Source organism: Stenotrophomonas sp. 82F1 (genome assembly GCF_056861525.1).
In genome coordinates this window covers 1-56,784 of record NZ_JBSPUD010000011.1, presented here as the reverse complement: position 1 = coordinate 56,784, position 56,784 = coordinate 1, and the positions used below count along the sequence as shown (strand labels likewise).

Here is a 56,784-nt window from a genome sequence, read left to right as displayed (position 1 = left end):
TGGGTGTGTCCCGTGTTGCCCTGCTCAGCAACAACCCGACCAAGGCGCAGCGCCTGCGCAACGCCGGCATCGAAGTGCTGGACTGCATTCCGGTCACCGGCGAGATCACCGCCGAGAACGAGCACTACCTGCGCACCAAGGCCGACCGTGCCGGCCACCTGCTGGACGTCGACGCGCTGATCCAGGCCGCCCAGTAACGCGGGCGACCTGCTAACGTCTGCGCGGTGCGGCCATCACCGCGCCTGCCCGCCCTGCTGCCCGACGGACGCCCGCGTGACCGAACTTCCCTTGCCTGTTGCCGCCACCGAAATGCCCCTCGACCACTGGCACCCCCTGCCGCGGCGCGCTGCCCGGTTGGCGGCGCTGGAGGGCGCCTTCGGCGGACTCTTCATCCCTGGCGCACCGCTGGCGGCCGTCTGGTGGTTCTTCGATCTTCCCGGGGACCTGTGGGCTGCATCGCTGGGCCTGCTGGTCGGCCTCGCCTTCGGTGGCTGGATCGGCCATCGCCGACTGACCCGCACCCGCTGGCGACTGGATGCACAGGGCCTGGGCCTGCGCCGCGACCTGATGTGGCAGCTGGAGACCCGCATTCCCATTTCGCGCGTGCAGCACCTGGACCTGCGGCGCGGGCCGCTGGAGCGGCGTGCTGGCCTGGCCACGCTGATCGTGCACACCGCCGGCACCCGCCTGAGTGCGGTCACCGTCAACGGCCTGGACGAAGCCGATGCCGAGCGCCTGCGTGACACCCTGGCCCATCAGCTCGACCAGGACGCCGACGCCCTGTGAGCCTGCCGCCGCCCCTGCCGCCGTCGCTGCCCAGTGGTGGCGCAGAACATCGCCTGCACCCGTGGTCGTGGCTGTTCGTGCTGTTGATGCAGCTGCGCCACTATTTCCTGCCGCTGGTCGCATTGCTGGTGTTCGGCCAACGCGGCGACCGCGATCCGATGTGGGCACAGTTGATCCCGTTGACCGCCATCGCCGCACTGGTGCTGGTCTCGGTACTGCAGTACCTCAGTTACCGCTACCGCATCGGCAACGATGCGATCACCGTGCGCAGCGGCCTGCTGGCGCGCAACCGGCGCGAGATTCCCTTCGCCCGCATCCACAACGTGGAAGTGCGGCAGAACCCGTTGCATCGGTTGTTCGGAGTTGCCGAGCTGCGCCTGGAGTCGGCCGGCGGCGTGCGCCCGGAAGCGGAGATGCGGGTGCTGCGGCTGGACCAGGCGTTGGCCCTGGAACAACTGGTGCGCCAGCGTGGACAGGCGCCCCAGCCGACGCCGGGCGACGCGCCGGCTGCCAGTGTCGTGCCGTCCGACGACGAGCAGGTCCTGCTGCGCCTGTCGAGCTGGGATGTGCTGCGCATGGGCCTGCTGTCCAACCGTGGCTGGGCACTGGCGATCGCCGCCTTCGGTGTTCTGTTCCAGACCGTACCGCGCCCGGTCATGGACGATGCCATCCAGCGCGGCGGGCGCGAGGCCTTCGGCTACGCCAGCCATCTGCACACCGGGGTAACCGGTGGGCTGGTGCTGCTGGCCGCGGTATTGCTGCTGGGCTGGCTGCTGCTGCGGGTGTTGTCGGTGGTGCTGACGCTGCTGCGTTACCACGGCTTCACCCTCAGCGAGCGCGAGCGGCGCCTGACTGTCTCCACCGGCCTGCTCAGCCGCACCCGCAGCAGCGTCGCACGCCGCCGCATCCAGGCCTGGACGCTGGGCGAGAGCACCCTGCAGCGCTGGTTCGGGCTGCGCCAGCTGCGCATCGACAGCGCCGCCGGTGGCCCCGCGCGCGATGACGATCGCGCGCTGCGCGAACTGGCACCGCTGGCCGGCGCCAGCGCCTGCGACGGGCTGGTGCGCCACCTGCTGCCGCAGCTGCAATGGCCGCCGCAGCAGTGGCAGCCGATACCGCAACGTGGATGGTGGCGACTGTCGTTGTCCACGTTGCTGACAGTGCCGTTGCTGACCGCCGCGCTGTACTGGCGCTGGGGCCTGCCGGCGCTGGCACTGCTGGCCTGGCTGCCGGTCAGCCTGTTGATCGCGCACCGGCAGATGGCACGGATGGGCTGGCACCTGGACGGCCAGTTTGTGGCGGTGCGCGGCGGCTGGTGGAAGCGCTGGTGGCGCTGGGCCGAGCTGGACAAGGTGCAGGGCCTGCGCCTGCAGCGCTCTCCGCTGGACAAGCTGCTGGGCACGGCCAGCCTGCAGCTGGACACCGCCGGTGCGCACGGCGATGTGGCACTGGCGCTGCGCTACCTGCCGCGAGCGCGTGCACAGGCGTTGATGGAAGAACTGGCGACGGCGCTGGCGCGGCGGAAGCGGCGGTGGTACGCGGCCGCGCGTTGAATTGACCATCCACGCATGGCGTGGATCTACCGTAGAGCCGAGCCCATGCTCGGCTTGCCGCAGCCGAGCATGGGCTCGGCTCTACAGGACCTACGTCACCGTTGCGACGGCCCCCAGTAGCCCAGATCCTTGCGGATCTGCAGGTCACGCACCCAGCTGCCGAACGGCTTGCGACGCAGCACACCCATCTCGCCGGACAGGAAATCCTCCGTCGCGGCGATCACCCGCTCGCTGGACAGGCCATCGCGGTACGGGTGGATGGTATCGGCGTAGCGCACGATCTCCGCCTGCAACGCCGCATCCGGATGCAGCGCGCGCGCCAGCATGGCCGGCAGCTGCTGCGGATCGTCGAAATCGATCATGTGCGGCTTCGGCACGCGGTTGCGGAAGGTCACCACCGGCTTGTGCTGGACGATGAACTCGGAAACGATCGATGAGGTGTCCGACACCAGCACGTCGGCGGCGCGCTGCGCGGCCATCACCTGCTCCGGTTCGATGAAGCGCGCATTGGCGCCGGCCAGCGCGCGGTAGCGTTCGAACAGTTCCGGCGGGCACTTGGGGTGCAGGGTCAGCAGCCAGTAGTGCTGCCCGGCGGCGATGTCGGCGGCGATCTGCGCATGCAGGTGCGGGGCCGCACTCAAGCGCTCGGTGAAGGTTGAACCGAACAGGATCACGGGGCGGCCGCCGGCGGCACTGCGCAGCGCGGCACTGTCACCGCCATCGTCGCGGAACAGCGGGTCCAGCTTCGGCCAGCCGGTTTCGGCCACGGCAAAATGACCCTGCAGTGCCGCGATCTCGCGGAACGGCGCGGTGGTGGCAGGGCCCTGCGTGCAGTAAAGGTCGAACATGCCACGCACCCGGAAGTGGCCACGCGCGCTGTCGCGCTTTTCCACGTTGAAGCCATGGAACAGCTGCACCTTGGCCCCCGACAGGAAGGTCGGCACCCAGTTGGCCGCGCTGAACACCGCCCGCGGGCGCATCGCCAGCGCCTGCTTCAGGCCGATGTTGGGCACGCCGGGCAGCTGGCTGCCGGCCGCACCATCTTCGAACCAGGCCGCCACTTCCTGGCCGGAAGCGTGCAAGGCCTGCACCAACGGGGCGAGAATAGGCAGCGCATAGCGCTCCGTCGCAAACAACAGGTACCCGGCCATCATGTCCTCCACGACCGCTCCCATCGAACGGCCTCGCATCTCGGCCTGCATTATCGCGTTCAACGAGGCCGGGCGCATCGGCGACTGCCTGGCCTCGCTGGCCTTCTGCGACGAGATCGTGGTGGTGGACTCGTATTCCACCGACGCCACGGTGGCGATCGCCGAGGCGGCCGGCGCCCGCGTGCTGCAGCGCCCGTTCGATGGCTTCCGCAGCCAGAAGGCGTTCTGCGTCGAGCAGGCCACCCATGACTGGGTGCTGTGCCTGGACGCCGACGAGCGCATCAGCCCGGAACTGCGCACGGCCATCGAGCAGGCCCGCGACGGCGGTTTTGCAGGTCATGCCGGTTACCGCTTCGCGCGCCTGTCGGAGTATTTCGGCCGGTTCCTGCGCCATGGCAATGCCTATCCGGACCGGGTGCTGCGCCTGTTCGACCGCCGCCAGGGTGGCTGGCGCGGCAAGCGCGAAATCCATGAGGCGGCCAGCGTCGATGGCACCGTCGGCACCCTGCGCGGGGACCTCATCCACTTCCCCTACCGCTCGCTGCAGCAGCAGCTGGCCAAGACCGAGAAGTACGCGCGGATGATGGCCGAGCATGAGTTCGCGCGCGGCAAGCGGGCCACCCTCGGCAAGCTGGTGCTGGCCCCGGCCTGGCGGTTCTGGCGCGGCTTCCTGTTCCGGGGCGGCTTCCGCGACGGCTGGCATGGCCTGGTGTATGCCTATGTGCGCGCCAACTACGTGCGGCAGAAGACCATCATGCTGTGGATGCTGGGCAACGGCCAGGCCGTGTCCGATCCGCCCAACCCCTGAGCGGGGAGTCTGCCGGGGCTGTGCGTTACCGCGCGTTCTTTGCCCGGTGCCGCGCCCCTTCCACGATCGACAGCCCGGTGAGCAGGCCGACGATGGTGACGTAGAAGCTGGCGGTCATCTGGTGCGCGAACATCGACTGGGTCAGCCCGCACAGGATGTAGGACACCACCACCATCACGCCGGCGGCGGCCGGCCCACGGAAGGTACCGTGCCCGCTGCGCCGGTGCAGGCGCACGAATACCCACAGGGGCACGCCATACACGGCCAGCAGCAGCAACACGCCCGGCAGGCCCTGGGTAGCCCCCCACTCGGCCAGATCGTTGTGCGCATGGCGGAGGTGGCAGCGGATTTCCTGCGGGTTCTCGCGGCAGACCGGCACCCGCTTCATGGCCGTGTCGAAGTGGCCGATGCCTACCCCGGTCAGCGGATGATCGAGGAAGGTCTCCCATGCCACCTGCAGGCGCTCGACGCGCGCCCCGGCCGAAGAGTCGCTGTCACCCTGCTCCATGCGCTGCACATCGCTGTGCAGTTCGGACAACCGCACCTGGTGGCGAAGTTCGGGCACCGACAGCAGCAGGGTCGCGCCGATGGCCAGCATGCCGGCAAGCACTGAAAGACGCGCCACGCCGGTGCGCCAGCGCAGGCTCAGTGCCAGTACCACCAGCAGCGCCAGCAGTGCTGCGAACACGCCGCGGCTGCCGGTGAGGATGATGGTTCCGCAACCAGCAGCCATGCCGACGATCACCAGCGACCAGCGCCGCGACGGTCTGCAGAACACCAGCAGCACCATCAGCATCATCACGATGTCGGCGAGCACGATCGCGTTGGTGGACAGCTCGGCGCGTGGCGCCCCGTGGAACACCTGCAGTGCCGAAAGCACGAAGGTACCCAGCAGGCCGGCGAACGCACCGCGCCACAGCCAGCGCATGTCCGGGCGCAGCGCACAGACCCACAATGCGATCCACGGGATGACCAGGAAGCGGGATCGATTGTCGACATCGCGCAGGCCCTGTTCGAACAGCACGACCGACACGATGGCCATCACCAGCACCGCCAGCATCAGCCAGCTGAGGACCTTGATCGGCTGCACGTCCATCCGCCGGGCCTGCCACAGCAAGCCGGGCACCATCGCGGTGCTGACCAGCAGCAGCAGCGCGTAGGGCAACAGGTTGATCGGGATGGTCAGCACCAATGCCGGCATGCAGAACAGGCCGATCTGCGCCAACCAGTGCGCAGCGCGCGGGCGACCACCAATGGGTACGCCCAGCGGATCACCGACCGTGGATTCCAGGTTGTTCTGTGAAGCTGCCACGTCGAAAAAGTTCGCTGCAATCCGGCGGAATGAACGGGATCGCCGGCACGGCCGATCCCACACTGATGTTTTACTGCCTTTGCGGTCGCTTGGGCAGTCTGGACAAGCGCAGGCCTGGGTGGTTACTCCTCACGCTGCAATCGCCGTTCACGTTCCCGCTCGTCGGCGCTGGCCACGCACGGCGCCTGCACCGCAGCGGCAGGCACCAGCCACCAACGGCGGCGGTTGGCGATACCGGCCAGTTCGGCGCGACCGCGATCGACGCAGGGCAGCAGCGCGTCTTCGTGGACCAGCAGCCAGCGCCGCTGCGGTGCCAGTTGCTGCCACTGCACGGCCGCAGCCAGCTGAGCATCCCAAGGCTCGTTGAAACCGAAGGTGGCGGCCGGGCGGTCGGCCATCAGCAGATTCTGCTCCTTCCAGGCCACCAGCCCCAGCTCGGCATCGGCGCCGATACGCTGGCCGGTATGCCGCATCAGGCCGCGCGCGGAACTTGAATCATTCAGCAGCGGATAGCCGATCAGGCTGTACAGCACCCACACGGCAGTGAGGGTCGAGACCAGCGCCAGCTGGCGGCGGCCGCGGCCGAACAACAGCAGGCTGGCCGCACCCCAGCCGCCCATCGCCATCGCCGCCCAGGCCAGGGCGTTCATCTCGCCATTACCGATGCCGCGCGTTTGCATCAGCCGCGTTTCGAAGCCGGGCTTGCCCAGCAGGGCCGCCAGCCCGGCGGCCAACGTGCCCAGCGACAGCAACAGGGTGAACGCGCCCAGCAGCCACTGCACGTCGCGCCGGCGCAGCAGCCCCGGCAGCAGCGGCGCCAACGCCAGGCAGAACATCGGCAGCGCCGGCAGGATGTAGACGTCGCGCTTGCCATTGGGGATCGAGAAGAACAGCACGATCAGCGCCCACCAGCCCAGCAGCAACAGGTAGCGCGCGTCCCGACGCTGCAAGCGGCGCCGCCAGGCGGGGATCGCCCACGGCAGCGCCAGGAAGGCCGGAATCCACATCGACGGCATGGTGCCCAGGAAGTACCACCAGGGCTGGTGGTGATCCCATGATTGCGCATAGCGCTTGGCGGTCTGCCGGAACAGGATGTCGTCCATGTAGGCCAGGTACTCGCCGGAGCGGGTCGCCAGTGCGGTCATCACCATCGGTACCAGCCACAGCGCGATGGCCAGCACGAACGCCAGCGGCGCCAGCCAGAAGCGCAGGTCGCGCGCATGCAGCCGCACCCGTGGCCAGTGCAGCGCCGAACCGATCAGCGCTGGCACGATCATCAGCAGCGCGATCACGCCCACGCCCTTGGTGATCACCCCGATGCCGGCAAAGAACCAGCCCAGCCACCACCAGCGCCAGGCGGGCCCCAGCAGCAGGTGGCGCAGCAGGCCGTAGTTGGCCAGGGTGATGAACAACACCACCAGCGGGTCGATCTGCGCCTTCTTCGCCTGGAAGGTGAACTGCAGGGCGAACAGCAGCGCCCAACCGGCGTACAGGCCAACCTGGCGTGTCCACAGGCGCCGGCCCAGGTCGACCACGCACCACAGCGTGCCGAGGGCGGCGATCAGCGAGGGCAGCAGGAACGCCACACGCCAGTTGCCGACCACGCTGTACAGCGTGGCCTGCCACCACATCAGCATCGGCGGCTTGTCCGAGTACAGTTCCAGCCCACGATGCGGGAACAGCCAGTCGCCGCTCTCCACCATCTGCTTGGCGACCAGGGCGAAGCGCGGTTCGTCCGAGGGCCAGGGATCACGTAGTCCCAGGCCGGCGCCCAACACCAACAGGGCCATCACAACAAACAGCCACGTCTGGCGTGACGCACGGGTTTTCAGCATGGGGGCTCGGACAGCGGTTGGGTCAGGCCTTTTTTAGCAGACGCGCGTAGAAAAATCCGTCAGCATCGTTTTCACCGGGCAGGCGCTGGCGTGCGATACCGTCACAGTCCAGACCAAATGCGTCACCCAGCGCGACCGCTTCCGCATCCGCGTGCCACTTCAGGAAGCCCTTGACCTGATCGACGTTCTCCGCGCGCAGGATCGAGCAGGTGGCATACAGCAGCACACCGCCGGGGCGCAGCATCGACCAGCAGGCCTCCAGCAACCGGGCCTGGATGCCGACCAGCGCATCGATATCCTCCGCACGGCGATGGAACATCACATCCGGCTGCCGGCGGATGACGCCGGTGGCCGAGCACGGTGCATCCAGCAGGATCGCATCGAACGGCACGCCGTCCCACCAGGCCCCCGGATCGCTGGCATCGGCTACCAGAACCTGGGCACCTTCGCCCACACCGGTGCGGGCGAACGTATCCTTGGCGCGCGCCAGGCGACGGGCATCGATATCCAGCGCCAGCAGTCGCAGGCTGGGGTCGCGCTCAAGCAGGTGCGCAGCCTTGCCACCCGGGGCGGCACACGCGTCGAGCACGCGGCTGCCGGTCGGCGGCGCCAGCGCGTCGGCGGCACATTGCGCCGAAAGATCCTGCACCGACAACAGGCCCTCGCCGAAGCCGGGCAGCTGGTTCACCGGAACCGGCGCGGCCAGTCGCAGCGCATCGGCGCTCAGCGTGCTGGCTTCGGCGGCAATGCCCGCCTCGGCCAGGGCCGCCATCATCGTGTCGCGCCCGCCGTGCTGGCGGTTGGCACGCAGCCACAGCGGCGCCGGCTGCAGGCTGGCAGCGAAGATCGCCTCGGCCTGTGCCGGCCAGTCGCGTTCGACGGCCTCGGCCAGCCAGACCGGAAATGCGTCGCGTGCCGGTTGTTCGGGGAAACCCTCGCGCTGGGCCCGGCGCAGGATCGCGTTGACCAGACCCGCCTGGCGTTCACGACCGAGTGCGCGTGCAGCATCGACCGTGGCCGACAGCGCCGCATGGGCCGGCAGCTCCAGCACATCCAGCTGGGCGAAACCCACCATCAGCAGCGTGCGCAGGTCGGCATCGCGTGCGGACAGCGGCTTCTGCATCCATCCCTGCAGGGCGGCGTCATAGGTGCTGCGACGGCGCAGCACCGCAAAGCACAACGCTTCAAGCAGCGCGCGGTCGCGGGTGTCGGCCAGTTTCGGCAGCGCCCAGGCCAGTTCCGCCTTGAGCGAACGACCACGGGTGAACACCTGCGCCAGCACGCGCGCCGCCAGCATGCGGGTGGCCGCGCCCGGCGCCGCCTTGGCGATGGAAAAATCGTTTGCCTTGCTCACCCGTCAAACCCCCACGCGCAGGTCACGGCGCGCATTGAGGTAGTCGGCGGCGGTGATTGCCTTGCCGCCTTCCCGCTGCAGCACGCGCAGGCGCAGCGCGCCCTGCCCGCAGGCGATGTCGATGCCTTCGCGGCCAGCGGCCAGCACCGTGCCCGGTGCCTGGCCATGCGCCACATCCAGCGCCACCGCGCCGTGGATGCGCACGCGCTCAGCGGCCAGCAGTGCCTCGGCAATCGGCCACGGATTGAACGCACGCACGGTACGCGCCAGCGTTTCGGCGTCCTGCGCCCAGTCCAGCTTTGCCTCGGCCTTGTCCAGCTTGTGCGCGTAGGTCACGCCCTGCTCCGGCTGCGGGCGTGCGATCGGCTTGATGCCGGCGCGCAGCAGGCCCAGTCCATCGGACAGCACCTGCGCACCGAGCTCGGCCAGCTTGTCGTGCAGCTGGCCACCGGTATCGGTGGCGGCGATCGGCAGTTCCTGGTGCAGCAGCACCGGGCCCGTATCCAGGCCAGCTTCCATCTGCATCAGGCAGATGCCGGTCTTCTGGTCGCCGGCCTGGATGGCACGCTGGATCGGTGCGGCGCCGCGCCAGCGCGGCAGCAGCGATCCATGCACGTTCCAGCAACCGTGGGTCGGGATGGTCAGCACCGCCTTGGGCAGGATCAGGCCATAGGCCACCACCACCATCAGGTCCGGTTGCAGGTCGCGCAGCTGCTGCTGGGCCGCCTCGTCCTTCAGCGTTTCCGGCTGGTACACGGGGAGGCCGCGGGCGACTGCCTCCAGCTTGACCGGCGAAGGGGCCAACCCACGGCCGCGACCGGCCGGGCGATCAGGCTGCGTATAGACAGCCACGACCTCGTGATGACGCGCAGCCGCGCGCAGCGACGACACCGCGAATTCCGGCGTACCGGCAAAGACAATCCTCATGGCAACCCCACTTGCAGGATGAAATCGTGCAGGAAAAAAAACGGCGCCGTCGGCCGGCGCCATGCAGCCCGCGCGTCACGCGCAGGCGCGGGCCACCCCGAAGGGCGGCCCACAACAGCCATCACGCCACGTGCTTGCGCTGTTTGGCCAGCTTCTTGCGGACCATCTCGCGCTTCAGCGGCGACAGGTAATCGATGAACAGCTTGCCGTCCAGATGGTCCATCTCGTGCTGCACGCAGACCGCCAGCAGGCCGTCGGTGGTCAGTTCCTGCGGCTGCCCCTGGCGGTCCAGGAACTTGACGGTGATGGTGTCGGCACGGGTCACGTCGGCGAAGATGCCGGGCACCGACAGGCAGCCTTCCTGGTACACCTGGCCCCCGTCCTTGGCGACGATTTCCGGGTTGATGAAGACGCGCGGCTCGTTCTTTTCTTCGCTTACGTCGATGACCATGAAGCGCTGGTGCACGTCCACCTGGCTGGCAGCCAGGCCGATGCCCGGGGCGTCGTACATGGTCTCGAACATGTTGTCGAGCAGCTCCTGGAACGCCGGCGTGGTCACTTCGGCGGCATCGATCAACGCAGCCTTGGTACGCAGGCGCGGATCGGGGAACTCAAGGATGGGGAGTAAAGCCATGGCAGTTTCCGGGGTTGGGGCCGGGTTACGCCGGCATACGTCGCAGATTCTAGCTCCAACGCTTGCCTTGCGCCCCGGTTTCTGGACTATAGTGCGCGGACCTGTTGGGGAATCAGGGCTTCACACCTATGTTGCTTCGTTTTCGTACGGTCGTCGCCGCGGCGATGCTGACCGTGGCTGCCTATGCTACCGCCGTGGAAGTGAATGGCGGGCACCCGGACACCTATGTGGTCCGCAAAGGGGACACGCTGTGGGACATTGCAGGACGATTCCTGCAGAAGCCCTGGTTGTGGCCGGAGATCTGGCAGGCCAATCCGCAGGTCGCCAATCCACACCTTATCTATCCCGGTGACGTCCTCAGCCTGGCCTACCTGGACCGGGTGACGGCCCAGCCCGGCCCGCGCCAGGAAGCCCCGGTGACCGGCGTGCCGCTGGCCCAGGTCGAGCCGTTCCTGAAGCAGCTCAGCGTGGTCGACAGCATCGAGCAGCTGCCCTACGTGGTCGGCCTGGAAGACAACCGCCTGCGCGCCACCGGTGGGCAGACCGCCTATGTGCGCCTGGCCGACGCCCAGGTCGGGCAGCGCTGGGCCGTGGTCCGCCCGACCGTGCGCTACGCCCAGCCCAAGCCCACCGAGGACCTGACCGCCAACGGCGATGTCACCCCCGGCAGCGGCAACCTCTGGAAGGCCTTCAGCGCGCCCAACCACCGCCGCGGCATTCTGGGGTACGAGCTGGCACAGGTCGGCACCGGCACCATCACCCAGGTGGCTGGCGGCAAGACCGAAGCGTCGACCCTGGCCCTGGACAACGCCAGCGGCGGCCGTGAAGTGCGTGCCGGCGACCGCCTGGTGCCGGTCGAGGCCACGCCGTACGACCTGCAGTTCTTCCCGCATGTGCCCGCAGCCGGCGTGGAAGGCGTGGACGTGCGCGTGCTGGCGGTCACCGACATGTTCACTACCGGCGGCCCGCGCGATGTGATCGCCATTTCCGCCGGCCGCGCCCAGGGCGTGGACAACGGCACCGTGTTCTCGCTGTGGCGCCATGGCAGCCACGTGGCGCACCGGATGAAGTTCCCGGGGTCCTCGCGCATGGACGACTCGACCAGCACGGGCGCCGGCCGGGTCAGCCTGCCCGATGAGTACGCCGCGCATGCCATGGTCTTCCGCACCTTCGACAACGTCAGCTATGCGCTGGTGATGCAGGGCGTGAAGCCGGTGCGCGTGGGCTACAGCGCGCTGCATCCCGACGCGAAATGATCCAGCGCCGGGCCCGGCCCGGCCTCGGCAGGGTGTGTCGGCCACATCCGCCGGCAACCGCCGGGATACCCTGACAGCAATATGCGAAGGCGCCCTAGGGCGCCTTTGTTGTGTGCGGCCGATAGTCGGGGGATGACTGAGCATGAACATGAGGCGCTGCTGCGCCTGTTGATCGCCGGTGGTTCCCTGGCACCCCGGCGCGCGCTGCTGCAGACCGCCGGCAACGCGGAGGCGGCGTTGGCGCTGGGCGTTGCAGGTTGGCGGGCCCACGGCTGCACGCCGGAACAGTGCGCTGCGCTGGAGCGCCCCGACAGCCGCGCCCTCGCGCTTACGCAGCGCTGGCTGCAGCAGCAGCCTGATCATCATCTGCTGGCCTGCAACGATCCGGCCTTCCCACCCCTGCTGCTCGATGCACCCCATCCGCCCCTGGCGCTGTTCGTTGCCGGCGATCCGGCCATCGCCTGGCGTCCTGCTGTAGCCCTGGTCGGCAGCCGTTCACCCACCCCCGCCGGGCGTGCCCTCGCCGCCCGGTTTGCTACCTGCTTCGTCGAGGCCGGGCTGGCCGTGACCAGTGGATTGGCGGCAGGCATCGACGCGGCCGCCCACCAGGCGGCGCTGGACGCAGGCGGCTGCACGCTCGCGGTGATCGGCACCGGCCCGGACCGCGCCTATCCCACCAGCCACGCCCGCCTGCAGGCAACAATCGCCACCGAAGGCGCGGTGCTCAGCGAATACCTGCCAGGCACGCCCGCACGGCCGGGCCATTTCCCCGCGCGCAACCGGCTGGTGGCCGGGCTGGCCCTGGCCACGGTGGTGGTCGAGGCCGCACAACGCTCGGGCGCCCTGATCACCGCCCGGCTGGCGGCTGAAGCGGGCCGTGAGGTCTGTGCGATACCCGGCTCGGTGCTCAATCCGCGCGCCGCCGGCTGCCACCGGCTCATCCGTGAAGGGGTTGCCCTAGTCGAACGCCCCGAGGAAGTGCTGGAACTGCTGGCGCCGGCGTTGCGCCAGCAGCTTCCGGACTTGCAAACCCGGCTGGCCACCCCCACTGAACAGGCAGCGCCGGCGGACCTGCCGGCATGCTGGGCGGACGACGCTGACTACCAGAGCTTGTGGCGGGCACTGGAGTACGACCCCATCAGTATGGATTCACTGATCACGCAGTGTGGATTGACGGCGTCGGAGGTGTCCTCCATGCTGCTGGCCATGGAACTTGCGGGGATCGTGGTGTGCGTACACGGCCGCTACTGTCGACGTCCCTAGTTTCTTCACCTCCACAGCGTCGCGCGACGCAGGCCGAGGGGCAATGAAAGAGAGCATCCTGGATGTACTGTTGTACCTGTTTGAACACTATTTCAGCGAAGATGCGGACCTGATCCGTGACCGCGACTCACTGCAGAATGGCCTGATCCAGGCCGGTTTCAGCCCCACTGAGATCAACAAGGCATTCGAATGGCTCGATGCCCTGGCAGCGCAGCGCCCCAGCGCGGCCCAGGCCCGGGTCGACGGCCCGGTGCGCATCTATCACGGCCCGGAGCTGGACAAGCTTGATGTGGAATGCCGTGGTTTCCTGCTGTACCTGGAACAGCACGGCATCCTGGATGCCGGCCAGCGCGAGCTGGTGCTGGACCGGGCCATGGCCCTGGACCAGGACGAACTGGACCTGGACGACCTGAAATGGGTCGTGCTGATGGTGCTGTTCAACCAGCCTGGCGCCGAGGCGGCCTACGCCTGGATGGAAACGCAGATGTTCGTGGACGAGCCAGAACCCCTGCACTGACCGTACACTTGGGGGCCGTGCGCATTCAGGAGCGTCCCCCGTGAGTGAGTGGTTCCATGCCGAAGGCAACCGCCAGCAAGGCCCGTTGCCCTCGGAACAGTTGATCGAGCTGTTCCGTAGCAACCAGATCACCCTGGACACCCTGGTATGGCGCGACGGCTTGCCGCAATGGCAGCCGTTGCGCAATGTGGTCGACGAACTGGGCCTGATCGTGCCCGCGGTTGATGCAGCCGCCACCGCGCCACCGCCACCTCCTGCCGCGCCTCTGCCGCCCACCCTGCCACCCGCCTCTCCGTACGCGACCACGCCGATGGACGCTGCACCGGTGGCGAAGAAGGGCCTGTCCGGCTGCGCGTTGACCGCCATCATCGGCGGCGTTGCACTGCTGGTGGTGGTGCCGATCCTGGCCATCCTGGCAGCCATCGCCCTGCCCGCGTACAACGACTACACCGTCAAGGCCAAGGTCGCCGGCGCGATCACGGCGCTGCAGCCACTGAAGGACAAGGTCCAGCACTTCGCCGATGATCAGGGCCGTTGCCCGGGCGCCAACGACGCCGGCTTCCCGGCGGCAGACGAATTCGCAGGCCAGGGCCTGTCGGCCGTGCATATCGGCCGCTTCAACAATGGCCATTGCGGTATCGAAGCGACGCTGGCGTTTCCGGGCAAGAGCCAGGATGGCGACCTGCTGTGGCTCGAGTACGACCGCGACAGCGGGCGCTGGGAATGCAGCGGCGAAAGCGACGACAAGTATCTGCCCACGCAATGCCGCGGCTGAGCCGCGCATCGGGCAACCCACCAAGGACGACCCAACAGGGGACATGCAATGACTGAGTGGTACTACGCCGAAGGACAGCAACGCCAGGGACCGCTGGAGGTCACCGAGATCCGCCAGCGTTTCCAGCGCGGCCAGTTGAACCTGGACACTCTGGTCTGGCGCGAAGGCATGGGCCAGTGGGCACCGCTGCGGCAGATGGTGGAAGAGCTGGGCCTGCAGACCCTGGCCGATGCCAGCACCTCCACCGCCGCCGGTGGCTTCGACCTGCGCAACGACTACGCCGCGATCGACAACGGCACCGCGCCCCTGCCGGGCACCGGCGCCCTCAGCAGCTCACCGTACACCGCGCCCGGCGCAGGCGGCGGTGACTATTCGCAGCCGGTGCAGGGCGGTGAAGTGGTCTACGCCGGCTTCTGGAAGCGCTTTGCCGCCTACCTGATCGACTATTTCGTCCTGCTGATTCCCAGCGGTGTGGTCGGTGGTGTGCTGGGCTTCGTGCTCGGCGCCGGCATGGGGGCGACCGGCAGCGGCGAAACAGCGGTGGAAGTGGTCACCCAGCTGATCAGTGGCCTGGCTGGCCTGTTCATCGCCGCCGCCTACTACGGCTGGTTCCATGCCTCCCGTGGCGGCGCCACCCTCGGCAAGATGGCCATCGGCATCAAGGTCGTGCGCGGCAATGGTGATCGCCTGACCCTGGGCCGCAGCATCGGCCGCTACTTCGCCACCCTCCTCAGTGGCCTGACCCTGTGCATCGGCTACCTGATGGCCGCCTTCACCGAGCGCAAGCAGGGCCTGCATGACCTGATCTGCGACACCGTGGTGGTCGACCGCTGGGCCTACACCGACCAGCCGCAGCTGCAGCGCCGCGAGCTGGGCACGGTGACCATCGTGATCCTGGTGCTGGGCGGCCTGCTGGTGCTGGCCGGTTTCGCCGCGATCATCCTCGCCGTCGGCGTCATCGCCAACATGGCATCGTGAGCCGGGATCGAGAGCCAATGCGCCGTCGCGGACGGCCATCCTCACGCCTCCCTGCTTGACAATGGCAGGCCGGGCGTGATTCCTCTAATAAGGTGAAACCTGAACGCCCGGCACAGTCCCGGGCGTTCAGTTTATTGATTTGCCCGTGGCCGCTTCACTAATGCGGCCGTTTGCTCCACCCTAGCGGCCCTTCCCCGCGGCTTACCCACAGACCCTGCTGCCATGCCCAAGCACCTGCTCATCGTTGAATCGCCGGCCAAAGCCAAGACGATCAACAAATACCTCGGCAAGGACTACACGGTCCTGGCCTCGTATGGGCACGTGCGTGACCTGATCCCGAAGGAAGGCGCGGTTGACCCGGACAACGGGTTCGCCATGCATTACGACGTGATCGAGAAGAACGAAAAGCATGTCGATGCGATCGCCAAGGCCGCAAAGGGCGCCGACGACATCCTGCTGGCGACCGACCCGGATCGCGAGGGTGAAGCGATCAGCTGGCATATCGCCGAGATCCTGAAGGAGCGTGGGCTGGTCAAGGACAAGCCGATGCAGCGCGTGGTCTTCACCGAGATCACCCCGCGCGCGATCAAGGAAGCCATCAGCCAGCCGCGCGAGATCGCCAGCGACCTGGTCGATGCCCAGCAGGCGCGCCGCGCGCTGGACTACCTGGTCGGCTTCAACCTGTCGCCGGTGCTGTGGCGCAAGGTCCAGCGCGGCCTGTCCGCCGGCCGCGTGCAGAGCCCCGCGCTGCGCATGATCGTCGAGCGCGAGGAAGAGATCGAAGCCTTCATCGCCCGCGAGTACTGGTCGATCGCCGCCGAGTGCGCGCACCCCTCGCAGCACTTCAACGCCAAGCTGATCAAGCTGGACGGGCAGAAGTTCGAGCAGTTCACCGTCACCGACGGCGACACCGCCGAGGCTGCCCGTCTGCGCATCCAGCAGGCCGCACAGGGCGCCCTGCACGTCACCGACGTGGCCAGCAAGGAGCGCAAGCGTCGCCCCGCGCCGCCGTTCACCACCTCCACGCTGCAGCAGGAAGCCTCGCGCAAGCTGGGTTTCACCACCCGCAAGACCATGCAGGTCGCGCAGAAGCTGTACGAAGGCGTGGATATCGGCGGCGACGAAGGCACGGTCGGCCTGATCTCGTACATGCGTACCGACTCGGTGAACCTGTCGCAGGACGCGCTGGCCGAAATCCGCGACGTGATCGCCCGTGACTACGGCATCGCCTCGCTGCCCGACCAGCCCAACACCTACCAGACCAAGTCCAAGAACGCGCAGGAAGCGCACGAAGCGGTGCGTCCGACCTCGGCACTGCGCACCCCGGCCCAGGTCGCACGGTTCCTGACCGACGACGAGCGCAAGCTGTACGAGCTGATCTGGAAGCGTGCAGTGGCCTGCCAGATGATTCCGGCCACGCTCAACACCGTCAGCGTGGATCTGTCGGCCGGCAGCGAACATGTGTTCCGCGCCAGCGGCACCACGGTGGTCGTGCCCGGCTTCCTGGCCGTGTACGAGGAAGGCAAGGACAGCAAGAGCGCCGAGGATGACGACGAAGGCCGCAAGCTGCCGGCGATGAAGCCCGGCGACCGCGTGCCGCTGGAACGCATCGTGGCCGACCAGCATTTCACCCAGCCGCCGCCGCGCTTCACCGAAGCGGCGCTGGTGAAGGCGCTGGAAGAATATGGCATCGGCCGTCCTTCGACCTACGCCTCGATCATCCAGACCCTGCTGTTCCGCAAGTACGTGGAAATGGAAGGCCGCAGCTTCCGCCCGTCCGATGTCGGCCGTGCGGTATCCAAGTTCCTGTCCAGCCACTTCACCCAGTACGTCGACTACGACTTCACCGCCAAGCTGGAGGACGAGCTCGATGCCGTCTCGCGCGGCGAGGAAGAGTGGATTCCACTGATGTCGCGCTTCTGGGGACCGTTCAAGGAACTGGTCGAAGACAAGAAGGAATCGGTCGACCGCGCCGAGGCCAGTGGCGCGCGCGAATTGGGTACCGACCCGAAGACCGGCAAGCCGGTCAGCGTGCGCCTGGGCCGGTTCGGGCCTTACGCAGCCATCGGCAGCACGGCCGAGGATGCCGAGGACAAGCCCAAGTTCGCTTCGCTGCGGCCGGGCCAGTCGATGCACACCATTTCCCTGGAAGACGCGCTGGAGCTGTTCCTGATGCCGCGCGCGCTGGGTGAGGACAAGGGCGAGGACGTCAGCGTCGGCATCGGCCGCTTCGGCCCGTTCGCCAAGCGCGGCAGCACCTATGCCTCGCTGAAGAAGGAAGACGACCCGTACACCATCGACCTGGCCCGCGCCGTGTTCCTGATCGAAGAGAAGGAAGAAATCGCGCGCAACCGGATCATCAAGGAATTCGAGGGCAGCGACATCCAGGTGCTGAACGGTCGTTTCGGCCCGTACATCAGCGACGGCAAGATGAACGGCAAGATTCCCAAGGATCGTGAGCCGGCATCGCTGACCCTGGCCGAAGTGCAGCAGTTGATGGAAGAGACCGGCAAACCGGTGCGCAAGGGCTTCGGCGCCAAGAAGGCCGCCGCGAAGAAGGCCCCGGCGAAGAAAGCGGCAGTGAAGAAGGAAGCCGCGCCGAAGAAGGCCGCTGCCAAGAAGGCACCGGCAAAGAAGGCGGCGAAGAAGGCCACCAAGAAAGCGGTGAAGAAGGCCCCGGCCAAGAAAGCCGCCAAGTAGATCCACGCCATGCGTGGATGATCTGCCGAGGTGTGCGGACCAACGGTCCGCACCCACTGCTCCACCCGTTGTGCACGCAGCGGGGGGATAATGAAGGCCCACGCCGGGCCCGGTCGCCGCCATGAAAGAACTCACACTGGACACCGCAGTCGCCACGCTCCGCAGTGGCGGGGTGATCGCCTACCCGACCGAAGCCGTCTGGGGCCTGGGCTGCGACCCTTCGCATGAGGCAGCGGTGCACCTGCTGCTGCGGCTGAAGCAGCGCCCGATCGAGAAAGGCATGATCCTGGTGGCCGCGGAACTGTCGCAGCTGCAGGGCTGGGTGCGCCTGCAGGCGCTGCCCGATGCACGCCAGCGCGCGGTGCTTGCCAGCTGGCCCGGCGCCAACACCTGGATCCTGCCCGCCGGTGCACGCGCCCCCGACTGGATCACCGGCGAACACAGCGGCATCGCGGTACGGATCAGCGCCCACCCCTTGGTCGCGGCACTGTGCCAGGCCTGGGGTGGCCCTCTGGTCTCTACCAGCGCCAACCTTGCCGGCGAGCCACCCGCGCGCAGCCGCGAAGAGCTGGACCCACGCCTGCTGCGCCTGCTCGACGGCATCCTCGATGGGCAGACCGGCGGCCTGGCCCAACCCACGCCGATCCGCGACGCGCTCAGTGGCAACGTACTGCGCTCCTGACAGGTCGATTGCATCAGGGTTGCCGATCGCGCACGCTGCGCCCATGACCCTGCTGCGCCCTGTCCTGTGCCTGGCCCTGCTGCTGCCGTTGCCGGCATTTGCCGCTGACGACGTGCGAGTCTACCGCTGCGTCGGCAGCAATGGTGCCGTCGCCCTGCAGGACAAGCCCTGCACGGCCGGTCGCCAGCAAGTGCGCGACCTGCAACGCCCACGCGACCCGCCGCCGCGGGTGGTCAGCACCGACGCCGCAGTGCCTGCGCCAGCGCAGACACCGCCGATGCGCGAGCGCGAAGTGCGCCATGTCTACATCCAGCCGCCGCAGCCGATGTACGAATGCGTGAGTGAAGACGGCGATCGCTACACCAGCGACAACAATGAGGGGAATCCGCGCTGGGTGCCGCTGTGGACCACGGTCTGGTATCCGCATGGCCATCCTGGCGGCGGGCGACCCGGACCGCATCCAGGGCCGCGCCCGGCCGGTAGCGGCAGCACCATCGGTGCCTCCATCGGTGGTCGACCACCGGTCTATCGTCCGCCGTCGGTGGGCGTCGGTGTCAACGTGCCTGCCGGCAACATCCTGGTCCGCGACACCTGCCACGCGCTGCCACCGCAGGAAGTGTGCGCACGCCTGCGTGATCGTCGCTGGGAACTGGACCGGCGCTACAACAGTGCCCTGCAGAGCGAGCGCACCGCGATCAGCAACGAGCAGCGCGGCATCGATGCACGGCTGGCGCAGGATTGCGGCCGCTGAGCCCCGCGCCGGGGGTTGTGCCGCGCGCTTTGGTAGAGGCCCACCTTGGTGGGCGCTGGCAGACAGCAGTGCCAACCAGGGTTGGCAACTACCAGCGCATCGGCCACGGCTGTAGGCTGCACGCATGATGAGAAAACTGATCTGGCTGGCCATCGGCCTGCTGCCCGGCAGCGCGTTGGCCGATGACATGGTGATCTACCGCTGCATGGGCAGCAGCGATGTTCCCACGCTGCAACGCACCCCCTGCCCCGCTGGTACCCGCCAGCAGATCCAGCGCGTCCCTGCGCCTGCGCCGGCGCCACCGGTCGCGCCGGTGCAGAACAGCCCCACTCCGCCGCCTGCAGCGGTGCCGTCCGTGGACGCCGCCGCCGAGCCTGCAGCCACACAGCCACGTGAGGGCCGAACGATCATGGAAGCACGCATGGTCGAGCACGAAGGCGGCGACGCCATACTCGACAGCGCGATGCTGCCACGTTCGAGCGACGCCACGGCGGCGGATGACAACGCCGCGCCAAAGCCACCGCTGCCGGCGATCTATCAATGCCTCAGCAACGAGGGAAGCGCGTACCTGCATGAGTACGAAGCCGCACCTGGCCATTGCGAACTGTTGAACGTACAGGGCCTGGGCGGGGCAACACCGGTCAACGCCGCCAGCTGCGAAGTGGTCCGCGATCGCTGCACCGAAGTTGCCGAAGCACAGCGCTGTGGCAGCTGGCAGCAGCGCTTCCGCGATGCACGGGGTCGCGAGCGGTTCGCCGCACCGGAGAATCAGCCGACGGCGCGCAGCGAACGTGAGCGCCTGCAGGCCGTACTGGAAGCCAGCAACTGCCCGGTGCCGCAGTGAGGCCAGCGAGCGGGCGTCGTCAGAACCCGTAACGCAGGAAGCCGCCATCCACCGCGATGCATTCGCCGGTGACATAGCTCGACGCCGGCAGGCACAGGAAGCCCACGGCCGAGGCCACTTCCTCCGGCTCACCGATGCGCCGCATCGGCGTGCGCCCGATCACTTCCTCGTAGTAGTCGGTATCGGACAGCGGGCCGGAGGTGCGACGGGTGCGGATGTACCACGGCGCCACCGCGTTGACCCGGATGCCGTCCTCGGCCCACTCCACGGCGAGATTGCGGGTCATCTGGTGCATCGCCGCCTTGGTCATGCCATAGACCACGCCGCTGCGCACATGGGTCAAGCCGGACACGCTGCCGACGTTGACGATGGCTGACGACGCGTGGCGCGCGAGCAACGGATGCGCATAGCGCGACAGCTCGAACGCCGAGAACAGATTGGTCTCGAAAATGCCGCGCCACTCGTCTTCGGAATACTCCGTGGCGGGCTTGGTGATGTTGCCACCGGCATTGTTGACCAGGATGTGCAGGCCGTCGGCGTGGTCCTCGACCCAGTCCAGGATCTGCCGGCGGTCTTCGTCGTCGGACACATCGGCGGCCAATGCGTGCACCTGGTGCTGCGGATACACATCCAGCAGCTCGTCGCGGGCACTCTCCAGCATATCCAGGTCGCGGCCGACGATCATCAGATCGGCGCCGAGACCGGCCAGTTCATGTGCGATCGCCAGGCCGATACCGGCGCTGGCACCGGTGATCAGCGCCGTCTGCCCATCCAGGCGCCACCGTTGCTGGGTCATATGTCCTCCGGGGCCGCGCCCACTGTGTTTCGATGCGGCAAGGATACGCGCTCACGAGCGTCTCCCGCCCGTGATGCGACACTGGCCCCACATCCCTCGTGGAGAGCTGCCATGCGCGTACTGATTCCCGTCCTGCTGTCGGCCGTCGTGCTGGCCGGGTGCCAGCGCCCTGCACCGCCGAATCCGGAACGACCACCGGAACCGCAGGCATTGGCCAAGGCAGTCAATCACCCCCTGGACCGCGCCAAAGGCGTGCAGAAAACCATGGACGAGGCGGCCGAACGCGAGCGCAAGGCAGAGGCCGACGCGCAGTAGATGCCCACATGCAACAACGCCCGGCCAAGGCCGGGCGTTGTGCGTTCAGTAGATCCACGCCACGCGTGGACATCGCTGATCGGGCATCAGAACCCGCAGAAGCAATACGCCAGGGACTTCACCGGTGCACCGTTGCCCTTCTCGCGGGCCGCGTTCTCGACGAAGCGCAGCTGGGTATCGATTTCCGGCATCGTGCGCGCCAGCATCATCCGGCCCACGCCGGAATCGGCCAGCATCCAGGCGCCGGCGTGGCTGCCGGCGAAGCCGCTGACGAACTGCGCGAACGGCGTCGCCGCCTTCTCGATGTAACGCACACGGTACTTGTCGGTCGCACCCAGCTTGGCCCGACCGGCAGCATCAGCCACGGCATCCTTCAGGCCACCGAAGGCGTCGACCAGACCGCGTTCCTTGGCCTGCGCACCGCTCCAGACACGTCCACGGGCCACTTCATCGATCGCCTCGACCGGCTTCTTGCGGGCCTCGGCGACACGGCCGGTGAAATCGGCATAACCCTTGTTGATCACCGACTGGATGACCTGGCCCACCGCCGGGTCCATCGGCCGGGTGACATCGAAGGCACCGGCGAAACGGGTGGTGCCGACGCCATCGGTGTGCACGCCGAACTTGTCCAGCGCACGGCTGAAGTTCGGGATCATGCCGAAGATGCCGATCGAACCGGTGATCGTCGACGGGTCGGCATAGATGCGATCGGCGTTCATGCTGATCCAGTAACCACCGGACGCAGCGAGGTCGCCCATCGACACCACCACCGGCTTGCCGGCGGCCTGCAGGGCCACCACTTCGCGACGGATCTGCTCGGAGGCGTAGACCTCGCCACCCGGAGAATCCACGCGCAGCACCACGGCCTTGACGTCGTCATCGTCGCGCGCCGCACGCAGCAGCGCCGACGTCGATTCACCACCGATGCGGCCGGCCGGCAGATCGCCGCCGCTGATTTCACCGGAGGCCACCACCACCGCGACCTGCGGACGCGAATCAACCGGGTTGCGGCGCGCATCGAGCTGGGCCATGTAGGTGCCGAAATCGATGTTGCGGAAGCCACCGTCGGCGTCTTCATCGGCCACGCCGCGCTCGATCATCAGATCCTCGAATTCCTCGCGGGTCTTCAGCGCGGTCACCAGCTTCTGCTGCAGGGCGAACTTGGCCAGGTCGCCGCCAGCGGCAGCCACACCTTCAGGCAGGGTATCGATACCGGCCGCCAGCTGCGCCGGATCCAGGCGGCGGGCCTTGGCGATGTCGCCGAGGTAGCGCTGCCACACATCGTTCATCCAGAACAGATCGGCTTCCTTGGAGGCCGGCGACGCCGCGTCGAGCACGTACGGCTCGGCGGCCGACTTGTACTCGCCCACCTTGAACAGATGCACGTCCACGCCCAGCTTGTCCTGCAGGCCGGTGCGGAAGTACTGGCGGTAGCGACCCAGGCCTTCCAGCACCACCGACCCCATCGGGTCCAGGTAGACCTCGTCGGCCTGTGCGGCCAGCAGGTACTGCGACTGCCCCATGCTCTCGCTGAAGGCGACCAGCTGCTTGCCCGAAGCGCGCAGGTCCTGCAGCGCAGCGGACACTTCGCGCAGCGAGGCGAATCCAGACGGCTGCAGCTTGTCCAGCTCCAGCACCACCCGCTCGATCTTCTTGTCATCGCGCGCGCTCTCGATCACCCGGATCAGATCGCGCAGCTGCACTTCCTCGGCACCGTTGTCACCAACGGCCTTGGCCAGCGCGCGGCTGACCGGATCGGCGCTGTACTGCTCGACCAGGCGGCCTTCCGGCGCGATCACCAGGGTGGTGCGGTCCTGCAGCGATTTGCTGGCACCTGCGCCCATGCCAGCAGCGACGATGAACATCACCAGCACCAGCAGCAACAGGCCGAAGAACACCAGGTTGAGGATCAACCGGCGGGTGAAATTCATCACGTCCCACAGCCCGATGAAGAAGCTGGCGACTGGATTGCGGTTCGCCGGGGGCAGCGGCGGCACGGGTTGGTTCATGGAGCACTCCGGATGGCTTCTTGCCGTGGTGACAGCATAGCCGGTGCCGCGTGAGGCAGCATCGGACACAAGTCAGGGGATCGCCGGTCACGGTTGCCCTGGACCGGCGTGATGTCAGGCCAGCGTGGACTGGCCGATGCGCTTGCTGCTGCGGCTCAGGCGCCAGCCCATCAGGATTGCCGCCGCGGTCAGGCCCACGATCAGGCCGATCCACATGCCCTGCGGGCCCATGCCCAGGCCAAGGCCGAGGCCGGCGCCCAGCGGCATGCCCAGGCCCCAATAGGCGAACATGGCGATGAACATCGGCACGCGGGTGTCCTTCAGTCCGCGCAGCGCGCCGGCCGACAGCACCTGGATGCCATCGGGGAACTGGAAGGTGGCCGCGTACAGCAGCAGGGTCGAGGCCAGCCCGGCCACGGCCAGGTCGTTGGTGTAGACACCGACGATGGCGTCGTGGCCAAACAGCAGCGCCGCCGCCGACAGCGTCTGCGTACCCATGATGATCGCGTAGCCGGCCCACGCCGCGCGGCGCACGCCGAAGCCATCGCCACGGCCGACCGCATGGCCGACCCGCACGGTGGTCGCCTCGGCCACACCCATCGGGATCATGAAGCACAGCTGCGCCACGTTGATCGCGATCTGGTGCGCGGCCGCTTCATTGGCGCCCAGGCGACCGATCAGCAATGCGGTGACGATGAACAGACCACCTTCCATCAGCACGGTGATGCCGATCGGCAGGCCGGTGCGCAGCAGGTCCCAGATCGCTGACCAGCGCGGTCCCTCGAAATGCGAGAACAGCTGCAGGTGGACAAAGCGCTTGGTGAACCACAGGTAGGTACCGAAGGCGATCGCCTGCAGCCACATCATCACCGCCGAGGCGATGCCCAGGCCTTCGGCGCCCATTTCCGGGAAGCCCAGCTTGCCGTTGGCCAGCACGTAGCCCATCGGCGCCAGTACCAGCAGGCCGCCAAAACCAAGCAGCATGGTCGGCAGCGTCCAATGCATGCCTTCACTGAGATAGCGCATGCAGAAGTACAGCGTCAGCGCCGGGCCACCCCAGCGCACCGCATGCAGGAACGCCGTTGCGCCGGGCACGATATCCGGCGCGATGCCGAAGGCCGGCAGCAGCGGCGGCACCACGGTGAGGAAGGTGAACATGATCAGGCCCAGGCCCAGCGCCAGCCACAGCGCCTGCCGGAACAGCGGGCCGATCTCGCGCTCACGGCCGGCGCCATGCAGCTGCGACACCGAGGCGGTGAGTGAGATCAGCGTACCGATCGGGATCAGCATCGGCAGCCACAGCAGCGCAGTGCCGATGGTCACTGCGGCCAGGGTGGAGGTCGCATGGTGGCCGGCAATCACGTTGTCGACGAAGGAGATCAGACCGGTGGAGACGTGCCCGAGCACAAGCGGCAGGGCAAGCAGACCGGTAGCGCCGACTTCCTTGCTGAAGCGCGGCGTGGAGGTTGCAGTAGACATAAGGTGCTTGACGCGAACTACGGTTGCGCGCGAAGGGCACAGGCACCGGGTTGCGGCCGGCCATCTTACGCGCGCTGGGCGGTCATTCCCATGACTGCCCCATGAAGGGGACGGAGGGAATCAAGTCGTATCAGGCACAGTCGGGCCAGAAATGACGTAGTTCCCTCCCTCCCCTTTTGCTTACTGCCCGGCCTGGCGCTTGAGCCAGGTGTCGCGTTCGGCGGCAGGGACGGTGAGGAATGCGCTGCGTACGCTGTCGCGTTCCTGCGGCGGTGTGCGCTGGGCGACCAGGGCCAACTGCGCCAGCTGCGCCGGGCTCAGCTGGCGCAGCACGGCAAGGACCGCGTCGCGCTGTTGCGGCGGCACGAAGCCGAACAGGCCATGCAGCTTGGGAAATTCAGCACCCAGTTGCGGGCCCAGCCGCCAGCCTTCGCGGAAGGCCTGGTCCTGTGCCTGGAACCGCGTGCGCAGGCGCTGCTGCTGATCGACCGGCAACGCGGCGAAGCGGGCGGCGGCCTGGCGGATGCGTTCGCGCTCCCCCTCTGGCAGTGCCCGCCACGCGGCGTAGTCGCTGCGACGCTGGCGTTGCTGGGCGGGATCGAGCTGCGCGAATGCCGCCGCCGCAGTGGGCGCGGGCGCAGCCGCCGACGGTGTTGCCGAGGGTGCTGGCAGCGGTACGTTCACTGATTGCGGAGCGGCAGCCAGCGACAGCGGCATGGCCAGCAGCAGGCCGGCGAAGAGGTGCTTATTCATCGGCAGCCGAGGTTTCCAGCGCTGCGCCGACCGGCTCCGGGCGGGTCGGCTTGGGTTGTGATTCGTCCACCGGCAACGGGCCACCGGCGGCACTCCAGGCATGCATGTCGGCCTCGGCCAGCAGCGGGTAATCGCGGTCGGCCAGCATGGCGGCATCTTCGCTGGCCTGCGTATCGCTGCCCGCAGTGGGGCGCACATCGCTGGCGGGCAGCGGCTCGACGGTGACCGGTCCGGCCTCGCCCACCACGCCCTCGGGGAGCGGGCCATCGGCGGTCAGCGCACGGCCCTGCCAGTGGCGCCAGCCCAGCGCGGCCAACAGCAGCACCGCCACGGTGATCAACAGGATCACCGGGCCACGCCAGCGCGGCTTGGCATTGGCGCGGCGACGCTTGCCGCTGGCGGGCGCGCGTTCGTCGCGCGGCGGTGCACGCCAGCTGGAAGCAGGCGCCTGGTTGTTGGCCGCTGGCGCGGACGGTTGCTGCAGCTGCTGCAGGCGCTTGGCCGGCAGGTCGCGGATACGCAGCTGCACCTGTTCGGCCAGGGTCCGCCATGCAGCGGCGTCGGGCTGGCCAGTGGCGTCGCGTGGGCAGGCCGTGGCCAGCAGGCCTTGGTAGCCCTCCTCGTCGACATCCAGAACGCGTGTGGCGATGCCCTCGTCCAGGCTGCCGCCCACCCGCAGCAGCAGGGCCAGCCGCGGCAGGGGGGCCATGTCGCCCAGCGCGGCCAGCGACGGCGGCCACTGGCCGGTGGCCGGCTCTCGCAGTGCCTGGCGCTGGCCCAGCAGGGTCCAGAAGCGGCCGGGCCACTGCGCCATCGGCAGGTCGCTGGCGACCGCGGCGAAGGCACGCATCACCGCCACCAGCGTCTGCTCGGCACGGGCGGGGTCACCGCACTGCAGCTCGGCCACGACCAGGGCACGGCGTTCGACGCCACGCAGAAATGCCGACAGCGCGCCGGCCGCGGTCGAGGAAACAGGGGCGGGCACAGCCGTCATCGGTCACTCCAAAGGTCTGCCGGCATGATAGCGGCAGCCCATCGCTGCCCGGCAGGACTTGCGATTGCAGACGCTTTCTGCTGCAGGTTGTGCACAGCACCACGCGGGAACCGGGCCATTCCTCGATGAATGGCTGAATTCACCCTGTTTCAGCAATGTTTCACACTTAAGTTGTTGATTTTCATTGCATTTAAAGTGTGGCTATTTTTTGACCAACCCAAGCGTGAGGCCGTCGCCATCGGCCTCATGCGGCGCCACGAGCCGCTAACGCACAGACTTATCCACAGAAGATGTGGATAAGACTGAATCTCCAATAGACACCGATATTTAGGTGACATTTATGATTCGCTGGAGGGCATGCCAGTCGCATCTGCCTCTGCCATGCGCCCTCGCACGGGCCGTTACACTGAGTCGATGCTCGCCCCTGAATCCGGCCCTGTCCCGACCCTGCAGGTCGCCCTGCCCGTCCCCCTGCCGCGCCTGTTCGATTACCTGCCGCCGCAGGGCGAGGGCCCGACGGTGGCGATCGGCTGCCGGCTGAAGGTGCCGTTCGGCAACCGCGAACTGATCGGCGTGGTGGCCGGCCACGGGCAGGCCGAGGACAGCCAGGGGCTGCGCCAGGCGCTGGCCTGGTGTGACGTGGCGCCGCTGCTGCAGGGTGAGCTGTGGCAGAGCCTGCAGTGGCTGGTCCGCTATACCCACGCCCCGCTGGGCGAGGTAGTGAGCACCGCCCTGCCCGGCCCGCTACGGCACGGCGAGCCGCTGCCCGATACCCATCACTGGGGCTGGCAGCTGACACCGGAGGGCCATGCCCAGCGCGAAAAGCTGCGCGCCGGCAGCCGACCACGGCAATTGGCCGAGCTGCTGGCCGAGGCGGTGGTGGACGAAGATGTCCTGTCCGCGCGCATGCCGGACTGGCGGGTGGCCGCACGCAGCCTGGGCAAGCGCGAGCTGGCCGAGCGCATCGCCTTGAGCGTGGCGCCGCAGCACGCTCAGCCCCTGCCCGGCCCCACCCTCAATGCGGAGCAGGCCGAGGCCGTGGCCGCGATCACCGCCGCCGAAAGCTTCCAGGCCTTCCTGCTGGACGGGGTGACCGGCAGCGGCAAGACCGAGGTCTACCTGCAGGCGATTATTCATTGCCTGGCGCAGGGCAGGCAGGCGCTGGTGCTGGTGCCCGAGATCGGCCTGACCCCGCAGACCCTGGCACGCTTCCGCGGCCGTCTCGGCATTGCCGTGCACGCGCTGCACTCGGGGCTGACCGACAACGAGCGCGCGCGGGTCTGGGCCGCGGCCTCGCGCGGCGAAGCACGGGTGATCGTGGGTACGCGTTCGGCGGTGTTCATCCCGCTGCCGCAGCCGGGCCTGCTGATCGTCGACGAAGAGCACGACGGCAGCTACAAGCAGCAGGACGGCATCCGCTACCACGCACGCGATTTCGCATTGGTGCGGGCCAAGGCGCAGGGCGTTCCGGTACTGCTGGGCAGCGCCACGCCCTCATTGGAAACCCTGCACAACGCCTACGCCGGCCGCTATGCGCACCTGCGCCTGAAGCAGCGCGCCGGTGATGCCCGACCGCCGCGCGTGCGCATCCTCGATGTGCGCAAGCGTCCGCTGCGCGATGGCCTTTCCGCCGACGTACTGGCCGGCATCGGCGAACACCTGCAGCGTGGCCAGCAGGTGCTGGTGTTCAAGAACCGGCGCGGCTATGCGCCGGTGCTGCTGTGCCACGACTGCGGCTGGACCGCGCCCTGCAACCGCTGCGATGCACCGATGACCGTGCATGGCGGTGGTCGTCGCCTGCAATGCCATCACTGTGGTGCGCGGCAGCCGGCGCCGTTGGCCTGCCCCGCCTGTGGCAGCCTGGCGCTGCAGCCGCAGGGCATCGGCACAGAGCGGCTGGAAGAACACCTGGTCAGTGCCTTCGCCGAGTTCCCGGTGGTACGCATCGACCGCGGCACCACCGCCCGTCGCGATGCGCTGGAGCAGCAGCTGGCCAAGCTGGGCAACGAGCCCGGCATCCTGGTCGGCACGCAGATCCTGGCCAAGGGCCACGACCTGCCCAAGCTGACCCTGGTGGTGGTGGTGGGCATCGACGAAGGCCTGTTCTCGGCCGATTTCCGCGCCAGCGAAAAACTGGCGCAGCAGCTGATCCAGGTAGCCGGCCGCGCCGGTCGCGCGCGCGATCCGGGCGAAGTGTGGCTGCAGACCCATCACCCGGGTCATCCGCTGCTGGAGACGCTGGTGAACGGTGGCTACCACCCGTTCGCGCAGGCCGAATTGAACCAGCGCGAGGCGGCGGGTTTTCCACCGTTCGCGCACCTGGCGCTGATGCGCGCCGAAGCGCAGCAGCTGGAGCATGCCAATGCCTTCCTGCTGGCTGCGCGGAAACTGCTGGGCGAGCAGAACGTGGTGGAGGCCTATGGGCCGATGCCCGCACCGATGCCACGCCGTGCCGGCTACCAGCGCACGCAGTTGTTGTTGTCGGCAGCGCAGCGGCCACCGCTGCATGGGGTGCTGGCACAGCTGGTGCCGCAGTTGTACGCGCTGCCGGAGGCACGCAAGGTGCGCTGGTCGCTGGATGTGGATCCGACCGACCTGTATTGATCTGGCAGAGCGCTGCCGGGCATGGCTCGGCACTACTGTAGAGCCCTGGATGGCTTGGGGTCGGATCCCTTTTCGCAGAAAAGGGCTCTGACCCCGAACGTCGCCCCTTCGCTTACGTCATCGGTGACATCACGCCGCGCTGGTACGCCGGGCGCTCGCGCAGGCGTGCATACCAGTCGGCCAGGTGCGGCAGGTCCGGGCGCTGGATCGGCAGCTCGAACCACGCGTAGATCAACGAGCCCAGGGCGATGTCACCCATGGCGAATTTCTCGCCCGACAGCCACGGCTGCGTGGCCAGGGTCGCGTTGGGCAGCGCCAGGAAATCACCGGCACGCACGATCGCCGCATTGATGCGCGCCTCATCGCGGTCGGCCGGCGCGGTGCGCATGATCCCCCAGATCAGTTCGGAGTACAGGGGCGCCATCCGCGAGGTGCTCCAGTCCATCCACTTCTCGGCCTGTGCGCGCTCCATCGGATCTTCGGCATACAGCGTGCCCAGCGAATAGCGCGCACTGAGGTAGCGCACGATGGTGTTCGATTCCCACAGCGGCAGGCCGTGGTCTTCGATCACCGGCACCAGCCCGTTCGGGTTCATCGCCACATACTCCGGCGACTGCGTGCCACCGTGGCTGCCACCCACTTCGATGGACTCGTACGGCAGGCCGATTTCCTCGGCACACCACAGCACCTTGCGGACGTTGCTGGAATTGCGGCGACCCCAGATCTTCAACATGCGGATTTCCTTGCGTGCAGCGCTGCGCCAAGCGGGCGCGGAGCCGCTACGATACGCCGATCCACAAGGAGAAATGGCATGACCGCATGGGATGCAGTGAATTACGTTCTGCTGGCAGCAGGGCTGGTGGCGCTGGTGCTCGGGTACCGCCGATCCAACCGCAACATGCTGCTGTGTGCCGGGCTGTTGCTGCTGGCATTCAACGGAGTTGAGGATTTCGCCGATGGCTTTGCTGCGGGCTACGCGGGGTCCGACGCACGCGCGCTGTAGCGCGTGCGGAAAGCAGCCGAGCGTGGCTCGGCCCTGCTTTGCACCGGCGTTTTCCGGCGTTACCGGTTCTTCTTCGGCAGCGCGCGCACGTAGGAGGATTTACCGTCCTTCTTCAGTTCGAACAGACCGATCGCGGCCAGCAGGTCGCTGAGTTTGCCGTAGCCGTAATTGCGCGGATCGAACGAGGCCTGGTTGCCGATCTGGCTGCCGACCGGGCCCAGGTGCGACCAGCCATCCTCGCCCTCTGCCGAGGACACCGCACGCCGCAACATCTTCACCAGACGTGTATCGCTGCGCATTTCCGCGCCGCTCTTGCGCGGGCGCGCATCGTCGCTGCCCGCCTGTTCGCTGGGCGCCTGTTCATTCGATGATGGTTCGTTCGATGCCAGCTCCACATCCTGCACGCTGGCATGGGTCTGGCCCAACGCTTCCAGATAGGTGAACTTCGAGCATGCGTTGACGAAGGGTTCCGGGGTTTTCTTTTCGCCGAAGCCATAGACCTTCACGCCGTCGGTCAGCAGGCGCATCACCATCGGGGTGAAGTCGGCATCGCTGGACACGATCGCGAAGCCATCGAGGTTGCGCGCGTACAGCAGATCCATCGCGTCGATCACCATCGCCATGTCCGACGCGTTCTTGCCCTTGCTGTAGGCAAACTGCTGGATCGGCCGGATCGCGTATTCGTGCAGCACCGCCTCCCACCCTTTCAACCGTGGGCTCTTCCAGTTGCCATAGGCACGGCGCACGTTGGCCACGCCATAGCGGGCGACTTCGGCCAGGACCTCGTCGATCTTCGAGGCCGGCGCATTGTCGGCGTCGATCAACAGGGCGATGCGCTTTTCCGGTTCGCTCATGGACTCCTCACGGGCAGTTGCCTGAACCCGAGTATCGCCGATCCGGATGCACGCTGACGTGACAAGGACCGGCCATGCGAAGATGCCAGGCACTTCCCCCATGCCCCCCTGGAGTGAGTCGATGAGTCGTGATCGCGTCCCCCACCTGGTCGTTGTCGGCGGCGGTTTCGCCGGCCTGTGGGCCACCCGTGCGCTGGCCCGCGAACGCATACGCATCACCCTGGTCGACCGTCGCAACCACCACCTGTTCCAGCCGCTGCTGTACCAGGTGGCCACCGCGGGACTGTCTGCGCCGGATATCGCCGCACCGCTGCGCCACATCCTTGGCCACCAGCGCAACGTGGAGGTGCGGCTGGGCGAAGTGGTGGCCATCGACAAGGAAGCCCGCCAGGTGCGCATGGCCGACGGCAGCACGCTGGACTACGACAGCCTGCTGCTGGCCACCGGCGCCACCCACGCCTACTTCGGCCATGACGAATGGGCCGACGATGCGCCTGGCCTGAAGACACTGGACGATGCCATCGCCCTTCGCCGCAAGCTGCTGCTGGCGTTCGAACGCGCCGAGGCCGAGCCGGACCCGGCAAAGAAAGCCGCATGGCTGAGCTTTGCGGTGGTGGGTGGTGGTCCGACCGGCGTCGAGCTGGCTGGCACCCTCGCTGAAATCGCCCGGCATACGCTGCGCAATGAATTCCGCCACATCGATCCGGCCAGCGCCAAGGTGCGGCTGGTCGAGGCCGGTCCGCGCGTGTTGTCGACCTTCCCTGAAGTGCTTTCGCTGAAGGCACGCCGGCAGCTGGAAAAGCTGGGCGTGGAAGTGATGACCGGCACGCCGGTCAGCCACATCGATGGACAGGGCTTCAAACTGGGCGATCAGTTCGTGCCCGCACGCACCGTGGTCTGGGCCGCCGGCGTGGCCGCCTCGCCATTGGCGCGCACGCTGGACGTGCCGCTGGACCGCGCCGGACGCGTGCCGGTGCAGCCCGACCTGACCCTGCCCGGCCATCCCGACTTGTTCGTGGCCGGCGACCTGGCCGCGCTGAGCCAGGCCAACGGCAAGCCGGTACCGGGCGTGGCCCCGGCCGCCAAGCAGATGGGCAAGCACGTGGCGGAAACGCTTCGCGCACGCCTGCACGACAAGCCCGCGCCGGGGCCGTTCAAGTACGCCGACTTCGGCAACCTGGCCACCATCGGCCGCATGGCTGCGATCGTGCACCTGGGCAAGCTGCAGCTGTCCGGTGTGCTGGCCTGGTGGTTCTGGCTGGCCGCGCACGTGTTCTTCCTGATCGGCTTCCGCAACCGCGTCGTGGTGCTGTTGAACTGGGCGGTGGCGTACTGGAGCTACCAGCGCAGCGCGCGCATCATCTTCGGTGATGACCAGGACGACCGGCGACCGAAGCGGTAGGTACTGCCGTGGGTGACCTCTCGACCGACACAGTAGATCCACGCCATGCGTGGATGAATTGCTGTGCAGGCTGCATGGAGCGTAGCCACGCGTGGCGTGGCTCTACTGCTCCATCGGGCCGCTGGGCGCCCGCTCATGTCCGGCAGAAATCTTCGCGATAGGTAGTGCCGCGGGCGCGTCCTCGACCGACACAGTAGATCCACGCCATGCGTGGATGAATTGCTGTGCAGGCTGCATGGAGCGTAGCCACGCGTGGCGTGGCTCTACTTCGGCTTCGGGTACCACAGCGCGTTGACGATGACCCAGCGCTGGTCGAAGCGGCCCATGTGGAAGTAGTCGACGAACCACGGCGTTTCCAGCCGCACCGACGCCGCATTGCCGGTCACGTCCAGTACCGTGCAGCGGCGATCCCATTGATCCTTCGGGGTCTTCAACGCGCCCTGTTTCGTCAACGCAACCAGTTCTTCCTTCGACATCCGGCGCAGGCCGAGGCGTTCGTCGGGCGTATCACCGAGTACCGCGCGCTTGGCCAGGTCCGGGTGCAGGGAACGGGCGACGCGCTGCGGGTCGGCTTCCAGCTGTCCGTCGACGTAGTCGTGGCAGGTCGCTTCGATGGCGGCGATGGTGGTGGCATCGGCAGCGCGGCTTGCCGCTGCGGAAAGCGCGAACAACAGGGCAACGGTGGACATCCGGGTCTCCAGCGCTGAGGGCTGGGCGATCATGGCATGGCCGGATGCGCCCCATCCACGCATGGCGTGGATCTACCGGCGATGTTGTAGAGCCGAGCCCACGCTCGGCTCTACAGAACAGCCTCGGCCGGCGCCTGCAGCCAGGCCAGCTTGCGCTCGCGCGGCTGCTGCTTGAGCTCCCATTCGGCGCGTGAGGCCGCTGCCCTGTCCGGGTATTCACGTACCGCCAAGACCCGCAGCGGCGGGCGCGACCGCGTGTAGCGTGCCCCCTTGCCGGCCTGGTGGGCGGCGAAACGGGCCTGCACGTCGGTGCTGATGCCGGCGTAATAGCTGCCGTCGCGGCATTCGAGCAGGTACAGGAACCACGGGCGGGAAGGCGAAACCATGGTCGGATTATGCCGTGCTGCACTGCAGCGGATATACTGGCGCCCGAATGCAGGAGAGAGGCGCCGCGCTGGCGCCCGCCGAAGGCGCAGGCTCCCATGATCGCTCAGGCCGGTGGGCTGGAATCCCACCAACCATGCATTCGACTCGCCGAGCTGGAGAGAGGTCACCGGGCATGCCCGGGACGATCCGCCGAAGGGGCACGCGGCTCACGCCGCTGAACTCTCAGGCAAAAGGACAGCGGGAGCGGCACCGGTCATCGTCATCCCGTCATTGCGCAGGCAATGGCGGTGGTCGCGCATGGCCGGCCCCACCGCGCCCGGAGCCTGTCCCATGCTGCTGTCCATCATCTACCTGATCGCCATTTCCGCCGAAGCCATGACCGGTGCCCTGTCTGCGGGCCGCCGCCGCATGGACCTGTTCGGGGTGGTCATGATCGCCTGCGTCACCGCCCTCGGTGGCGGTTCGCTGCGCGACATCCTGCTCGGTCACTATCCGCTGGGCTGGGTGAAGCACCCCGAGTACCTGGGCTTCACCGTGTGCGCGGCGCTGATCGCCACCTGGGTAGCGCGCTGGATGCATCACTTCCGCCGCACCTTCCTGGTGCTGGACGGGCTGGGCCTGATCGCCTTCACCCTGATCGGCTGCTCGATCGCGCGCGAGGCCGGCCATGCGCTGCCGATCGTGCTGATCGCCGGCATGCTCACTGGCGCCTTCGGCGGCGTGCTGCGCGACATCCTCTGCAACGAGGTGCCGCTGATCTTCCAGAAAGAGCTGTACGCGATCATCTCGCTGCTGACCGGTGCGGTGTATCTGCTGTTGCTGCATTGGGGCGTGGCCGATGCCACGGCGATCCTGTGCTGCCTGGGCGGAGGGTTCGCGGTGCGCCTGCTGGCGATCCACTACCGCTGGGAAATGCCGAAGTTCGTGTACCACGACGAAGTGCATTGACCCCTTGACGGTACTGCCGGCCGCTGGCCGGCATTTCCGGCTGGGCTGCATGACCAAGGTCACGCGGCGACGGCCCACGTAAACCGCTACCATTGGCGCCCCGTCGCACGCGCGACGGCATCCAGCCACGCCGCGTCCGCGGCCCCGCCAGACAATCCCCCTCCCCCGCTGCCCGTGGCCCTTCGTGGTGCCGACGGGCCCGCATGACCCTGCGTGCGCGCAGGGCGCAGGATGCCCCATGTCTGTCGCCGAAAACTCCCGCTTTCGCCGTGCCCGCCCGCTGTTGGTCGTTGCCGGCCTTGCCCTTGTCGCTGGCCTGGCGTGGTGGCTGTGGCCGCAGGCCGAGGCGGACGGTGGCGAACAAGCTGGTGCCGGCAAGGCAGTGCCGGTACGCATCGCCCGCGCCAGTGCCGAACCACTGGTGCTGCGGATGAAGGCGGTTGGTACGGTCACCCCGCTGCACAGCGTGGTGGTGCGCAGCCGCGTGGATGGCGAGCTGATGCGCCTGCATTTCCAGGAGGGTCAGCAGGTCAAGGCCGGTGACCTGCTGGCGCAGATCGATCCCCGCCCCTACCAGGTGAAGCTTGCGCACGCGCAGGGTACGCAGCAGCAGAACCTGGCCGAGCTGGAGAATGCCGAGCGCCAGCTGCAACGCTACCGCGAACTGCAGCGCCAGAACTACGTGTCCGCGCAGGAACTGAGCGACCAGCAGAGCAAGGTGCGGCAACTGCAGGGGCGTCGCCTCAGCGACCAGGCATCGGTGGACGAAGCGCGACTGCAGCTGCAGTACACCCGCATCGTCGCCCCGGTCAGCGGCCGCGTCGGCCTGCGCCGGCTGGACGTAGGCAACCTGGTGCACGCCAGCGACACCGAAGGCCTGGTCACGCTGGCGCAGACGGCGCCGATCAGCGTGCTGTTCACCGTGCCCGAACCAGAGCTTCCCGCGCTGCTCGATGCCGTACAGGCGCAGCCGGCGCTGGCGGTGGAGAGCTGGGACCGTGAAGAACGTCGGCAGCTCGCCAGCGGCACCCTGTCCAGCGTCGACAACCGCATCGATACCGCCACCGGCACGCTGAAGCTGCGCGCGCAGTTCGACAATGCCGATCAGGCGCTGTTCCCCAACCAGTTCGTCAATGTGCGCCTGCAGCTGGGTAAGCATCCCGCGCTGCTGGTTCCCGATGCCGCCGTGCAGTTCGGCAGCCAGGGCAGCTACGTGCACATCATCGACAAGAACAACAAGGCACAACGGCGCACGGTGGTGCTCGGCCCGGCCGATGACGGTCGCGTTGCGGTGCGTTCCGGCCTGGTAGCCGGTGACAAGGTGGTGATCGAAGGCATCGACGGACTGGAAGACGGCACCACGGTGGAGATCATCACCGAGGAGGCATCGCCCAAGGCCGGCGCATGAATCTCTCGCGCGCCTTCATCCTGCGCCCGGTCGCCACCACGTTGCTGATGGTGGCGCTGCTGCTGTCCGGGGTACTGGCCTATCGCCTGCTGCCGGTGGCGGCGCTGCCGCAGGTCGACTACCCGATCATCCAGATCACCACGCTGTATCCCGGTGCCAGCCCGGAGCTGACCACGCGCACCATCACTGCGCCGCTGGAGCGCCAGCTCGGGCAGATTCCCGGCCTGAAACAGCTGTCGTCCACCAGTTCCGGCGGCGCCTCGGTGATCACCCTGCAGTTCGGCCTGGAGGTGTCGCTGGGCGTGGCCGAACAGGACGTGCAGGCGGCGATCAACGCGGCCGGCAGCGTCCTGCCCGGTGATCTGCCGGTGCCGCCGGTGTACCGCAAGGTCAATCCGGCCGACACGCCGATCCTGACCCTGGCGGTGACTTCGCAGGGCCTGTCGCTGCCGCAGGTGCACGATCTGGTCGACACCCGCATCGCGCAGCGGCTGGCACAGCTGCCCGGTGTCGGTCTGGTCAGCCTGGCCGGTGGCCAGCGCCCCGCCGTGCGCATCCAGGTCAACCCGGGCGCGCTGGCCGCCAACAACCTGGGCATGGACCACATCCGCACCGCGATCGCCGCCGCCAACGTCAACCTGCCCAAGGGCAGCTTCGATGGTCCGATCCGCGCGGTGATGCTCGATGCCAACGACCAGATGCGCAGCGTGGCCGAGTACCGCGCGCTGGTGCTGGCCTGGCGCGAGGGCGCACCGCTGCGGCTGGGCGACGTGGCCACCATCACCGACGGCGCCGAGAACCGCCAGCTGGCGGCATGGAGCGGCACCACCCCGGCGGTACTGGTGAACATCCAGCGCCAACCCGGCGCCAACGTCATCGCCGTGGTCGAACAGGTGCGTGCGTTGCTGCCGCAGCTGCAGGCCACGCTGCCGGCCGGCGTGCAGATGAGCGTGCTCAGCGACCGCACCGAATCGATCCGTGCGTCCGTGCGCGGCGTACAGAAGGAACTGGTGCTGGCCATCGCGCTGGTGGTGCTGGTGACCTGGGTGTTCCTGCGCAACCTGCCGGCCACGCTGATTCCCAGCGTGGCGGTGCCACTGTCGCTGATCGGTACGTTCGCGGTGATGCTGCTGGCCGGCTATTCGCTCAACAACCTCACGCTGATGGCGCTGACCATTGCCACCGGCTTCGTGGTGGACGATGCGATCGTGATGCTGGAAAACATCGCCCGCCACCTGGAAGACGGCGAAGGCCCGCGCGAGGCGGCGCTGAAAGGTGCCAGCGAGATTGGCTTCACCCTGGTATCGCTGACGGTCTCGCTGATCGCCGTGCTGATCCCGTTGCTGTTCATGGCTGACCTGGTGGGCGCGCTGTTCCATGAGTTCGCGGTGACGCTGGCGGTAGCCATCGGCATTTCGCTGCTGGTGTCGCTGACCTTGACGCCGATGTTGTGCGCGCGCTTCCTGAAACCACATGCCAAGCGGTCAGAACCCCAGGGGGATCTGACCCTGGCGGGGTCGGATCCCGTCAGGGCTCCGACCCCAAAGCGCGACGTCTTCGATCGCATCATCGCCCTCTACGACCGCCAGCTGCGCTGGGTGCTGCAGCGTCAGCCGCTGATGCTGCTGGCGACGGTGGCCACGCTTGCGCTCACCGTGGCGCTGTACTTCGCCGTGCCCAAGGGCTTCTTCCCGGTGCAGGATGCCGGCCTGGTGCAGGGCATCAGCGAAGCCCCGCAGGCGATCTCGTTCCAGGCCATGCGCGAGCGCCAGCTTGCCCTGGCCACGGCCATCGAACAGGACCCGGCCGTGGCCAGCCTGTCCTCCTACATCGGCGTGGACGGCAACAATGCGGCCCTCAATACCGGCCGCCTGCTGATCGAACTGAAGCCACATGGCGAGCGCGAGAGTGCCGACGTGGTGATGGCACGCCTGCAGCAGCGCGTGGCGAGGATTCCCGGCATCACCCTGTACCTGCAACCGGTGCAGGAGCTGGGCATCGAAGACCGCATCAGCCGCAACCAGTACCAGTTCACCCTGACCACGCCGGACCTGCAGACGCTGGAAACCTGGACACCGAAGCTGCTGCACGCGCTGCGCCAGTCGCCGGCGCTGCACGATGTGGCCAGCGACCTGCAGATGCAGGGCCGACAGGCCAGGGTGAGCATCGACCGCGATGCCGCCGCACGTCTGGGCGTGAGCGTGGAAGCGGTGGCCGACGCACTGTACGACGCCTACGGGCAACGGCAGATCTCCACCATCTTCACCCAGGCCAGCCAGTACCGGGTGGTGCTGGAGGCTGATCCGGCGCGGCAACCGGGGCCGGAGGCGATCAGCGGCCTGCGCGTGCGCAGCAGCAACGGCCAGACCGTGCCGCTGGGGGCGGTGGCGCGCGTCGAGCAGGGGCCGACGGCGCTGCTGCGCAACCATGTCGGCCAGTTCCCGGCGGCCACGCTGTCGTTCAACCTGGCACCCGGCGCATCGCTGGGCGAAGCAGTGGATGCGGTACATGCCGCGCAGGCGCAGGTGGCAGTGCCGCAAAGCATCGAGCTGCGCCTGCAGGGCGCGGCGGCGGCCTTCAGCAGCTCGCTGTCGAGCACGCTATGGCTGATACTGGCGGCGGTGGTGGTGATGTACATCGTGCTGGGCGTGCTCTACGAGAGCTTCATCCATCCCATCACCATTCTCTCCACCCTGCCCTCGGCAACCGTGGGCGCCTTGGCTGCGTTGTGGGTGAGCGGACGCAGCCTGGATTTGATCGCGGTGATCGGCATCGTGCTGCTGATCGGCCTGGTGAAGAAGAACGCGATCATGATGATCGACTTCGCGCTGGACGCGCAGCGCACGCGCGGCATGAGTCCGCGTGAAGCGATCCACCAGGCGGCGCTGCTGCGCTTCCGGCCGATCCTGATGACCACCCTGGCGGCGTTGTTCGGCGCGGTACCGCTGATGCTGGCCACTGGCTCGGGCGCCGAGCTGCGGCAGCCGCTGGGCTGGGTGATGGTGGGTGGCCTGATGGTCAGCCAGGTGTTGACCCTGTTCACCACGCCGGTGATCTACCTGGCCTTCGACCGTCTGCAGCGTCGCCGCGCGGCGGCACCGGCAACAGCAGACGAGGCCGGCGCATGACCCCTGTGGCACGCCTGGCACAGGCCTGCGTGCAGCGTCCGGTGGCGACCCTCCTGTTGGCGGTGGCGCTGGTACTGGCCGGCCTGCTGGCGCTGCGCCTGCTGCCGGTGGCACCGCTGCCCCAGGTCGACTATCCGGCCATTGAAGTCAGCGCCAGCCTGCCCGGCGCCTCGCCCGAATCGATGGCGGCGACCGTGGCCACGCCGCTGGAGCGTGCGTTGGGCAGCCTGCCCGGCATCTCGCGCATCGATTCAGCCAGCACCCAGGGGCAGACCGAGATCGAATTGAAGTTCGTGCTCGGCCGCGATATCGACGAGGCCGCGCGCGAAGTGCAGGCCGCGATCAACCTCGCTCGCGGCCAGCTGCCCAGCGGCATGCCCGGCATGCCGCAGTACCGCAAGGTCAACCCGTCGCAGGCGCCGATCCTGGCGCTGGCGCTGACTTCGGACACGCTCTCGCCGGGACAGCTGTACGACCTAGGTTCGACCGTGCTGGCACAGAAGCTGTCGCAGGTGCCGGGCGTGGGCGAAGTGCAGGTGGGCGGCAGCGCGCTGCCGGCGGTTCGCGTATCGCTGGACCCGAATGCCCTCAATCACGCGGGCCTGGCACTGGAGGATGTGACGCAGGCGATCAGCCGCGCCAACGCGGTGCGCCCACTGGGTGCGGTCGCAGGCGCGCAGCAGCACTGGCAACTGGAGGCGCCGCTGCAGCTGCGCCAGGCCGCGCAGTACCGGGAACTGGCGTTGAAGGCCAGTGATGACCGCCTGCTGCGGCTGGGCGATGTCGCCGCCGTCGCCGATGGCGTGGAGGACCGCTATGCCAGTGGCTTCCACAACGAACGCCCGGCCGTCCTGCTGATCGTCAGCCGCCAGCCGGGTGCCAACATCATCGCCACCGTCGATGCGATCCAGGCACAGCTGCCGCAGCTGCACGCCCTGCTGCCGGGCACGGTGGACATGCGGCTGGTGATGGACCGCTCGCCGGTGATCCGCGCCACCCTGCACGAAGCAGAAGTGACCCTGCTGCTGGCGATCGCGCTGGTGGTGCTGGTGGTGCTCGGCTTCCTCGGCCACTGGCGTGTGGCACTGGTACCCAGCGTGGCGATTCCGGTGGTGCTGTTCGGCACGCTGGCGTTGATCGCGCTGATGGGCTTCTCGCTCAATACGCTCTCGCTGATGGCCCTGATCGTGGCGGCGGTACTGGTGGTGGACGACGCCATCGTGGTGCTGGAGAACATCGCGCGCCATCGCGAACTGGGCGCCGACCGCTGGCAGGCCGCGGTACGCGGTGCGTCGGAAGTGGGCGCTACGTTGCTGTCGATGAACCTGGCGCTGGCCGTGGTGTTCGTCTCGATCCTGTTCCTGGACGATTTCGTCGAGCGCCTGTTCCGCGAATTCTCGCTGACCCTGGTGGCGGCGATGACGGTGTCGGTGCTGGTGGCACTCAGCCTGGTGCCGATGCTGTGTGCGCGCCTGTTCGTCGATGACGCACAACTGCCCTCGCGCTGGCAGCGCGGCAGCAATGCGCTGTTCGAGCGCGTGCGTGGCGCCTATCTGCGCACCCTGCAGGCCAGCCTGCAGCACCTGCGCTGGCCCTTGCTGGCCTTCGTGGCGGTGATCGCACTCAATGCGTGGCTGTTCCAGCAGGTACCCAAGGGCATCGTGCCGCAGCAGGACACCGCACAGCTGCGCGGTTTCGCGCGTGGCGATGACGGCCTGTCCTTCCAGGCGATGCAGCCGAAGATCGATGCCTACCGCAAACTGCTGCTGTCCGACCCGGCCATCGAGGACATCATCGGCTATATCGGTGGCAGCAACGGGGTCAACAACGCCTTCATCATGATCAAGATGAAGCCGCTGGCCGAGCGCGGCGTCTCCAGCCAGCAGGTGATCGACCGCCTGCGTGCACGCCTGCCCAAGTTGCCCGGCGGCAACCTGTACCTGTGGGTCGACCAGGACATCCGCCTGGAAGGCGCGGGTAGCAGTGGCAAGTACGAGTTCCAGTTGCTGTCGGCCGATACCGCGCCATTGCGCCAATGGGCACCGAAGGTCGCTGCTGCGCTGCGTGGCCTGCCGGAACTGGTGGACGTGGAAGCGCAGGGCGAGGCCGGCATGCGCCAGGTGATGCTGGACATCGACCGCGAGGCCGCCGCGCGCCACGGCGTGGACCTGCGCACCGTGGCCAACATGCTCAACAACTCTTTCAGCCAGCGCCAGGTCGCCACGTTGTACGACAGCCTCAACCAGTACCGGGTGGTCATGGAGCTGGACCCGAAGCACACGCAAGACCCGGGCACGCTGGCAGGGTTGCAGGTGATCGATGGCGGCGGCCAGCGCATTCCGCTGTCGAGCATCGCCAGCTGGCGCTATGGCATGGCGCCGGACCGCGTGTACCACAGCGAGCAGTTCGCCTCGATCTGGATCGAGTTCGCGCTGGCACCCGGCGTGGGCCTGGAGCAGGCCACGCAGGCCATTGATGCGGCGATGGCCACACTGATGCTGCCGCGCTCGGTGCAGGCCAAGCTGTCCGGCGAGGCCGGTGGTCTGGAGCAGCTGCGATCGCGCCAGTTGTGGCTGGTGCTGGGTGCCACCCTGGCGGTGTACCTGGTGCTGGGTATCCTCTACGAGAGCTTCCTGCAGCCCTTGGTGATCCTGTCCACGCTGCCGTCGGCCGGTATCGGTGCGTTGCTGGCGCTGTGGCTATTCGGCAACGAACTGAACCTGATCGCCCTGCTCGGCCTGTTCCTGCTGGTGGGCGTGGTGATGAAGAACACCATCCTGCTGGTCGACTTCGCGCTGGCCGGCGAGCGTCGCGGGCTGAGCGCGCGCGATGCGGTAATGGAAGCGGCGCGATTGCGCCTGCGGCCGATCCTGATGACCTCGCTGGCGGCACTGCTGGGCACGCTGCCGCTGATGCTGGCCAACGGCGAAGGCTGGGAGCTGCGGCAGCCGCTGGGCATCGCCATTGTCGGCGGGTTGCTGGTCAGCCAGTGGCTGACGTTGTACACGACACCGGCGATGTATCTGGCGTTGGCGAGAGTGCGGGCGCGACGTTGAGCGGGACCGCTTCATCCACGCATGGCGTGGATCTACTGTCTACACCACGCGGCCATGTATCTGGCGCTGGCGAGGATACGGGCGCGACGTTGAGCGGGGCGGCTTCATCCACGCATGGCGTGGATCTACATAACCGGGTCGGGGTCACACCACCCCGGCGATGTACCTGGCACTGGCAAGGTTGCACAGCGCCAGGCGCATCGCCGGTGCAGACGGGCCGGTCTCCAACTCCGACCGGCCCTGATCGCGGCCGCACCCCCGCAGGCGCTGGCCGCCATCCACACACGTGCCGCCGTCAGGCGGCTTCGGACACCTTCACTTCGCGGCGGGCGCGGACGGCAGCCGCCAGCCGCTCCAGCACCGTCACGGTGGTATCCCAGTCGATACAGCCATCGGTGATGCTCTGGCCGTAGACCAGCGGCTGGCCTTCGACCAGCTCCTGACGGCCACCGACCAGATGGCTTTCAACCATCACACCGACGATGCGCTGCTCGCCGTCTTCCAGCTGGGTGGCTATGTCTTCAATCACCTTCGGCTGGTTTTCGTGGTTCTTCAGGCTGTTGGCGTGGCTGGCGTCGATCATCAGCCGCGTCGGCAGCTTGGCCTTGGCCAGTACCTGGCAGGCATCGGCCACGCTGGCCGCGTCGTAGTTCGGCTGTTTGCCACCACGCAGGATCACATGGCAGTCCGGGTTACCGGTGGTGGAGACGATGGCCGTGCCGCCCTGCTTGGTGACCGACAGGAAGTGATGCGGATTCGAGGCCGCGCCCACGGCATCGGCGGCGATCTTGACGTTGCCGTCCGTACCGTTCTTGAAGCCGACCGGGCACGACAACCCCGACGCAAGCTCGCGATGCACCTGGCTTTCGGTGGTGCGTGCACCAATCGCGCCCCAGGCCACCAGGTCGGCGATGTACTGCGGCGAGATCACGTCGAGGAACTCGACACCGGCAGGCAGGCCGAGCTTGTTGATGTCGCGCAGCAGGCCACGGGCGATGCGCAGACCCTTATCGATCTTGAAGCTGCCATCCAGGTCCGGATCGTTGATCAGGCCCTTCCAGCCCACCGTGGTACGCGGCTTTTCGAAGTACACGCGCATGACGATTTCCAGTTCACCGGCCAGTGCATCGCGCAGCGGCTTCAGGCGCTGTGCGTACTCGATGGCGGCTTTCGGGTCGTGGATCGAGCATGGCCCGACCACCACGGCCAGGCGGTCGTCGCGGCCGTGCAGGATCTGGTGCAGGGCCGCGCGCGAGGCGCTGACGGTGTCGGAGGCTTCGTCATCACAGGGCAGCATCGCCAGCAGCTGGGCAGGCGGTGTCAGCGGTTCGATGGTGCGGATACGCAGGTCGTCGGTGTGCGGGGGCATGGTGGGGGGTCTCTACGGAACGTTGGGGGTCCGCAGCGTGGCGACATGAAAAAAGCCGCCAGGTTCGCTGGCGGCTTTCGGGAATGCGTCTGAAGCTTTCTTCAGGGTGAGCGCAATCCTTCCTCCGCCGGGGGCTTCGGAAAGTAATACCAATAAAAGCTGGCGTGGGTTGCGTTCATGGGTTGTATTGATAGCACAGCTTTTGCGCAGTGCAAAATGTTTCATCCGCAACTGGGGAGGCGGTTCAGCGGACTATCGGCCGCCATGCACTTCCACGTCCAGCAGCAACGTTTCGTGGATGTCCACCCAGCGCTCCACTACCCGGTCCAGTTCCTGCCGGGCCTCATCCAGCTGTTCGGGGTTGAGCATGGACCTGGCCGTATACAGATCGGACACCAGCTGCCGCAGGGTGGCTTCCTGGATGGCGACCACCGGCCCTTCCAGGCCGGGTACCTGCAGCGCAGGACTGCTGCCCAGCGCTCCGTACAACGTCACCTGGATCTTGCTCTGCATGCTCGACTTCCCTGCGGATGGACATGGCCGAGCGCCATCTTTACCCGGAATGGATGACACGCGCATGTGCCACCGCAGGCCGCATTACAGCGCTGCGAGGTCCGCCAGGTGCTGGGCCATCGCATCCACGGCGCCCACGGCATTGGTGGTGGCGAAGTAGTCATGCCAGCCGGTGGCACTGATGGCGGCCATCAGCGCATCGGCATCTGCACGGCTGGCGCACTGCCAGACGGCGTAGTACTGCGCGGCGCTGGCATGTGGCACCTCGCTGGCCACGCGGCCCATCGCCAGCGGTGCGATGCATGCAGGGTCGAGTTGCTGCATGCCGGCGCCGATACGGCTGAAGAAGGTGTTGCGTTGTTCGGCGGACAAAGCTCTCCAGGCCGGCGTCGCGGTGTACAGCTCGATGAGGAGGTGGGACATGGGGTCTTCCTTGAGGGTCATGGGGTTGCCGGCCAGCGGCCGGGATCAGCAGGGAATGGGTGAAAGGCGCGGCCCTACAGCGAGCGCAGCGCGCGCTTGCGGATGTACGTGTTGGCGATGCTGTCGTGCGTTGACTGCCACTTCGTGCACACAGTGCGCACCCAATCGGGTTGGTTCTTGCCGGCGTCGTTGAGCCAGTTGCCCACCGAGTCCTGCACGTAGCGCTCGGGATCATCGGCCAGTGTTTCCAGCAAGGGCAGCACGTGCTCGGGCTGCTGCTTGAACAAGGCAATATGCGAGGCCCAGACGCCGCGGGGGCGCAGCGCCTCACAGGCGAAGCGGCGCAGATGCAGCGACGGCTGCTGCGCCCAGGGTTGCAGCAGGGCGAGCGCCTCCAGTGGCCCGGCGACGATGTCGCTGCGCAGCGCCAGCCACGCCCATTCGCGCACACCGAAGTGCGGATCGTCTGCCAGCGGACGCATCGCCTGCAGCTTGTCGGCCAGCGTCGCCTGCGCGTCAGCACCGATCAGATAGCACGCCCACCCCCGCACGGTGTCGGAAGGATGGGCCTGCCAGTGCTGCACGTCGCCCTGCCCTGCCTCGCCCAGCAGCGCTGCGGCCAGGGCCATGCGCTGGGTGATTCCCTTGCCCGCGGCGGCGCGCATGCGCTGTATCGCGGCCGGTGGCAAGGTCGGTGCCACTGCCTGCAGCAACGCAGCAAAGTCCACCGCCAGGCACTCGGCCAGATGCGTGCTGGCGGCGCTGCCCGCATTGAGTGCCTGCAGGCGTGCGGAGGCGATGGCAGTGCTCATGTGCCTGTTTCCTGGCCTGCGTCGGTGTGTCGCCAGACCTTTTCCAACAGCAGCGACAACTGCGCCCGTTCGCTGGAATCAAGACCGTTGAACAGTCTGCCGATCCATTGCGTGTGCTGGTCGAACAACTCATCTGCCAGGCGCCTGCCGCGTGCCGTCAGCACGATCTGCAGACGGCGGCCATCTTCGGCGTCGCTGTGCCGCTGCAGCAGGCCGTCACGCTGCAGGCCATCGAGCAACCCGCTGATGGTGGCGCGGGTGACGCCGGCACGTTCGGCCAGCTCGTGCGGCGGCAACATGCCGCCGGCGCCGTGCAGCAGGAACAGCACGACGAAGCGGCCTTCGCTGAGGCCGTGCGGTGCCAGCCGCGCAGCGCAGTCACGGTCGATCGCGCCGGACAAGGCGAGCAGTTGGAAGCACAGGCGCAGCCGGCCCAGGTTTGCGTCGCTACGACGCTCTGCTTCGTTGATGAGGGCAAGGTGTTTGAATTCCAGCACGCGCATCATCCATTATGATTAGCCGCCTAATCATAGTATGAAAATAGATGTAACGCATAGCGCAGGCGCCTTTACGGCGCCACGATCAGCCTCGCCACAAGGCCGCCGTCTTCACGGTCCAGCAACTGCAGTTCACCGCCGTGACGGTGCGCCGCATTGGCGGCGACTGCCAGGCCCAGCCCGGCACCTCCCGTGTCACGACTGCGCGAGGTTTCGCTGCGCTGAAATGGCTGCAGCAGGCGCTGCCGGTCTGCCGCCGCGATGCCGGGACCGCGATCCAGTACCTCCAGATGCAGCCTCTGTCCCACCCGTGCAACACGCAGCTCCACTGCACCGGCGTAGCGCGCTGCGTTGTCGATCAGATTGTCCAGCGCCCGCCTCAGCAGCAGCGCATCCGCGTGCCACGACAGCTCGGCAGGCAATGTGGCAATGATGACCACCCCACGCCCGCGCGCCGACTGCACGCAATCGTCCAGCAACGCCACGATATCCAGCGGCTGCAGCACAGGAGGTTCGAGTTCCCCACGCGCGTAGTCCAGAACCTGCTCGATCATGGCGTTCATGCGTTCGATGTCAGCCACCATGCGCGCTGCCTGCGCTGGCGGCGCGCTGTCGGCACGCAGGCGCAGGCCGGTCAGCGGCGTGCGCAGGTCGTGGGCTACGGCGGCCAGCATCCGGGTCACATCGTGGGCCTGACCGCGCAAGCGTTCGCGCGCCGCGTTCACTGCCGCGGCCAGCACCTGCACCTCGTGCGGCCCTTCCACCGGCAGGGGGGCGCTGGCCTGCAGCGACAGATCCGCACTTGCATAGGCCAGCCGCCGCAGCGGACGCGTCAGGCGCAGCGCCAGCCAGGCGGCCGGTGGCGCCAGCAGCACGGCGCCGGCCAGCAGGGCCAGCAGCACCTGCCGGCGCCACTGCAGCAGCTCGCTGTGGTTGGCGCCCACGACGCTCCACCGCCCATCGGGCTGCTGCACTGCCAGTTCAAAGGCGGGCCAGCGCAGGCCCGGCAGCAGCAGCGCCTGTTCCACCGTGGCGCGCTGCTCGGGCCCGGTTTGCAGCAGCTGCCCCTGCTTGATCACCTGCACCTGTACAACGGCCGGGTCGGGCGTGCGCCGCCAGACCGTGCGCACCCGTGCACGCGGCACCTGCAGCTGCGCGGCTGCCACGGCACTCATCCAGTCGTTGTCCACGCCGGCCGGCGCGTTGGCCTGGCTCCAGCGACGCAGGCCCAACGGAGCGGCCGCACGACCGCCCATGACCTGCACGGCGTCAAGCAGACTCATCTGTGGTGCAGCCGGGCTGGGCACCGCCCAGACCACGGCAAAGCTGACCAACTGCGCCACCAGCAGGGTGGCCAGGATCAGCAGTGCCACCCAGGTCGCGGTCCGCCAGGGACGCTTCATCGGCGGCTGACCGAGGCGGAGAACCGGTAACCTTGGCCGCGCAGCGTCTGCACCAGTGCTTCGCCGCCAGGCGCGACCTGCGCAAGCTTGCGCCGCAGGCGGCTGATACCCAGATCGACGGCGCGGTCGAACGACTCGCTGGCATCGCCCCGGGTAAACAGCAGCAACTGCTCGCGGCTGAGCACGCGACCGGCGCGCTCGGCCAGCGCGCACAACAGCGCGAACTCGCCGCTGGTGAGGGTGACGTCGGCCCCGGCGGGCGTCAGCAGGCGATGGTGTTCCAGCTGCAGCTGCCAGCCATCGAAGTGCAGCACCGCGGCCTGCGCGCTGTCGGCCTGCTTCTGCACCCGCCGCAGCAGTGCGCGTACCCGTGCCAGCAGTTCGCGCGGGTCAAAGGGCTTGGCCAGGTAGTCATCGGCACCCACTTCCAGGCCGATCACGCGGTCGGGCGTGCTTGCCATCGCACTGAGCATCAGGATCGGGGTGCCACTCGATTGCAGGCGACGGCATACCGACAGTCCATCTTCGCCTGGCATCATCCAGTCCAGCACGATCAGGTTGGTGCCCCGCTGGGCAAGCAGTTCGTCCAGTGCGGCCGCGTGGGCCGCCACCCGTACGTGGTAGCCATGCGCGCGCAGGCAATCGGCAATCGCTTCGCGGATGCTGAGGTCATCGTCGACCACCACGATGTCGGTTGCTGCAGTCATGCGGCGATTATGGCGCGCGTTTGTATCAGGACTGTATCTGCCGAAGCCGGAGCGGACATCTGCCGGATACGCGGGTGGGCTGCAATGGCCTCCCCAATGGAGACCTGCACGATGCGAATCCGTACCCTGCTGGCGCTTGCCTGCATGACCACGCCACCGCTGATGGCCGCCCCGGCTGCCCCGCAAACCCATGTACTGCCGATGTGGATGCAGGGCGGGCACCCCGCCGTGGCGGTGCAGTTGGGCGACAGCGTCGAACCGCTACATTTCGTGATCGACAGCGCCGCTGGCGCCACCATAGTGGATGAGGCGACAGCCCGCCGCCGTGGGCTGGAAGATGCGGCCAGTGCCGAGACACGCGTGGAAGGCGCTACCGACCGCAGCACGGTACTGCGGCGCACCCGTAACGCGAGCTGGCACCTGGGCACCTTCGCCTTTGACGCTGCGATGCTGCAGACCGATCTGAGCAGGCTTGCCGGCAGGACTGGCCGCCGCATCGACGGCATTCTCGGCAACGATGTCACCAGCCGCTTCGACACCACCTATGACATCGCCGCGCAGCAGGTGCTGCTGCAGCCGCCCGGATCGCTGGTGCACGATGACGCATGCCTGCGCAATGCCCTGCCCGTGCGCGATGCCAGCATGCAGCGCTTCGGCTTCGTGCAGATGCAGGTGCCCGGTACCGACGTCGAGGTCATTGCGGTTGTCGACACCGGCGCGGCACAGACGGTGCTCAATGCAGCCGCCGCTGCAGCACTCGGTTTTCGCACCGACGGCAGCGACGCACGAGTGACGGTCCGCGCCAAAGGTACGCAGGGCCTCGGCGAACGGGTGGTGGAAACCTGGCTGGCGCCCTTGCCGGGACTGCGCATGGGCAGCTGGGAACACCCGACGCAGGAAGTGCGCATCAGTGAATTGCCGGTGTTTGCCTCGCTGGGACTGAAAGATCGCCCCGCGTTGATTCTGGGCGCTGATGCCATGACAGATACCCGCGTGCAGATCGGCAGCGGCGCCGAGTGGATCTGCCTGCGTCGCAGTGAAAAGCCGCAGCTGCAGGACACTCCGGCAGCTGCCCGGTAGTTGCGCAGCGAACACCGATCATCGCCCACAAAAAAACCCCGCCTTGCGGCGGGGTTTTTCACTGCAGCAGGGAAGCGTGCCGACCTGGGTCGGCAGCTACCGGCACAGCGGGACTTAGAAGTCCATGCCGCCCATGCCACCCATGCCGCCCATGCCACCAGCGCCGCCCATGGCCGGCTCGTCCTTCTTCGGAGCGTCGGCAACCATGGCTTCGGTGGTGATCATCAGGCCAGCGATCGAGGCGGCGTTCTGCAGCGCCGAACGGGTCACCTTGGTCGGGTCCAGGATGCCGAACTGCAGCATGTCACCGAACTCGCCGGTGGCGGCGTTGTAGCCGAAGCTGCCGGTGCCTTCCTTGACCTTGTTGACGATGACCGACGGCTCTTCGCCGGCGTTGGCGACGATTTCGCGCAGCGGGGCTTCCATCGCGCGCAGGGCGATCTGGATGCCGTGGTTCTGGTCTTCGTTGGCGCCCTTCAGGCCAGCCAGCGCGGAGACCGCACGGACCAGGGCAACGCCGCCGCCCGGAACCACGCCTTCTTCAACGGCCGCACGGGTAGCGTGCAGGGCGTCGTCGACGCGATCCTTCTTTTCCTTCATTTCGATTTCGGTCGACGCGCCGACCTTGATCACTGCAACGCCACCGGCCAGCTTGGCCACGCGCTCCTGCAGCTTCTCGCGGTCGTAGTCCGAGGAGGTGTCTTCGATCTGGGTCTTGATCTGCGCAACGCGCGAATCGACCGCAGCCTTGTCACCCACGCCATCGATGATGGTGGTGTTTTCCTTGGAAACCTGCACCTTCTTGGCGCGGCCCAGGTCCTTGATGGTGGCCTTTTCCAGCGACAGGCCGACTTCCTCGGAGATCACGGTGCCGCCGGTCAGCACGGCCATGTCTTCCAGCATCGCCTTGCGACGGTCGCCGAAGCCCGGCGCCTTGACGGCCACGACCTTGACGATGCCGCGGATGGTGTTGACCACCAGGGTCGCCAGCGCTTCGCCTTCGACTTCCTCGGCAACGATCAGCAGCGGCTTGCCGGCCTTGGCGACGCCTTCCAGCACCGGCAGCAGGTCACGGACGTTGGAGATCTTCTTGTCGTGCAGCAGGATGTACGGGTCATCCAGGTCAGCGGTCTGCGACTGCTGGTTGTTGATGAAGTACGGGGACAGGTAGCCGCGGTCGAACTGCATGCCCTTGACCACGTCCAGCTCGTTGTCCAGGCCCGAGCCTTCTTCAACGGTGATCACGCCTTCCTTGCCGACTTCCTTCATCGCGTTGGCGATGATCTGGCCGATCGACTCGTCCGAGTTGGCCGAGATCGTGCCGACCTGGGCAATGGCCTTGTCGTCAGCGGTCGGCTTGGAGATGTTCTTCAGCTCGGCGACGGCGGCCACGACGGCCTTGTCGATACCGCGCTTGAGGTCCATCGGGTTCATGCCGGCAGCAACGGCCTTGGCGCCTTCGCGGATCAGGGCCTGGGCCAGCACGGTGGCGGTGGTGGTGCCGTCGCCGGCGTCGTCGTTGGTACGCGACGCGACTTCCTTCACCATCTGCGCGCCCATGTTCTCGAACTTGTCAGCCAGTTCGATTTCCTTGGCGACGGACACGCCGTCCTTGGTGATGGTCGGGGCGCCGAAGCTCTTCTCGAGCACGACGTTGCGGCCCTTCGGGCCCAGGGTGGCCTTGACGGCATTGGCGAGAACGTTGACGCCGCGCACCATGCGCGAACGGGCGTCTTCACCGAAACGAATATCCTTGGCAGCCATTGCAGTTACCTCATTGGTAGCGCCGGGCCATGCCCGGCGGCTGGGTGTTTGGAATCAGGGGATGAAGCAGGTCGCGCCGACGCTCAGCCGATGACGGCGAGCACGTCGTCTTCGCGCAGGACCTTGTACTCGACGCCTTCGCTCTTGTAGGAGCTGCCGGCGTACTGGCCGTAGATGACCTTGTCACCGACCTTCAGCGACGGCGCGCGCACGGTGCCGTTGTCCAGCGGCTTGCCCGGGCCCACGGCCACGACTTCACCCTTGGTGGACTTTTCCTTGGCGGAGTCCGGGATCAGGATGCCACCGGCGGAAACTTCGTCGGCTTCGATCGGCTTGACCACAACGCGGTCGTGCAGCGGCTTGATGCTCATGTGGGACCTCTTAAGTTATTGATTGGTCTGAAAAAGTCCGGCGATGTTAGCACTCGCACCAGGCGACTGCCAGCAACGCGCGTGAAAAAGCCCGACAGGTCGGGAGCACGACAGAGATGGAGACCTCCGGAGGCCTTTCAAGGCCCGCCGCCGAAATTTTTCTGCGGAGACCCGGCGGCGCTCCATTCCTGCGCGGACGCCTTTATAGGGATGCGACGCGGCAAGCCAAGGGGGAAATCGCGGGCATTTGGTGACCGCCGTCTCACTGTCAGATATCTGGCGTTCATTTACGACAAAGTGTCACCAGATCGGCTTTAGGGTGGCCCGGCATTCCCAATCACAAGGAGTAGTCGATGCGATTGCTGTCCCCGCTCGCCGCCGCCTGCCTGCTGGCACTGGCTGCCGCGCCGGCCCAGGCCGAGGTCTTCATCAACGAACTGCACTACGACGACAGCACCGCTGCCGGTGACGTCGGCGAAGCCATCGAAGTGGTCGCCACCGCCGGCGAGGACCTGTCCGGCTACCGCCTGTACCTCTACAACGGCAGCAATCCGTCGGCCGCCACGGTCTACGCCAACAACGCGGTACCGGCGGGAACCGCCGCCAGCTGCGGCAGCGCCACCCTGGCCGTGGTCACCTACCCCACCAACGGCCTGCAGAACGGCCCCAACGACGGCATCGCCCTGGTCGACGCCAGTGGCAAGGTGGTCCAGTTCCTCAGCTACGAGGGCGCGATCACCGCCTCCGGTGGCCCCGCCGCCGGCATGACCAGCCAGAACATTCCGGTTGCCGAAACCAACAGCACCGCGGCGGGCACCTCGCTGCAGCTGACCGGCAGCGGCAGCCAGTACGCGCACTTCACCTGGGCCGAATCGGCCAGGCAGACCTTCGGCAGCTGCAACAACAACCAGACCTTCAGCGGCGGTGGCACCCCGGGCCCGAACACGCCGCCGTCGGTGTCCACCACCACGCCGGCACAGGGCAGCAGCACCTTCCCGGCCGCCGCCGACCTGGAAGTGGTGTTCAGCGAGACGGTCAACCTCGCCAGCGGCGCCTTCGCACTGACCTGCGGCACTTCCGGCAGCGTGCCGCTGACCTGGCCGGCCAGCGGCAAGAGCGTGAAGCTGTCGACCAACACCGCGCTGGTCGCCGGTGAAGCCTGCCGCTTCGACATCCGTGCCGCACGCATCACCGATGCGCAGGGTGCCCGCCCGGCGACCGACAGCCGCATCGCTTTCACCGTGGCCACCACCACCGGCAACCCGGACCCGGGCAATCCCGGCGGGCCGGCGGGCTACTACTCGAAGGTCAACACCAGCAGCCCCAGCCAGCTGCGCTGCTCGCTGCACGCCACCATCAAGGGCCACACCGCGTATCCGTACAGCGGCTCGGGCACCAGCACCTGGACCATCCTGGAGATCGCCGACGAAGATCCGAACAACAGCGGCCGGATCCTCGATGCCTATCGCAACCGCAGCTACACCAAGGTGACCGACCGTGCCGGCAGCGGCGGTGGCCTGAAGTACAACCGCGAGCACACCTGGCCCAATTCGCTGGGCTTTGCCAGCACCACCGGCGACAAGGGCCTGCCGTACGCGCCCTACACCGACACCCACATGCTGTACCTGACCGACGCACAGTGGAACGCCGACCGCGGCAACAAGCCGTTCGGCAAGTGCGATGCCAACTGTGGCGAGCGTGCCACCGAGGCCAACAACGGCCACGGCGGCGGCAGCGGTGGTTACCCGGGCAATTCGAACTGGGTGCGCACGCCGGATGGCAATGCCGGTACCTTCGAGGTGTGGGGCCATCGCAAGGGCGACATGGCACGTGCGGTGATGTACATGGCCATCCGCTATGAAGGGGGCAAGGATGCGGCCACCGGCCAGTCCGAACCGGACCTGGAACTGACCGACGACCGCAGCAAGATCGTCAAGACCAGCAGTTCGCCGGCCTACATGGGGCTGCTGTCGACCCTGATCGACTGGCACCTGTCCGATCCGCCGGATGCCGCCGAGCAGGCGCGCAATGACGTGATCTACTCGTTCCAGGGCAACCGCAACCCGTTCATCGACCACCCCGAGTGGGCCACCCCGGCCCTGTTCACCTCGGCCAAGCCGGCCACCTGCCAGCTGGCCAACTGACCGCGCAACGCTGCGGTCCACTGCCGTCGCCGGGCCCTGCCCCGGCGACGGCCCTATACTCGACGGTCATGTCGAACGTCGATCCCGTCCTGCTGCTGTTGACCACCTGCCCGGACCGGGCCAGTGCCGAGCGCATCGCGCACGCGCTGGTCGCCGAGCACCTGGCCGCCTGCGTCACCCGCCTGGACGGCGCACAGTCGACGTACCGCTGGCAGGGCGAGGTGACCACCGACGCCGAACTGCAACTGCTGGTGAAGACCACCGCAAGCCGTGTCGATGAAGCCATCGCCCGGATCGTCGAACTGCATCCGTATGAACTCCCGGAGTGCATCGCGGTCGAAACCCGGGCCGGCCTGCCGGCGTATCTGGACTGGATCCGGGCACAGACCCGGGAGGACACTGATTGAAGACTCTGTTTGCGCGTGGCGCCGCCTTGTGCGCCCTGTTGTGGCTTTCGTTGCCGGCCTTCGCGCTGGATGAAAAAGATCTGCTGCCGGTGGACCAGGCGTTCGCGCTGACCGCCAGCGCGCCCGAACGTGGCCAGATCCAACTGCAGTTCAAGATCGCCCCCGGCTACTACCTGTATCGCCACCGCACCACGGTGAAAGCCGACCCGGCCTTCAATGCCGCCGCGCTGCAGATGCCCGCAGGCAAGAAGCACCACGACGATTTCTTCGGTGAGGTGGAGACCTACCGTGAGCGCCTGCAGGCCACCCTGCCCGGTGCGCCCACCGATGCCGCCGGCACCATCAGCCTGGAAGTGCGTTACCAGGGCTGCGCCGATGCCGGTGTGTGCTACCCGCCGCAGAAGCGCGTGGTGCAGGTGACCCTGCCCGGCGCGGGCGGTGCGGCTGCTGCGCTGCCAACCGCGCGCGCCACCGGCGCCAGTGCGTTCAACAATCCGCTGGCCGGTGCCGGCAGCAACGGTGGCCTGCGCCTGCCGGGCACCAGCAACAGCCAGGCGCTGCCGCTGCCGTCGGAACAGGCATTCGGCTTCGATGCCATCGCCAGCGATGGCAACACGCTGCTGCTGCGCTTCAGCCCGGCGCCGGGCTATTACCTGTATCGCGATCGCACCTCGCTGAAGCTGGAAGGCAGCACCGGGGTACTGGCCGACAAGCCGCGTTGGCCGGCGGCGCAGTCGCACCGCGATGAGCACTTCGGTGATGTGGCGGTCTATTTCAACCAGGTGGAAGTGCCGGTGCCGCTGCGCCGCAGCCGCGCCGAGGCCGTCGACAGCACGCTGGTGGTGACCTTCCAGGGTTGCCAGACCGATGGCATCTGCTACCCGCCGATGACCCGGCGGGTGAAGTTGTCGATCCCGGCCGGCAAGGCCAACGCCACCGGCGATGCGCCTGCCGCACGCGACGAAGTGATCCGCTCGCTGCCGCCTTCGGCCGCTGCCAGCACCCGTGAGGGCGCCAACGGCACGCCGCTGCGCCTGCTGCCGACCGTACCCAACGACACGCCGGCCAACACCGGTGCTGCCGACGCCAGCAGCGGCGCGCGCGATGCCTTCGCCGCTGATGCGCAGCAGGACAATGCACTGCGTACCAAGGCTCCCAGCCGCGTGCCGAAAACCGACAGCTCGTTGTTGTGGGTACTGCTGCTGGCGCTGGGCGGAGGCCTGGTGCTGAATCTGATGCCCTGCGTGCTGCCGATCCTGTCGTTGAAGGTGCTGAGCCTGGCGCAGAGCGGCGAAAGCCCCGAGCGCGCCCGCAGCCACGCCATGTGGTACACGCTGGGCGTGCTGGTTGCCTTCGCGGTGATCGGCGCGTTGATGGTCGGCCTGCGCATGCTTGGCAATGCAGTGGGCATCGGTTTCCAGCTGCAGCATCCCGGCGTGGTCGCGGCGTTGGCCTACATCATGTTCGCGGTGGGCCTGAGCCTGTCCGGCGTGTTCACCATGGGCGGCGGCATCGGCAACTTCGGCCAGTCGCTGGCGCGACGCAGTGGCCCGGCCGGCGATTTCTTCACCGGCGTGCTGGCCTGCGTGGTCGGCAGTGCCTGCGTGGGCCCGTTCTTCGGCCCTGCGGTGGCCTATGCCTTCGTTGCACCGCCGGTGGCGGCGATGCTGGTGTTCCTGTTCCTCGGCCTGGGCCTGGCCCTGCCGTTCCTGCTGATCGGCTTCGTGCCGGCGCTGGCGCGCCGCCTGCCCAAGCCCGGCCCGTGGATGGAAACCCTGAAGCACGTGCTGGCCTTCCCGATGTACGCCGCTGCGTTGTGGCTGCTGTGGGTGCTGGGCAAGCAGCGCGGCGTGGATGGCATGGCGCTGGCGCTGGGTGGCCTGCTGCTGCTCACCGGTGGCCTGTGGCTGTTCGAGCGCAGCCGCTGGCGCAGCCAGCGCGCGGCCGGGCTGCTGGGCGTGCTGCTGGTGATTGCCGCGCTGGTGCCGGTGTGGGGCGTGACCCAGCTGGCACCGCCGGCACGCGCCGCTCAGGCGAGCAGCGAGAACGTGGTGGACTACTCGCCGCAGATGCTGGACCGCCTGCGCGCCGACAACCGCGTGGTGTTCGTCAACATGACCGCCGACTGGTGCGTGAGCTGCAAGGCCAACGAACGCGCGGTGCTGTCGCGCCCGGAGTTCAAGGAACTGCTCAAGCGCACCAACGCGGTGTACATGCGTGGCGACTACACCAATGTGGACCCGCAGATCACCGCGTTCCTGGATGAGCACAAGGCCGTGGGCGTGCCGCTGTACGTGGTGTACGGCCCCGGCGCACCGCCGACGGTGCTGCCGACCCTGCTGACCCAGGCGCTGGTGGAAGAAGCGTTGCTGCGTACCGCACGATGAAGTGGCAACGGCCAGCACTGCTGTGGACAGCGGTGCTGGCTGCCGGGCTTGGCCTGTGGGCCGGCAATCGGCTGACGCCGACGCCGGCGGCGCAAACCGCAGCGCCTGCTGCCGTATCACCGCCAGCGCTGCCGATGCTGCGCCCCGGTGATCCGCTGCCGGCGCTGGTCCTGCCCGATGCAGACGGCAACGCGCTGGATATCCGCGAACGTTTCAACGGCCGGCCATTGCTGGTCAATGTCTGGGCCAGCTGGTGCGGCCCGTGCGTGGAAGAGATGCCCGAACTGGCCCGCTTTGCCGAGGGGCAGGGCGCGCACGGCGTACAGGTGTTGGGCCTGGCACTGGATACGCCGGACGGCGTGCGCGATTTCCTGCAGCGGGTGCCGGTGGGCTATCCCATCGTGCTGGATACCCCGGGCCCACGCGATGCCAGCGTGCAGTTGGGCAACGCGCAGGGCCTGCTGCCGTACAGCGTGCTGTTCGATGCGCAGGGACGGATGGTGAAGGCCAAGCTCGGCCCGTTCGCGCACGGCGAGATCGAAGGCTGGGCGAAGTAAGGTCGGCAGGGCTGCGCCCTGCACCTGCAGAGGCTTTCAAGCAACAGCAACAGCGGGCTTCCTGCGGGATGGCGAGACACTGTGGGTGTGCGGGGCCGCCGTGAACCCGTCCATGGGGGCTTGGTCGCCGCATCCATGCGGCTCACACCCCGCAAACCCACAGTGCCCCGCCTTCGACAGTTTCCCGGTAGCCAGTAGATCCACGCCATGCGTGGATGAATCTCCATCGACATCGAATATTTCGACAATGGATGGAAGAGCATCCACGCATGGCGTGGATCTACGTGTCGACCGAGGTCGACACCCACCAAGAGCAGGCCATGCCATTCCGGCAGATCGCAGAAATCTGTCGAAGGCGGGGTGGGGGGGGGGGGGGGGGGGGGGGGGGCCAGGGGGGGG

The 56,784-nt window shown here is 67.6% G+C and carries 51 protein-coding genes and 2 riboswitches (1 of these 53 only partly in view); of the genes, 26 read left to right on the top strand and 25 right to left on the bottom strand.

Features of this window, described 5'->3' with window-relative positions; genetic code table 11:
* The 3 genes from ribA to AC13GI_RS12485 form a co-directional block, all read left to right on the top strand.
* Positions 1-197, top strand: the 3' portion of a protein-coding gene (gene ribA, locus AC13GI_RS12495) for a GTP cyclohydrolase II RibA (RefSeq protein ID WP_482996413.1). 937 nt of this gene lie to the left of the window's left edge; only the last 197 of its 1,134 coding nucleotides appear in the window; its start codon lies off the left edge, out of view; its stop codon occupies positions 195-197.
* A 112-nt stretch (positions 198-309) separates the two neighbouring features.
* Positions 310-786: a PH domain-containing protein gene (locus AC13GI_RS12490; protein ID WP_482996483.1), complete on the top strand. Its 477-nt coding sequence runs from the start codon at positions 310-312 to the stop codon at positions 784-786.
* Complete coding sequence (locus AC13GI_RS12485) at positions 783-2,339, top strand: PH domain-containing protein (protein WP_482996412.1); 1,557 nt, start codon at positions 783-785, stop codon at positions 2,337-2,339. Before AC13GI_RS12490 ends, AC13GI_RS12485 begins: the two co-directional genes overlap by 4 nt.
* A 95-nt stretch (positions 2,340-2,434) precedes the next feature.
* Here AC13GI_RS12485 and AC13GI_RS12480 read toward each other — a convergent pair whose 3' ends face one another.
* The gene (locus AC13GI_RS12480) at positions 2,435-3,493 is read right to left on the bottom strand and encodes a CDP-glycerol glycerophosphotransferase family protein (protein WP_099820529.1); all 1,059 of its coding nucleotides are present in this window, start codon (positions 3,491-3,493) and stop codon (positions 2,435-2,437) included.
* On the opposite strand from AC13GI_RS12480, the gene AC13GI_RS12475 reads away from it, so the two are divergent.
* The gene (locus AC13GI_RS12475; protein ID WP_375069154.1) at positions 3,492-4,298 is read left to right on the top strand and encodes a glycosyltransferase family 2 protein; all 807 of its coding nucleotides are present in this window, start codon (positions 3,492-3,494) and stop codon (positions 4,296-4,298) included. The two genes, AC13GI_RS12480 and AC13GI_RS12475, sit on opposite strands and share 2 nt — an antisense overlap.
* Before the next feature lie 25 nt (positions 4,299-4,323).
* Here AC13GI_RS12475 and AC13GI_RS12470 read toward each other — a convergent pair whose 3' ends face one another.
* The 5 genes from AC13GI_RS12470 to def all read right to left on the bottom strand — a co-directional run bounded on the left by AC13GI_RS12470 (position 4,324) and on the right by def (position 10,360).
* Positions 4,324-5,610, bottom strand: a complete 1,287-nt coding sequence (locus tag AC13GI_RS12470) for an O-antigen ligase family protein (protein WP_482996411.1) — start codon at positions 5,608-5,610, stop codon at positions 4,324-4,326.
* A 122-nt stretch (positions 5,611-5,732) separates the two neighbouring features.
* Positions 5,733-7,445 (bottom strand): ArnT family glycosyltransferase, encoded by a 1,713-nt coding sequence (locus AC13GI_RS12465; RefSeq protein WP_482996410.1) that lies wholly within the window; start codon positions 7,443-7,445, stop codon positions 5,733-5,735.
* 22 nt (positions 7,446-7,467) lie between these two features.
* On the bottom strand, positions 7,468-8,799 hold the full coding sequence (gene rsmB, locus AC13GI_RS12460; RefSeq protein WP_099820526.1) for a 16S rRNA (cytosine(967)-C(5))-methyltransferase RsmB: 1,332 nt from the start codon (positions 8,797-8,799) through the stop codon (positions 7,468-7,470).
* Positions 8,800-8,802: 3 nt separating this feature from the next.
* Positions 8,803-9,726, bottom strand: coding sequence for a methionyl-tRNA formyltransferase (fmt, locus tag AC13GI_RS12455; protein WP_482996409.1), 924 nt, complete (start codon positions 9,724-9,726; stop codon positions 8,803-8,805).
* Positions 9,727-9,847: 121 nt separating this feature from the next.
* On the bottom strand, positions 9,848-10,360 hold the full coding sequence (gene def / locus AC13GI_RS12450) for a peptide deformylase (RefSeq protein WP_025879059.1): 513 nt from the start codon (positions 10,358-10,360) through the stop codon (positions 9,848-9,850).
* Between the two features lie 128 nt (positions 10,361-10,488).
* Between def and AC13GI_RS12445 the strand changes: the two genes are divergently transcribed.
* The 9 genes from AC13GI_RS12445 to AC13GI_RS12405 all read left to right on the top strand — a co-directional run bounded on the left by AC13GI_RS12445 (position 10,489) and on the right by AC13GI_RS12405 (position 20,126).
* Complete coding sequence (locus AC13GI_RS12445; protein ID WP_099820523.1) at positions 10,489-11,616, top strand: LysM peptidoglycan-binding domain-containing protein; 1,128 nt, start codon at positions 10,489-10,491, stop codon at positions 11,614-11,616.
* A gap of 132 nt (positions 11,617-11,748) precedes the next feature.
* Positions 11,749-12,879, top strand: a complete 1,131-nt coding sequence (gene dprA, locus AC13GI_RS12440) for a DNA-processing protein DprA (RefSeq protein WP_482996408.1) — start codon at positions 11,749-11,751, stop codon at positions 12,877-12,879.
* A gap of 43 nt (positions 12,880-12,922) precedes the next feature.
* Entirely contained in the window at positions 12,923-13,396 is a 474-nt protein-coding gene (locus AC13GI_RS12435; protein WP_025879062.1) for a DUF494 family protein, read from the top strand.
* A 40-nt stretch (positions 13,397-13,436) separates the two neighbouring features.
* Positions 13,437-14,171 (top strand): GYF domain-containing protein, encoded by a 735-nt coding sequence (locus tag AC13GI_RS12430; protein ID WP_099820521.1) that lies wholly within the window; start codon positions 13,437-13,439, stop codon positions 14,169-14,171.
* Between the two features lie 48 nt (positions 14,172-14,219).
* On the top strand, positions 14,220-15,149 hold the full coding sequence (locus AC13GI_RS12425; protein ID WP_099820520.1) for an RDD family protein: 930 nt from the start codon (positions 14,220-14,222) through the stop codon (positions 15,147-15,149).
* A gap of 222 nt (positions 15,150-15,371) precedes the next feature.
* Complete coding sequence (locus tag AC13GI_RS12420) at positions 15,372-17,849, top strand: DNA topoisomerase I (RefSeq protein ID WP_482996407.1); 2,478 nt, start codon at positions 15,372-15,374, stop codon at positions 17,847-17,849.
* Positions 17,850-17,970: 121 nt separating this feature from the next.
* The gene (gene tsaC, locus AC13GI_RS12415; RefSeq protein WP_180165391.1) at positions 17,971-18,531 is read left to right on the top strand and encodes an L-threonylcarbamoyladenylate synthase type 1 TsaC; all 561 of its coding nucleotides are present in this window, start codon (positions 17,971-17,973) and stop codon (positions 18,529-18,531) included.
* 43 nt (positions 18,532-18,574) lie between these two features.
* Positions 18,575-19,282, top strand: a complete 708-nt coding sequence (locus AC13GI_RS12410; protein WP_482996406.1) for a DUF4124 domain-containing protein — start codon at positions 18,575-18,577, stop codon at positions 19,280-19,282.
* Between the two features lie 127 nt (positions 19,283-19,409).
* On the top strand, positions 19,410-20,126 hold the full coding sequence (locus tag AC13GI_RS12405; protein ID WP_482996482.1) for a hypothetical protein: 717 nt from the start codon (positions 19,410-19,412) through the stop codon (positions 20,124-20,126).
* A gap of 19 nt (positions 20,127-20,145) precedes the next feature.
* Here AC13GI_RS12405 and AC13GI_RS12400 read toward each other — a convergent pair whose 3' ends face one another.
* A complete protein-coding gene (locus AC13GI_RS12400; protein WP_025879399.1) occupies positions 20,146-20,922 on the bottom strand; it encodes an SDR family oxidoreductase in 777 nt (258 codons plus the stop codon).
* Positions 20,923-21,033: 111 nt separating this feature from the next.
* Here AC13GI_RS12400 and AC13GI_RS12395 point away from each other — a divergent pair, with 111 nt between their 5' ends.
* Positions 21,034-21,237: a hypothetical protein gene (locus AC13GI_RS12395; RefSeq protein ID WP_099820515.1), complete on the top strand. Its 204-nt coding sequence runs from the start codon at positions 21,034-21,036 to the stop codon at positions 21,235-21,237.
* An 86-nt stretch (positions 21,238-21,323) separates the two neighbouring features.
* On the opposite strand, the gene sppA is transcribed toward AC13GI_RS12395, so the two are convergent.
* From sppA to AC13GI_RS12375, 4 genes are all read right to left on the bottom strand, one after another.
* A complete protein-coding gene (gene sppA / locus AC13GI_RS12390) occupies positions 21,324-23,246 on the bottom strand; it encodes a signal peptide peptidase SppA (RefSeq protein ID WP_099820514.1) in 1,923 nt (640 codons plus the stop codon).
* Positions 23,247-23,360: 114 nt separating this feature from the next.
* Positions 23,361-24,725 carry an MATE family efflux transporter gene (locus tag AC13GI_RS12385; protein ID WP_482996405.1) on the bottom strand — a complete coding sequence of 455 codons (1,365 nt, stop codon included), beginning with the start codon at positions 24,723-24,725 and terminating at the stop codon, positions 23,361-23,363.
* A gap of 180 nt (positions 24,726-24,905) precedes the next feature.
* On the bottom strand, positions 24,906-25,478 hold the full coding sequence (locus AC13GI_RS12380; RefSeq protein ID WP_482996404.1) for a DUF3106 domain-containing protein: 573 nt from the start codon (positions 25,476-25,478) through the stop codon (positions 24,906-24,908).
* Complete coding sequence (locus AC13GI_RS12375) at positions 25,471-26,472, bottom strand: hypothetical protein (protein ID WP_099820512.1); 1,002 nt, start codon at positions 26,470-26,472, stop codon at positions 25,471-25,473. Before AC13GI_RS12375 ends, AC13GI_RS12380 begins: the two co-directional genes overlap by 8 nt.
* A gap of 414 nt (positions 26,473-26,886) precedes the next feature.
* Here AC13GI_RS12375 and AC13GI_RS12370 point away from each other — a divergent pair, with 414 nt between their 5' ends.
* Complete coding sequence (locus AC13GI_RS12370) at positions 26,887-29,076, top strand: primosomal protein N' (RefSeq protein WP_482996403.1); 2,190 nt, start codon at positions 26,887-26,889, stop codon at positions 29,074-29,076.
* Between the two features lie 112 nt (positions 29,077-29,188).
* Here the strand turns inward: AC13GI_RS12370 and AC13GI_RS12365 are convergent, their stop codons facing one another.
* Positions 29,189-29,809 carry a glutathione S-transferase family protein gene (locus tag AC13GI_RS12365; RefSeq protein ID WP_482996402.1) on the bottom strand — a complete coding sequence of 207 codons (621 nt, stop codon included), beginning with the start codon at positions 29,807-29,809 and terminating at the stop codon, positions 29,189-29,191.
* Positions 29,810-29,887: 78 nt separating this feature from the next.
* Between AC13GI_RS12365 and AC13GI_RS12360 the strand changes: the two genes are divergently transcribed.
* Complete coding sequence (locus tag AC13GI_RS12360; RefSeq protein WP_100462249.1) at positions 29,888-30,079, top strand: hypothetical protein; 192 nt, start codon at positions 29,888-29,890, stop codon at positions 30,077-30,079.
* 59 nt (positions 30,080-30,138) lie between these two features.
* On the opposite strand, the gene AC13GI_RS12355 is transcribed toward AC13GI_RS12360, so the two are convergent.
* Complete coding sequence (locus AC13GI_RS12355; protein WP_482996401.1) at positions 30,139-30,933, bottom strand: NYN domain-containing protein; 795 nt, start codon at positions 30,931-30,933, stop codon at positions 30,139-30,141.
* Positions 30,934-31,054: 121 nt separating this feature from the next.
* Here AC13GI_RS12355 and AC13GI_RS12350 point away from each other — a divergent pair, with 121 nt between their 5' ends.
* The gene (locus AC13GI_RS12350; protein WP_482996400.1) at positions 31,055-32,335 is read left to right on the top strand and encodes an NAD(P)/FAD-dependent oxidoreductase; all 1,281 of its coding nucleotides are present in this window, start codon (positions 31,055-31,057) and stop codon (positions 32,333-32,335) included.
* A gap of 263 nt (positions 32,336-32,598) precedes the next feature.
* Here AC13GI_RS12350 and AC13GI_RS12345 read toward each other — a convergent pair whose 3' ends face one another.
* Together AC13GI_RS12345 and AC13GI_RS12340 are read right to left on the bottom strand one after the other, a co-directional pair.
* Positions 32,599-33,024: a nuclear transport factor 2 family protein gene (locus AC13GI_RS12345; RefSeq protein WP_482996399.1), complete on the bottom strand. Its 426-nt coding sequence runs from the start codon at positions 33,022-33,024 to the stop codon at positions 32,599-32,601.
* Between the two features lie 110 nt (positions 33,025-33,134).
* On the bottom strand, positions 33,135-33,410 hold the full coding sequence (locus tag AC13GI_RS12340; RefSeq protein ID WP_099820506.1) for a GIY-YIG nuclease family protein: 276 nt from the start codon (positions 33,408-33,410) through the stop codon (positions 33,135-33,137).
* A gap of 40 nt (positions 33,411-33,450) precedes the next feature.
* Positions 33,451-33,540, top strand: a riboswitch (glycine riboswitch).
* 13 nt (positions 33,541-33,553) lie between these two features.
* A riboswitch (glycine riboswitch) is annotated at positions 33,554-33,659 on the top strand.
* A gap of 82 nt (positions 33,660-33,741) precedes the next feature.
* Here AC13GI_RS12340 and AC13GI_RS12335 point away from each other — a divergent pair.
* From AC13GI_RS12335 to AC13GI_RS12320, 4 genes are all read left to right on the top strand, one after another.
* A complete protein-coding gene (locus AC13GI_RS12335) occupies positions 33,742-34,359 on the top strand; it encodes a trimeric intracellular cation channel family protein (protein ID WP_032952083.1) in 618 nt (205 codons plus the stop codon).
* 238 nt (positions 34,360-34,597) lie between these two features.
* Entirely contained in the window at positions 34,598-35,767 is a 1,170-nt protein-coding gene (locus tag AC13GI_RS12330) for an MdtA/MuxA family multidrug efflux RND transporter periplasmic adaptor subunit (protein ID WP_482996398.1), read from the top strand.
* Complete coding sequence (locus tag AC13GI_RS12325; RefSeq protein ID WP_482996397.1) at positions 35,764-38,895, top strand: multidrug efflux RND transporter permease subunit; 3,132 nt, start codon at positions 35,764-35,766, stop codon at positions 38,893-38,895. The genes AC13GI_RS12330 and AC13GI_RS12325 overlap by 4 nt, the downstream gene beginning before the upstream one ends.
* Positions 38,892-41,951 carry an efflux RND transporter permease subunit gene (locus AC13GI_RS12320; RefSeq protein WP_482996396.1) on the top strand — a complete coding sequence of 1,020 codons (3,060 nt, stop codon included), beginning with the start codon at positions 38,892-38,894 and terminating at the stop codon, positions 41,949-41,951. The genes AC13GI_RS12325 and AC13GI_RS12320 overlap by 4 nt, the downstream gene beginning before the upstream one ends.
* Before the next feature lie 295 nt (positions 41,952-42,246).
* Here AC13GI_RS12320 and AC13GI_RS12315 read toward each other — a convergent pair whose 3' ends face one another.
* The 8 genes from AC13GI_RS12315 to AC13GI_RS12280 form a co-directional block, all read right to left on the bottom strand.
* The gene (locus AC13GI_RS12315; RefSeq protein ID WP_482996395.1) at positions 42,247-43,320 is read right to left on the bottom strand and encodes a 3-deoxy-7-phosphoheptulonate synthase; all 1,074 of its coding nucleotides are present in this window, start codon (positions 43,318-43,320) and stop codon (positions 42,247-42,249) included.
* A gap of 12 nt (positions 43,321-43,332) precedes the next feature.
* Entirely contained in the window at positions 43,333-43,545 is a 213-nt protein-coding gene (locus AC13GI_RS12310) for a hypothetical protein (RefSeq protein WP_482996394.1), read from the bottom strand.
* 27 nt (positions 43,546-43,572) lie between these two features.
* On the bottom strand, positions 43,573-43,833 hold the full coding sequence (locus tag AC13GI_RS12305; protein ID WP_025878654.1) for a hypothetical protein: 261 nt from the start codon (positions 43,831-43,833) through the stop codon (positions 43,573-43,575).
* Positions 43,834-43,917: 84 nt separating this feature from the next.
* Positions 43,918-44,256, bottom strand: coding sequence for a DUF6616 family protein (locus AC13GI_RS12300; RefSeq protein ID WP_380658023.1), 339 nt, complete (start codon positions 44,254-44,256; stop codon positions 43,918-43,920).
* A 74-nt stretch (positions 44,257-44,330) separates the two neighbouring features.
* A complete protein-coding gene (locus AC13GI_RS12295) occupies positions 44,331-45,068 on the bottom strand; it encodes a DNA alkylation repair protein (protein WP_482996393.1) in 738 nt (245 codons plus the stop codon).
* Positions 45,065-45,565 (bottom strand): MarR family winged helix-turn-helix transcriptional regulator, encoded by a 501-nt coding sequence (locus tag AC13GI_RS12290; RefSeq protein ID WP_482996392.1) that lies wholly within the window; start codon positions 45,563-45,565, stop codon positions 45,065-45,067. Before AC13GI_RS12290 ends, AC13GI_RS12295 begins: the two co-directional genes overlap by 4 nt.
* 71 nt (positions 45,566-45,636) lie before the next feature.
* A complete protein-coding gene (locus tag AC13GI_RS12285; RefSeq protein ID WP_482996481.1) occupies positions 45,637-46,932 on the bottom strand; it encodes a sensor histidine kinase in 1,296 nt (431 codons plus the stop codon).
* A gap of 32 nt (positions 46,933-46,964) precedes the next feature.
* Positions 46,965-47,675 carry a response regulator gene (locus AC13GI_RS12280; RefSeq protein ID WP_482996391.1) on the bottom strand — a complete coding sequence of 237 codons (711 nt, stop codon included), beginning with the start codon at positions 47,673-47,675 and terminating at the stop codon, positions 46,965-46,967.
* Positions 47,676-47,786: 111 nt separating this feature from the next.
* Here AC13GI_RS12280 and AC13GI_RS12275 point away from each other — a divergent pair, with 111 nt between their 5' ends.
* Positions 47,787-48,755 (top strand): aspartyl protease family protein, encoded by a 969-nt coding sequence (locus tag AC13GI_RS12275; protein ID WP_482996390.1) that lies wholly within the window; start codon positions 47,787-47,789, stop codon positions 48,753-48,755.
* Positions 48,756-48,869: 114 nt separating this feature from the next.
* Here AC13GI_RS12275 and groL read toward each other — a convergent pair whose 3' ends face one another.
* Complete coding sequence (groL, locus tag AC13GI_RS12270) at positions 48,870-50,519, bottom strand: chaperonin GroEL (RefSeq protein ID WP_025878650.1); 1,650 nt, start codon at positions 50,517-50,519, stop codon at positions 48,870-48,872.
* Between the two features lie 83 nt (positions 50,520-50,602).
* The gene (locus AC13GI_RS12265) at positions 50,603-50,890 is read right to left on the bottom strand and encodes a co-chaperone GroES (RefSeq protein WP_089237231.1); all 288 of its coding nucleotides are present in this window, start codon (positions 50,888-50,890) and stop codon (positions 50,603-50,605) included.
* Between the two features lie 353 nt (positions 50,891-51,243).
* Between AC13GI_RS12265 and AC13GI_RS12260 the strand changes: the two genes are divergently transcribed.
* The 4 genes from AC13GI_RS12260 (at position 51,244) to AC13GI_RS12245 (ending at position 56,385) form a co-directional block, all read left to right on the top strand.
* Positions 51,244-53,034, top strand: coding sequence for an endonuclease (locus AC13GI_RS12260; RefSeq protein WP_099820497.1), 1,791 nt, complete (start codon positions 51,244-51,246; stop codon positions 53,032-53,034).
* A gap of 68 nt (positions 53,035-53,102) precedes the next feature.
* Entirely contained in the window at positions 53,103-53,441 is a 339-nt protein-coding gene (cutA, locus tag AC13GI_RS12255) for a divalent-cation tolerance protein CutA (protein WP_099820496.1), read from the top strand.
* Positions 53,438-55,828 carry a protein-disulfide reductase DsbD family protein gene (locus AC13GI_RS12250; RefSeq protein ID WP_482996389.1) on the top strand — a complete coding sequence of 797 codons (2,391 nt, stop codon included), beginning with the start codon at positions 53,438-53,440 and terminating at the stop codon, positions 55,826-55,828. Before cutA ends, AC13GI_RS12250 begins: the two co-directional genes overlap by 4 nt.
* Positions 55,825-56,385, top strand: coding sequence for a TlpA family protein disulfide reductase (locus tag AC13GI_RS12245; RefSeq protein ID WP_482996388.1), 561 nt, complete (start codon positions 55,825-55,827; stop codon positions 56,383-56,385). The genes AC13GI_RS12250 and AC13GI_RS12245 overlap by 4 nt, the downstream gene beginning before the upstream one ends.
* The last annotated feature ends 399 nt before the right edge of the window (positions 56,386-56,784 follow it).

Excerpts from the sequence above, each read along its gene's own strand:
- AC13GI_RS12490 (WP_482996483.1), top strand. The coding sequence starts at position 310 with ATGCCCCTCGACCACTGGCACCCCCTGCCGCGGCGCGCTGCCCGGTTG.
- AC13GI_RS12475 (WP_375069154.1), top strand. The coding sequence starts at position 3,492 with ATGTCCTCCACGACCGCTCCCATCGAACGGCCTCGCATCTCGGCCTGC.
- AC13GI_RS12480 (WP_099820529.1), bottom strand. The coding sequence starts at position 3,493 with ATGATGGCCGGGTACCTGTTGTTTGCGACGGAGCGCTATGCGCTGCCT.
- AC13GI_RS12465 (WP_482996410.1), bottom strand. The coding sequence starts at position 7,445 with ATGCTGAAAACCCGTGCGTCACGCCAGACGTGGCTGTTTGTTGTGATG.
- fmt (WP_482996409.1), bottom strand. The coding sequence starts at position 9,726 with ATGAGGATTGTCTTTGCCGGTACGCCGGAATTCGCGGTGTCGTCGCTG.
- def (WP_025879059.1), bottom strand. The coding sequence starts at position 10,360 with ATGGCTTTACTCCCCATCCTTGAGTTCCCCGATCCGCGCCTGCGTACC.
- AC13GI_RS12445 (WP_099820523.1), top strand. The coding sequence starts at position 10,489 with ATGTTGCTTCGTTTTCGTACGGTCGTCGCCGCGGCGATGCTGACCGTG.
- dprA (WP_482996408.1), top strand. The coding sequence starts at position 11,749 with ATGACTGAGCATGAACATGAGGCGCTGCTGCGCCTGTTGATCGCCGGT.
- AC13GI_RS12435 (WP_025879062.1), top strand. The coding sequence starts at position 12,923 with ATGAAAGAGAGCATCCTGGATGTACTGTTGTACCTGTTTGAACACTAT.
- AC13GI_RS12425 (WP_099820520.1), top strand. The coding sequence starts at position 14,220 with ATGACTGAGTGGTACTACGCCGAAGGACAGCAACGCCAGGGACCGCTG.
- AC13GI_RS12420 (WP_482996407.1), top strand. The coding sequence starts at position 15,372 with ATGCCCAAGCACCTGCTCATCGTTGAATCGCCGGCCAAAGCCAAGACG.
- tsaC (WP_180165391.1), top strand. The coding sequence starts at position 17,971 with ATGAAAGAACTCACACTGGACACCGCAGTCGCCACGCTCCGCAGTGGC.
- AC13GI_RS12410 (WP_482996406.1), top strand. The coding sequence starts at position 18,575 with ATGACCCTGCTGCGCCCTGTCCTGTGCCTGGCCCTGCTGCTGCCGTTG.
- AC13GI_RS12405 (WP_482996482.1), top strand. The coding sequence starts at position 19,410 with ATGAGAAAACTGATCTGGCTGGCCATCGGCCTGCTGCCCGGCAGCGCG.
- AC13GI_RS12400 (WP_025879399.1), bottom strand. The coding sequence starts at position 20,922 with ATGACCCAGCAACGGTGGCGCCTGGATGGGCAGACGGCGCTGATCACC.
- AC13GI_RS12395 (WP_099820515.1), top strand. The coding sequence starts at position 21,034 with ATGCGCGTACTGATTCCCGTCCTGCTGTCGGCCGTCGTGCTGGCCGGG.
- sppA (WP_099820514.1), bottom strand. The coding sequence starts at position 23,246 with ATGAACCAACCCGTGCCGCCGCTGCCCCCGGCGAACCGCAATCCAGTC.
- AC13GI_RS12385 (WP_482996405.1), bottom strand. The coding sequence starts at position 24,725 with ATGTCTACTGCAACCTCCACGCCGCGCTTCAGCAAGGAAGTCGGCGCT.
- AC13GI_RS12380 (WP_482996404.1), bottom strand. The coding sequence starts at position 25,478 with ATGAATAAGCACCTCTTCGCCGGCCTGCTGCTGGCCATGCCGCTGTCG.
- AC13GI_RS12375 (WP_099820512.1), bottom strand. The coding sequence starts at position 26,472 with ATGACGGCTGTGCCCGCCCCTGTTTCCTCGACCGCGGCCGGCGCGCTG.
- AC13GI_RS12370 (WP_482996403.1), top strand. The coding sequence starts at position 26,887 with ATGCTCGCCCCTGAATCCGGCCCTGTCCCGACCCTGCAGGTCGCCCTG.
- AC13GI_RS12365 (WP_482996402.1), bottom strand. The coding sequence starts at position 29,809 with ATGTTGAAGATCTGGGGTCGCCGCAATTCCAGCAACGTCCGCAAGGTG.
- AC13GI_RS12360 (WP_100462249.1), top strand. The coding sequence starts at position 29,888 with ATGACCGCATGGGATGCAGTGAATTACGTTCTGCTGGCAGCAGGGCTG.
- AC13GI_RS12355 (WP_482996401.1), bottom strand. The coding sequence starts at position 30,933 with ATGAGCGAACCGGAAAAGCGCATCGCCCTGTTGATCGACGCCGACAAT.
- AC13GI_RS12350 (WP_482996400.1), top strand. The coding sequence starts at position 31,055 with ATGAGTCGTGATCGCGTCCCCCACCTGGTCGTTGTCGGCGGCGGTTTC.
- AC13GI_RS12345 (WP_482996399.1), bottom strand. The coding sequence starts at position 33,024 with ATGTCCACCGTTGCCCTGTTGTTCGCGCTTTCCGCAGCGGCAAGCCGC.
- AC13GI_RS12340 (WP_099820506.1), bottom strand. The coding sequence starts at position 33,410 with ATGGTTTCGCCTTCCCGCCCGTGGTTCCTGTACCTGCTCGAATGCCGC.
- AC13GI_RS12335 (WP_032952083.1), top strand. The coding sequence starts at position 33,742 with ATGCTGCTGTCCATCATCTACCTGATCGCCATTTCCGCCGAAGCCATG.
- AC13GI_RS12330 (WP_482996398.1), top strand. The coding sequence starts at position 34,598 with ATGTCTGTCGCCGAAAACTCCCGCTTTCGCCGTGCCCGCCCGCTGTTG.
- AC13GI_RS12325 (WP_482996397.1), top strand. The coding sequence starts at position 35,764 with ATGAATCTCTCGCGCGCCTTCATCCTGCGCCCGGTCGCCACCACGTTG.
- AC13GI_RS12320 (WP_482996396.1), top strand. The coding sequence starts at position 38,892 with ATGACCCCTGTGGCACGCCTGGCACAGGCCTGCGTGCAGCGTCCGGTG.
- AC13GI_RS12315 (WP_482996395.1), bottom strand. The coding sequence starts at position 43,320 with ATGCCCCCGCACACCGACGACCTGCGTATCCGCACCATCGAACCGCTG.
- AC13GI_RS12310 (WP_482996394.1), bottom strand. The coding sequence starts at position 43,545 with ATGAAACATTTTGCACTGCGCAAAAGCTGTGCTATCAATACAACCCAT.
- AC13GI_RS12305 (WP_025878654.1), bottom strand. The coding sequence starts at position 43,833 with ATGCAGAGCAAGATCCAGGTGACGTTGTACGGAGCGCTGGGCAGCAGT.
- AC13GI_RS12300 (WP_380658023.1), bottom strand. The coding sequence starts at position 44,256 with ATGTCCCACCTCCTCATCGAGCTGTACACCGCGACGCCGGCCTGGAGA.
- AC13GI_RS12295 (WP_482996393.1), bottom strand. The coding sequence starts at position 45,068 with ATGAGCACTGCCATCGCCTCCGCACGCCTGCAGGCACTCAATGCGGGC.
- AC13GI_RS12280 (WP_482996391.1), bottom strand. The coding sequence starts at position 47,675 with ATGACTGCAGCAACCGACATCGTGGTGGTCGACGATGACCTCAGCATC.
- AC13GI_RS12275 (WP_482996390.1), top strand. The coding sequence starts at position 47,787 with ATGCGAATCCGTACCCTGCTGGCGCTTGCCTGCATGACCACGCCACCG.
- groL (WP_025878650.1), bottom strand. The coding sequence starts at position 50,519 with ATGGCTGCCAAGGATATTCGTTTCGGTGAAGACGCCCGTTCGCGCATG.
- AC13GI_RS12265 (WP_089237231.1), bottom strand. The coding sequence starts at position 50,890 with ATGAGCATCAAGCCGCTGCACGACCGCGTTGTGGTCAAGCCGATCGAA.
- AC13GI_RS12260 (WP_099820497.1), top strand. The coding sequence starts at position 51,244 with ATGCGATTGCTGTCCCCGCTCGCCGCCGCCTGCCTGCTGGCACTGGCT.
- cutA (WP_099820496.1), top strand. The coding sequence starts at position 53,103 with ATGTCGAACGTCGATCCCGTCCTGCTGCTGTTGACCACCTGCCCGGAC.
- AC13GI_RS12245 (WP_482996388.1), top strand. The coding sequence starts at position 55,825 with ATGAAGTGGCAACGGCCAGCACTGCTGTGGACAGCGGTGCTGGCTGCC.